The organism is Bacillus sp. JJ1764 (assembly GCF_036962145.1).
Lineage (GTDB): Bacteria > Bacillota > Bacilli > Bacillales > Cytobacillaceae > Neobacillus.
The window spans coordinates 230-45517 of record NZ_JBALNY010000027.1 but is presented as its reverse complement, the minus strand read 5'-3'; the positions used below and the strand labels follow the sequence as shown (position 1 = coordinate 45517).

The following is a 45288-nucleotide window of genomic DNA, read 5'->3' as shown; positions in this document are numbered from 1 at the left end:
AGGGTCGCCAATGAGGGTTCTTGGCGACTGTTTTATTGATAGAAGAGGAGAAAGGGTCGCCAATATGCGACTTGAAAAGTTAAGATGACGAAACCTCAGTAGCCAATTGCTGCCTTTTAGCTAAAAATAGAGTAATTTTGTATTCATAGCGACAATTTTGGTTAAGGTCGTTATGAAGGCGTCATAAAGCCCGCCGAAGCCAAAAAAGTAGTATCAAGTTCGTTATGAAGGCCCCATAAAGCCCGCATAGGTAAAAGAGAAAGGGAATCGGTCGTTATGAAGAGATCATAAAGACTTCGTAGGTTAAAAAGGTGGAGGTTGGTCGTTATAAAGGGTTCATAAAGCCCGTGCAGGTAAAAAAGGATGGAGCGCGGTTGTTATGAAGGTCCCATAAAGCTGGTACAGGTAAAAAAGGAAGGACCCCGGTCGTTAAAAAAGGTAATCGGATGCCGCAGTTCAAAAACTAAATAGAAATTACTTCTTTTTTAGTCGTACAACCCCTCACTTTTGAATAAGAATGGATAGACAGGCTTTTTCACTGGAGGTAGGGGAAATGAATGTTTTTATAAGCTATATCTTACTAGGACTATCACTGGCGGCTCCGATTGGACCGATTAATGCGGCACAAATTGACCGAGGGATTCGAAACGGGTTCATGCATTCATGGTTGATCGGGGTAGGGGCCGTATTGGCAGATGGCCTTTATATGTTGGTCGTGTACATAGGGGTTGTAAAGTTTCTGGAAACAGAATTCATGCAGACATTTCTCTGGCTTTTTGGCTGTTTTGTTCTCATTTACACTGGGGCTGAAACCATGATGAACGCAGGAAAATTAGAGTTATCAAACACGCGAGGAAAAGAACCTCTCTCCAAATCTTTTTTCACCGGATTTTTCATGTCCATCTCCAATCCTCTAACCATCTTGTTCTGGCTTGGTATTTACGGCTCTGTACTAGCCAAAACAGCAGCAACCTATGAAACAACTCAATTAGTTCTTTACAGCAGTGCCATCTTTATCGGCCTTCTCATCTGGGACATCGCCATGGCAGGAGTCGCTAGCAGCTTCCGGAAATATCTCACCAACCACCTGCTAGTCATTATCTCACTCCTATCAGGTGTTTCCCTAATCGGCTTTGGCATCTATTTCGGATACCAAGCCTTTACCATTATCCTCGGTTAACAAAAGGTGACAGGCACCGCCCGTGGACAAATGTCCACGAGTGGTGCCTGTCACCAAAACACATATGACTATAGTGAATATGTTGTCATGGCTCTTTCTTTACACACTTCTTGTAAATTCACATCTAAGCTGTAGGCCATGGTTTGAGCACTTTCTTTTTATGCTTGTTCCATTTGAGCCGCATCATAAGGGTGATGCCCCCGATGAGGCCGACGAAGGCGAGACTGATGAAGAAGCCGGGACGGCTGGAGTCGTGAAACAAGGTTCCGCTTACAGCAATAAGAATTAACAATATACCAGCGTAGTATTTGAGATGATCCCGTTTTTTCAATTTCAGCAATTTTAAGGATGAGGTCAGGATAAAGATCCAGTTGTATAGAAGCATCAGACCTGCTGCGGTGGTAATGTACTCATAAATCCGATTTGGCATTAATAACGCGCAAATAACAGAAGCGGCAATGCCAAGCATGGTCAAAATCAAGGTTGCCAACGGCACTTTCAATTTCCCTTCCCTGGCAAAGCTGGATGGTGCATCTCCTTCTTTGGCCAACGTTACTAACACACTGGTTACTCCATATAAAGAGGCAGCCATCGTGGAAAATCCGGCAATGATAAGCGCAGCATTAAACACATGGGGCACAAATGCTAAATCAAAGGCGTCCAAGGCTACCACAAACGGACTTTCTTTTGTATTGAATTTATGCCAAGGCACCATTAAAACAGCCAGACTAATTGATACCGCATAAATTCCCATCAATGAAAAAAGCATCACCTTTCCGGCTTTTGGAGCCTCTTTTGGATCTTTTAAATTCATCGCCATGAGCCCTAAAATTTCAATTCCGCCAAAGGCATAAAACGCAAAAATAACTGAGGACCATAGTCCCTTAAAACCACCTGGAAACAAGTCCCCTTTACTATCAGGATATTGAATCGGCCGATCTCCATCGATGACACCAAAGATCGCCAAAGCTGCAATAATGATAAACATTATAATCGCCGAAACCTTTAACACAGCCAAAATATTCTCCAGCTTATTCAATATCCCAACCCCTATCAGAATCACCGCTAGTCCCAAAACGGCATATCCAATAGCAAACACCCATAAAGGTACCTTAGGGAACCAAAAACGGGAGAAAATCGACAGCGCCGTCATTTGACTCCCCATAATCAGTACCTCAGAACACCAGTAAACCCAGCCGCTACTAAAACCGGCCCACCTGCCAAAGGCCTTTTTTGAATAAGAGCGAAATCCGCCTTCAAGAGGCTCCTTCGCCGTCATTTTAGAAAGAGCGTCAAAGACAAAATAAGTGCCAATGGCAGCAATCACATAAGCAATCAGAATTGAGGGCCCAGCCATCTTGATGGCCAAGCTTGAACCAAGGAAAAATCCCGTACCAATCGTACAGCCTACCCCAAACAAGGAAAGCTGCCACCATTTCATTTTCTCCTTCTTCTGTGACTTTCCCATTACACCTCTCCTTTTTCACGAAAAAAGCTGAGGGATTCCCCAACTATTTCCGCCCGGTAGCTCCTGGCGCTTTATCCGTATTTTCCTGACTATTGTAATCACGGTCATTCAGACCGGGCGGCTGTTTCCGGTCCGATCCCAAATATTCGCCTTGATGCCGCTCCTGAACTTTTCTAAATTGATCAAAATTTTCATTAACCACAAGCATTCCCTCCCAATTCATTGTCCTTCTTAAGATACTAAGGTACAACCATTCCTATTCAGAGCCAGCTACAGGATTTTGATGGAATTAAATTTTTGGTACATAATCATCTACGAAAAAAATGAAAATAAAAAGGAAACGAATCGTGTAGATAACTTGCGCTTTTCTGATGAAAGGGGTATCTTGATATGTTGACAACAGAACAGCTAGCTGATATGCGCCTACAATTGCTACAAGAAAAAAATGATCTGGAACAACATCTGGAACAAAACGATCACTTTAATTTGGACCGAGGACATGCCCATGAATCGGTGGGAGAATTGTCCAGTTATGATAATCACCCTGCCGATGAAGCAACGGAACTTTACGAGCGGGAAAAAGATAATGCTTTGCTTGAACATTATAAATTAGAGTTATCTAATGTTAATAAAGCCCTGCAAGCAATGGAAAATGGAACATATGGAAAATGTGAAGTCTGTGGCAATGATATCCCGTTGGAGAGGCTTCAAGCATTGCCCAATACCATTTATTGCATTGAACACAGTCCGGACCAAACCACTTCTCACAAACGTCCGGTGGAAGAAGGCGTCTTAATGCCGCCATTTGGTAAATTTGATATGGACGAAAAGGATGAAAACGTCGCCTTTGACGCAGAAGATACCTGGCAGACCGTCGCCCAGTGGGGGACTTCCGATACACCGTCCGATCTGGCCTTTCCACAGGATGATTACCAGGATGCCTATGTAGAAGCGGATGAAAACATCGGATATGTCGAGGACTATGAAAACTTCGTCGGCAATGATATGTATGGAAAAAATATTACCGTCTATCCGAACCCACAGCATGAAAAATACGAAGAAGCCCTTGATAAAGAAGGAATCATGACAAGCTTTGGTGATTTACCGGCCTACGAACACGATCCATATGTTGACGACGATAAATAAAAAAGAAAACAGCTTTCGGGCTGTTTTCTCTGATTTTTGTGCTATTCATTTTCCGTGCCGGTTGTAATGTCACCTTCAGCGTATACATCGCTTACCTGCTCGTGAGTCGTGGCCAACCCTTGTGAAATTTCATTATTACTTTTATAATCACTTGGATGAAAGAAGCTGCCGGCCACTTCTTTATTAATATTGGGGTTCGCTTTCCATTTCTTTTCCATTGATGAACACTCCTTTTTTGTGATGGCTCATCGCTATTTTTTTCTTTTTTGGTATGGATTACTCCTGTAAAAAATAAATCATTAAAAGGTGTGAAGCACATGAACAAAAAATCCGAATTTCCAACCCGTGAAGATCTTGATCAGGCATTTCATTTTTTAAATGATCAAATTAACAGAATATCAATTATCGAAGAAATCGAAATGATTAAAAAAGAAAAAGAAGGGCAAGAAGAGTAAAGGGAGATTTATATAAGGGTGGTTACAATGAGTTCTAGAGAAACGTTGGCTAAAAAAATAGCCTGGATTAGTGTGATTAGTAATGTCATCCTCACCTTGGGGAAAATCATTATCGGCTCAATTGGGCACAGTGATGCCGTGTTTGCCGATGGAATTCACTCCGCAGCCGATGTATTTGCTTCCGTTATCGTGCTGCTGGTTATCAAAATTTCCAACAAGCCTGCAGACAATGAACACCCGTATGGCCATGGAAAAGCAGAAGTAATTGTCTCTGAGATTGTTGGAATCCTATTATTCCTTGTAGCCATTTATGTAGTCTACGAAGGAATTGCCGGGTTATTTCACGAAGTCGAATCACCGAGCTTTTTGGCCATGTGGGTTGCGTTGTTTTCCTTTGTTGCTAAGCTGATTTTGTACCGTACCTCTTTAAAAGTGGCAACGCAAAACAGCAGTAAAGCCATTGAAGCTATCGCCTTTGACCATAAGGCAGACATTGTTGCCTCAATAGCAGCGGCAATTGGTGTTCTATTATCCATTATCGGAAACAAGTTTGATATAGGAATCCTCCTATATGGTGATAAAGCAGCCAGTATCTTTGTGGCTTATTTAATTTTTAAAATTGCCAAAGAAATGTTGGCAGAGGCATTTGATATTTTATTGGAGCGCAACATTAACAATGAAACGATTCAAGAATATATTGCTATTATTAATGATTTTCCGGAAGTACGGCGGATTGACCGAATCAGAGCACGAGAGCATGGTCATTATGTGTTAGTCGATTTGCGCATTGCCATTGATCATTTCAATACAATTAAGCAAGGGCATGATCTGGCAAGATCGATTAAACAAAAACTAATGGAAAAATATGATAATATTGATGAAGTATTAATTCATTTAAACCCTTATTTTCCGGAAGATCACTAAATGGTAAAAAAACTGCTTTGTACTTTAGGGTATTTCGGTTTATGATAGGAAGGGATGATAAAAACTTCGCGTCAATCGCGGAGTTACTTTTTGGCCGATTGGAAATATAGACTTTCCTATCAGGCTTAAGTGCAAACTACGCCTCTGTGTTCGCCTAAAGGCGTGCTAATCGGTGGCGAGTTATCTAAAAATCAAAAACAAGAAGGAGTTGATATTTTTGAGTTATTCCATAGACCCGGACCCAAGTAGGTGTGGGGAAGTCAATATTATTTTTGAATTGATTGCATTGGTTTCTACAAGAATATCAACTCTGAATATGGTGGTTGGCTTCCTCAAATAAAAAGTGAGGAGGTTTTAACATGCTAGAGATTTTCAAAAGCACAGAAACACGGGTTTTAGAAAGAGTCGATGTCATATCCAAAGGCTGCTGGATCAACATGTTTGCGCCGACAGCTGAAGAAATTGCAAAAGTATCAAACGCTGCACAGATCGATATTGATATTATTAAAGATGCACTGGACGATGAAGAGCGTCCACGGATCGAGCGCGATGATGGCCGTATTTACATCATCGTCGACTTTCCATATATTGTTCTCGATGAGTCAGGGTCAGGGCTTGAGGTATATGAGACCATTCCAATTGGTATTATCTTGACCGAAGACCATATTATTACCGTTTCTTTAAAGGATTCACCGATTATCGAAGAATTCCGGAAAAATCGTGTCAAAGAATTTTTTACATTTAAAAAGACACGTTTTGCCTTGCAACTGTTATTCGTGATCTCATCCTATTATCTGCGTTATTTAAAGCAAATTAATAAGAAAACCAATGAAATTGAACGAGTGGTTCATCAATCATTGAAAAATAAAGAGCTTTACGCATTCCTAGCTTTGGAAAAAAGCTTGGTTTACTTTACGACTTCGTTAAAATCAAACAAAGTCGTCCTAGATAAAATTCTACGATTTAATTATTTAAAGATGTATGAAGAAGATAAGGACTTATTAGAAGACGTGATTATTGAAAAAACGCAGGCGATTGAGATGGCGGAAACCTATCATACGATCTTGTCCGGGATGATGAACGCCTTTGCTTCGATTATTTCCAATAACTTGAACATTGTTATGAAGTTCTTAACCTCGATCACTATTATTCTGGCTTTGCCAACGATGGTGGCGAGCTTTTACGGCATGAACGTCAATATTCCGTTTGCTCATTCAGCGCATGCGTATGCGATTCCACTGGTCTTTTCTGCTTTATTTGCGGGTCTAACAGCACTCATATTTTGGAAAAAACGATATTTTTAACCTCACCAGCCAATTTTTTGGCTGGTTTTTCTTTTTGGCTATGTTAAAGATTTTAAATCTGCTGATTGGAGCGAAAATAGTATATAAGTTTAACAGAGTCTTCTTATTAAAAGAAATTTTCCCAACATAGAAAGATTGTTTTTTAGTTGAAAAATAGATCTGTTTAAGCATTTTTATTTGCCATTTTGGGAATTGTCTGAAAAAATAGGGGTGTCAAGTAATATAAAAATACAAGCTTGGAGATAGATAAATGGAAATGGGAGCCCTGATTAAATATTATCGAACACAAAGAGGAATTACCCAATCGGAGCTGGCGAAAGGGATTTGTTCGGTTCCGCACTTGAGCAAAATTGAAAACAACTTCAAGGAAGCGAATGACGAAACGCTCGCGCTTTTACTGGCAAGACTTGAAATTTCCATGGGAGAGATGCAGGAAAAAGAAGGTCAAATCAAGCTTCTATTAAGAGAATTTAGCAGTGCCATCCATTTTTATCAAAAGAAAGAAATCGAGGAAATCTTTCAGAGGATTAAAGAGGTGGAACCATTTATCCCCTTTTCAAGATATATATATATTTGGGAATTATATAAGTTTCGGTTTCTATTATTCAAAGGGCAAATAGATGAAGCCACAAGGCAACGGGATTTATTATATAAGCTAAAGAAAAATTTTTCCCAACATGAAGACTATTTATTTCGTTACTATCATGCGATATTGTTAATTCTAGAAGGACAATATCGCAATGCGGATGAACTTCTTGAAGCGCTGTACATAGAAAATGAGCAGGAAGCAACCAGCGGTGAATTTCTTTACCATCGTGCCCTTGTTAAAAGTTCATTGGACCAGCCCGGACATGCGATTCATTTTGGAAAAATGGCCTTGCAGCTATTTATGAACCAGCATAATTTTACCCGGATCCTCCACACCCTGATGTTGCTGGGGATCAACTACACCCATTCCCATATCTATGAGGAAGCACTAGGATGTTTCCAGCACCTCATTCGCAATGCGGAAATATTACGGGAAGAGCGGCTATTGCCGCAAATCTATCATAATATGGGATATTTGCAAAGCAAAATGGGGGATTTTAAGGCGGCCCTCACCTTTTACAAAAAAAGCTTAGCACTACAAGACACACATAATTACGAATACCTAGTTACCTTATATACGATCGGCGAGCTTCATTTTTATTTACATTCACTAGACAAAGCCCATGAATGTTTTCGAGATGTCCATACCATGGCGCGGGATTTAGGTGTAAAAAAATTCAGACTGTTAGCTGATTATTATTTGCTACGCATTGCTTCACCGGAAAAATCATATAAATTCCTTGAGGCCAAGGTCATTCCTTTTTTTGAGGAAGTCGATGAGCACAGCGAATACATGACTAAGTTTTATAAACTGCTGGCCGATTATTACAACCAACAGAATATGGCCCAGAAGGCAGTAAAATATTTATACAAACTGACGTAGGAGGATTCCACATTGAAAAAATTAACGATGGTACTTTTCTCATTAGCTTTATTGCTTCCATTTGGAGCTACCAAAGCGGTAGACCAACAACAAGCAAGCACAAATGTGGCTGCTTCAGCTACCTATATTCCTATTCAACCACCAGTAGGTTGATCATGTTTCTCTGATGAAAATCAGGGATTTTTTTTTCGTTAATTGGAAAGGATGAAGAGGGGGTTACCTGAATTTTTCGAGGAGGATGAACATGAATTCATTTGTAGTAAGTTTTCACCAGGAAGACAATGTCGACACTATGCAGGTGCAAAAGTTAAACCAGGAAGACTTCGATAAGGCGACAGCAGGCGGAACAAGACATTTATTTGAACTCGACACCAATATCGGTTTCTTTGTCTTTTTTGACGGTGCCGATGAAGACGGCACCATCTCCTATATGGTGCTGCAATATGAAGAGGATAATGAAGAACCGGTCGGCTGCTATGCCTTTCAGCTAAGTGACTTTTATGAATTCATGGCACTGTATTTAAACGATCTGGAATTCAGCGACGAAATCGATGATGAAAAAGACGACGAGGAATACGGCCCAATCCATCACCTAGCACATCTGTTATTTCATATCGTTGAGGCCGGAAACGACCTTGATGCGTAAACAAAAGCACTGGACACATTTGTCCAGTGCTTTTTTCTAGCCTTTTTTCGATGCTTTTTCAGGTATTGTAACGCGGGCATTCCCCATAAAGATAATCGTAATGGCAATTAACGCAATGGGAATTAATGTTAGCAAAAAGGTATGTGTAATGGAATCAGACATTGCTTGAACAATTTTATCTAACACAAAGCTAGGAATTTTCGAGCGCTCATCGGCTTGGAAAATTTGCCGTGGATCGCCCATTTTAAAGTTAGCGCCGCCTTGAATCCCTTTGAAGGCCTCTTTCAGGTTATCCGTGAACCAGTTTCCTTGAATTGTCCCAAAAATCGTTACCCCAAGTGTCATCCCAAATGAACGCAGGAAGGAGTTGGTGGAGTTGGCCGTTCCACGATACTGCGGTTCCAAATTGTGAATAGATGCGGTTGGTAAAAGTGAGAAGGAGAACCCCACCCCAAAACCAACCAAAATCATGAACAAGGTTAACATCAAGCGTGACGTATCCACCGTCATCGTGCCGAGCAATAACATTCCGACAACATAGGAAATGACGGAAATAACCATCAGATTTCGATAAGTTGTTTTCGCCATGAAAATTCCGGCAAACGAGCTCCCTGCCACCGAACCAAGCATCATTGGTGTTAATATAAGTCCGGAATTCTTCGCCGTTCCACCATAAACAGCCTGCACAAAGATCGGTATAAATACCGTTAAAATAATAAAGGTAGCACCATATAAAAATGCTAGGATTTGCGAGGTCGCAAACAGTCTCCGTTTAAATAACCAAAGTGGCAAAATCGGTTCCTCTGCTTTGGCTTCCGCAAAGAAAAAGAGGATAAAAAAGATAAAGAAGCTGATAAACAGGCCAATAATCTGTACGGACTGCCAATCATATTCCTTTCCACCCAGTTCAAGCGCAAACATAAGGCTGACAACGGATACTACTAAAGTAATGGCACCCCACCAGTCAATTTTTTGCTTGGAGTGCTGTAAGGACTCATGATAATATTTCACGATTAAAAAGATCGAGACAATGCCAATCGGCACGTTTACATAGAAAATCCAGTGCCAGCTTATGTAATCCGTGATGTATGCACCTAATAGAGGCCCAAGAATACTCGATGCACCGAACACGGCTCCAAGTAATCCGGTCATTTTTCCTCGGTTTTCGGGTGGAAAAATATCAAACACAATGGTAAATGCAATCGGCATCAACGCTCCGCCGCCAATCCCTTGAATTGCCCGGTAAATGCTCAACTGGACAATGGTTTGGGAAATCCCGCACAGTGAAGAACCGACTAAGAAGATGATTAACCCAAACATAAAGAAGCGTTTACGGCCATACATATCCGATAGTTTTCCAAAAATCGGCATACCTGCCATCACCGCCACCATGTAAGCGGAGGTAACCCAGATGTATTTATCAAACCCGCCAAGATCGGAAACAATTGTCGGCATCGCCGTTGCTACAATCGTATTATCCATTGCCGACATCAGGATGGCCAATAATAGCCCCGCCACAACTGGCTTCAGATTCGTATCACTTTTGATCATAGAATGTCTCCCTATTTTTTTAGTCTTATGTTTTGTATTGTACCAAAGAATCAGGAAAATTAACTTTAAAATATGATGAGAAAGGGAAAATATTACATGAATTGAAGATTTCAGGGTGTTATCAACGTGAAATTGGGGTTTATCAACGTGTTTCAGTGGATATTGACGTCAATTGGGGAAATATTCAACGAGATATCGACAGGTTTTTTCTTAAAATCAACAAAATGAAGGATGCGAAAAATTTATCGACGGGAATTACGATTTATCAACGTGTTTAGGCTAGATATCAACACTAATTAGTAAAATATCAACACAATTTCATACCTTATCTACATAAATCCATCTTTTATCGAAGTTAATCCACCATTTATCAACAACTCACAATAAAAAGCTGACCCAAATTAATGAGCCAGCCCTAAATTTATCCTTTTAAAATATCATGATCCACATAGCGTTCACCGTTCAATTCACTAACGATATTAATGGCAACCTTGGCACCGTCGCCAGCAGTTACAATCGTGTGCATGCTGACACCTGCTATTGTACCGGCAGCCCAAACTCCGTCAATGTTTGTTTTTCCAGCGGCATCAACGTCAAGAATAGTTTTTACCCTTGGCTCTGTACCAGGCTTTGTATTTATGCCGGCAGCTTCTGCAAGATCAGCCATCATACCAGTTGCTAAGACAACATGTTTTGCCTCGAATCTCCCAGTATCTGTTTCTACCTTTAGGCCGCCGTCTGCTTTCGCCACATTGGTAACAGTTGCTTGAACGATTTCAGCGCCAAATTTGCGTGCTTGGTCTTTCCCGATTTCAACAAGATCCGGACCAGTAATTTCCTTCACACCATAATGGTTTTCAATCCATGCGCGCTTCGTCACACTCTTATCATTATCAAGAATTAATGTCTTTTTTCCAGCTTTTGCGGTAATTAAAGCTGCGCTTGCACCTGCAGGACCTGCCCCAACAATCACAACATCATACATTCCAAAAACCTCCAAAGTAAAGTTTTTACACTATCATTATAGGTATACCTAAATTGAAAAGTAAAACATCTTGCTTATTTCAAAAATTTAGAGAATCGAAGTTTTGTGAACTTGCTGTTGAACCTTTTCGCTACGGCCTTTTCCTTTTCTCGTATGAAGGAAATAAAAGAGAACTAAGCCAATTAAAACATAAAACGAGCACAAGAAATACAAGGAACTGTAATCCATCTTGGCAGCAATTAATCCGATAAAATAAGACCCAAGCGCCATCCCGGTATCATAGATCGATAAAAACGTGGCTGTCGCTAGCCCTCTTTTTTGCGGCTCTGCCTTCTGGATCGCAATGGTTTGGAAAGTTGGGAACAAAGTACCCCAGCCCAAACCAATCATTCCCGCAGAAATGAGGAACATCACTGCGGTTTCACTCATACTTAAGATGAACATCCCAATCGAAAAAAGTATGATACAAGGATAAGAAAGCACATTTGGGCCGAAACGATCGAGCCATTTTCCCGTAAACGGTCTTGAGAGCAATAACACGATGGCATAAACCACGAAAAATAAACTAGAGACATTCGCTAAATGAATTTCGTTGGCGTAGATCGATACAAAGGAAAGCAGGGCAGAGTAGACGATTGCCATAAAGCTACCAACAAGCGAAATGGGAACAGCAGATGGTTCGAAAAGACTTTTGAAGGAAAAAGTCGAGAGCACTTCGATATCTTTTGTTTGTTCCATTTTCTTCTGTTTTACACTAAGTCCTGTTATCAAGGATCCGATGGCTACCACAACACTGAGTAAAAACATGATTTTGGCACCCCAATGCTGAATGGTCATCAACCCGATAAACGGTCCGAGCACCATCGCCATATTGGTTGACATAACGAAATACCCCATGCCCTCACCTCTGCGGGAAGAAGGGATAATATCGGCCACAATTGTACCTACTGCCGTCGTCGCCATTCCGAAGCCAATTCCGTGCAGAAGTCGTATGACGAGGAAGCCAACGATGTTTTTAGGAAAAAAATAAAACAAAGAGGCGCCCGCGAATATCATTAGGGCGGTTAGTAAGACCTTTTTGTTCCCGGCACGCTCCAGCCACTGTCCGGCTAACGGTCGTGAGATAATGGCAGATAATAAAAAAACCGTGGTCATTAATCCTGCGGTTGATGCGCTGCTATGTAAATCATTCAGTGCATAGGTTGGCAGGGTGACCAACAGGATATAGAAAGATAAAAATAGAAAAAAGTTGCTGAACGAAATACTGATGAAGTTTTTTGTCCATAACGTAGATTTGTTCATGTAATCCTCTCCTTATCGAAGTTTTCCCAGCCAGCCTATTTGCAGCTGAAGAAGTTGTTTCTGTATTGTGTCAGGTACGCCTTCTAAAAGCGCCTTATTGGTTTCGTTAACGACTTGCTCCCACTTGGGATAGGAGTTTATAGCCTCCTCCGTTAATTGAATATATTTTTCCCGTTTGTCCTTTCCGGGAATCTGCATGACATACCTCTGACTGACGAGGCGCTGAATTGTCCGGGTCATCGGAGGTGCTTCAACAAACAAATACTCACAAAGTTGCTTTTGGGTTAATGAACCTTTTTCGTGTAGCACATATATTACAGCCCATTGTGAGCCGTATAATCCTAATGGTTTTAATGCTTCATTTAATTTGTTGGTCAGATGACGTGAAAGCTGATGAAGAGTGTGGAATAATTCGTGGTACATAAATAATTTTCTCCGTTTTTTATAAATTAGTTACCTGGGTAACTATATAGGAATTAAGGTTAATTGTCAAGGAATGTTCATATTTTGCGGGGCTCGCGGGATTCCGTTTAGAACTGGCGGGATTCCGGTAAAAACGCGCGGGATTCCAGCCAAAACCCACGGGATTAACCAGGATATCGGCGGGAATCAAGCCTGAGTCCGCGAAAATGCACCAGATCTACCTAAGCCCCTACCAATTCCACGCTAAAAATCCCCCGCTACATCACCGCGGGGGACAACAACTCAATCATTTCAACACATTAAAATACCTAGCTTCCGGATGAGCAAACACCATTGCGGAAACAGAAGCCTCTGGTTCCATCATGCAGCCCTCTGTTAACTGCACCCCGATTTCTTCTGGCTGAAGCAGCTTAAACAGCTTTTTCTGATCCTCTAAATCGGGGCAGGCCGGGTAGCCGAAGGAGAAGCGTTGTCCTTGGTAATGTGCAGCGAAACGGTCCTGCATGGTGAATGTGATGGGATCCGGGAAGCCCCATCGGTCGCGCATTTGACGGTGAATCAATTCGGCGAAACCTTCAGCACTTTCTAATGCCATGGCCTGAAGTGCGTGGCATTCAAGGAAACGACCTTCACTCTTTAATTCATCAGCCTTTTGGCGGATGCCTCTTCCAGCCGTTACCGTAAAGAAGCCAACATAATCCATCACACCGCTGTCAACTGACTTTAAATAGTCCGCTAAACAAAGGAAAGGTTCGGATTCCTGACGCGGGAAATCAAAGGTTTCAACGACGCGGCTCAAATCTTCAGGGTCATAAATATACACCTTATTGCCGTCTGATTGTGCCGGGAAAAATTGATAGACAGCCGCCGGAGTGACCCAGTTATTGGCTTTGGCTTCCGCTAACAATCCATCGACCATATCTTTCACCTTAACCGCTTTTTCATCTTTTTCTGCCAGTAATTTGGCGATTTTTCCTTTTACGCCAAGATGGTGCCCTAGAAGCATTTGCATATTGATATAGGGCTCAATATGGGAAAGGGAATATGTTTTTAATACGTGTCTCTTTGTATCTTTTGGAACGAATACAGGAGCATCCTTAGAAACAGCTGGTTTTGGTTTCACAGCCACAGAAGAAGTGGAACGAACCGGCAAGTCTAACGGAATATCAGCGGCGGCAAGCTTTTTATTTTTTTCCTCAAATAACTTCTCCTGTTCTTCAGGCGAATGAAGTTGATTAGCCAAAGCCAAACCAGTCATGGCATCCTTTGCATAGAGCACAAGTCCATCGTATTCTTTGGAAATTTTCGTATCGGTAAATTTACGGGATAAAGCTGCACCGCCGACTAGAATCGGCAGGGACAGACCTGCTTCTTTCATATCTTGAGCAGTCAGTACCATTTGTTGAGCGGATTTTACTAATAAACCTGACAGCCCAACCATATCCGGTTTTTCTTCACGTATAGCCTTAATTAAATCAGCAGGTGTTACTTTTATGCCAAGATCACGGACATCATAGCCGTTATTGCTTAGAATGATATCGACGAGGTTTTTCCCAATATCATGCACGTCCCCTTTAACCGTTGCCAGGATGACTTTTCCTTTTGAAGAGGAGACATCGCCTTTTTCCATGTATGGCTCCAAGAAAGAAACAGCGGCTTTCATGACTTCAGCACTTTGCAGCACTTCGGCAACGATCAGCTGGTTGTCATTGAATAGGCGGCCAACTTCTTTCATGCCCTCCATCAATGGTCCATTGATGATACCCAATGGGGCAGGGTATTGAGTAAGAGCCTGTTCCAAATCCGGTAATAGACCTTCCTTTGTGCCCTCGATAATATAATAGGAAAGCCGCTCTTCAAGCGTCATATTCGGAATGGCGGACTTCGTTTCTTTCTTTTTATCACGATAAAAATCAGTAAATACGGCCAATGTTGCATCGTTTGTGTTAAATAGGAGATTCTCGGCCAACTCGACCTCTTCCTTAGAGATTGAAGCAAAACGCTCCAATTTCTCTGTATTGACGATCGCATAATCAAGACCAGCCTGCGTACAGTGATACAAGAACACGGAATTTAAAATTTCCCGGCCAACTGGCGGTAAGCCGAAGGAAACGTTACTAATTCCCAAAATCGTTTGTACCTCTGGCAGATGCTCCTTTATTAAGCGAATTCCATCTACCGTTGCCTTTGCTGAACCGATATATTGTTCATCCCCGGTTCCGACAGGGAATACCAAGGGGTCAAAGATCAAATCCTGCGGCTTCAAACCGTATTTATGAACCAAAAGCTCATACGAACGTTTGGCAATTTCCAGTTTACGCTCCGCTGTTACCCCCATGCCTTTTTCATCAATTGTTCCGACAACGACTGCTCCACCATAACGGTGAATCAATGGAACGATTGTCTCAAAGCGTTCCTCACCATCTTCCAGGTTAATCGAGTTGATAATCGCTTTCCCTTGTGAAAAAGTAAGGGCCTTTTCAATTACTTTATCATCGGTGGAGTCAATCACCAATGGGACTTTAATTTTCTTGACGACTTCGGTAATAAAATTCTCCATATCAACTAGCTCTTCACGATCAGGATCGGCTAAGCAAATATCGATGACATGGGCGCCGCCTTTCACCTGAGCTCTGGCAACTTCGGCAGCCTCTTCAAATTTCCCCTCCGCAATCAACCGTTTAAACTTTCGTGATCCAATTACATTTGTACGTTCACCAACCATGATGGGACGCAATGTTGGATCATCATAAATAAACGGTTCAATACCTGAGACCATATGTAGCTCAGATGGTTTAAACTCACGCGGCTGATAATTTTTCATCGCTTCAGAAATAGCTCGAATATGATCCGGTGTTGTACCACAGCAGCCGCCGACAATGTTAAGCCAGCCGTGGGCAGCAAAATCAGAAAGCTTCTTCGCCAAAGTTTCCGGTGTCTCATGATAATGACCTTCTTCATCAGGCAAGCCGGCATTCGGGTAGCAGCTGACGGCTGTTGAAGCAAGAGCAGCTAAAGAGCGGATATGATCCTGCATGAACTCCGGACCGGTGGCACAGTTTAAGCCTACTGCAACAGGTTTCATATGCTCAACCGAGATAAAGAACGATTCAATTGATTGTCCAGCTAACGTAGTTCCCATCGGTTCAATCGTTCCTGAAATAAACAATGGCAAGGTTTTGCCTGTTTTTTCAAAGGCATTCTGTATCCCGACAAAGCCTGCTTTTACATTCAGCATGTCTTGGCTTGTTTCTAAGAGCAACAAGTCGACGCCTCCGTCGATGAGACCGAGTGCCTGCTCCTCATAGGAGACGGCCAAAGCTTCAAACGTGGTTCCACCAGTTACACTTAAAGTTTTAGTCGTTGGTCCCATCGAACCAGCAACATAACGCGGCCATTCCTGCGTCGATGCTTTTTCGACCTCAGCCTCAGCAATCAACGCGGCTTTTTTATTAATTTCATAGGCTTTATAGCCCAACTCGTATTCATCTAGAACAATACTCGTTGCGCCAAAGGTATTTGTTTCAATAATATCAGCGCCTGCTTCCAAATATTCACGGTGAACCTTAGCGATCACCTCAGGAGCAGTCAACACAAGATTTTCGTTACAGCCTTCGTACTGTTCGCCGCCAAAATCATCTGCGGTAAGATCAGCTTGCTGCAACATCGTTCCCATGGCCCCGTCCATCACGAGGATCCGTTTTTTCAATTGTTCAGTAAATGGTGTTTTCGGCATAGCTGTTCCCCCTCACTTCACCTGCACGCTGTCGGGCATAATGGGCCAGATCAGCGGTCATTTCATAACGTAAAAATGGTGTGATTAAATAGATGCCATTAAATAAATCCAAGGCAGCATCAATCAAAGATTTCGTAATCTCAATTCCTTCACGGGCGGCTGCCGCCGGATTGTCGCTCAGCTTCGCCATCCGTTCACGAATGGAGTCGGTAATTTTAATGCCTGGCACTTCATTATGGAGGAACTCGGCATTCTTACTGCTTGTCAAAGGCATGAGTCCAATATAAATCGGTGCATTCAGATGCTTGGTATGTTCATACACTTCCACGAGCTTTTCCTCAGAAAAAACAGGCTGAGAAATAAAGTAATCCGCACCGTAACTGATTTTCTTTTCCAAACGTTTTACGGCTTTTTCTAGTGAACGGACATTCGGGTTAAATGCACCGGCGATGCTGAAGGCTGTTTTCTGACCTAAATCTTTCCCAGAAAACGATAACCCTTCATTAAGCTGCTTAATCATTTGAATCAACTCAAAAGAAGAGACATCATAAACGGAAGAGGCTCCTGGGAAGTCGCCAACTCGCGCTGGATCACCGGTTATCGCCAACACATCATGCATCCCTAAAGTATGAAGTCCCATCAAATGGGATTGCAATCCGATGATATTACGGTCTCGGCAGGCGATATGGATCAGTGGGCGCATGCCCAACTCCTGTTTCACTAAATAGCCAAGTGATTCATTGGAGATTCTCACCTGGGCCAGCGAATTATCCGCCATCGTAATCGCATCGATACCTGCTGTTTTTAATGCTTTTGCTCCTTCAAAAAACTTTTTCGTATCTAGTTTTCTCGGAGTATCTAATTCTACTATGACAGAAGGCCGTTCTTTCACAATTTCATGAAGCGGGATAGAATCCCGTTTCGCTGATTGGCTTTCAACATGAATCGACCTTGGTTTTAATTTTACGACTTTTTCGTAAATTGGTACACTACTCTTTACTTCTGCTGCAAAAGCGCGAATATGAGCCGGAGTCGTGCCACAGCATCCACCTATTAAGCGGACCCCTTCATTTCGGAAGCTTTGTGCAGAATGCCGAAAATAATCGGCATCTCCGTCATAATGAAATTTCCCATCTGTATAAGCGGGGAGACTGGCATTCGGATAGGCTGACAGAAACGCATGCTTCGGCAATTCAATTTGAGCCAGTGCCTCCAGCATATGGTGCGGACCAAGCCGGCAGTTAATCCCCACGACATCAGCACCTATCTCTTCAAGCCGTTTCAGAGCATCATTTACAGGAGTTCGATTTTGTAAAAAACCCGGCTCTTGCAAAGATACCTGTGCAATAATCGGCAACTTCGTTTCTTTACGGGCAATCGCTAGAACGGTTTCAAGTTCTTCCTGATCATAGAAGGTCTCCAGTAACAATCCGTCAACACCTTCCAGCAAAAGACAATAAAGCTGTTCACGGAAACTGCGTTTAATTTCTTCTATAGTAATAGAATTGGGTTTGATGCCGCGATTGCCACCAATGGTACCTAGTACATAGGCATTTCCCTGTGCCGCCTTTTTCGCATTCACAACAGCGGCACTATTAATCTCCTTCACCGAATCCTCCAAACCATACCTCTGCAGCTTCAAATAATTGGCCGCATACGAATTAGTTTGAATCACATCGGCGCCAGCATCGATATAAGCCTGATGAATGCGTTGAATTTGTTCAGGTTGGGAAAGATTCAGCTCCTCGAAGCAGCAATCCGTACCATAGGAATAGAGCAGCGTTCCCATTGCGCCATCCCCAATTAAGATTTGATTCGATAATTTTTCTAAAAAGCTCATTTCGATTCCCCTCGTTGTAAGACCAATTCGTTGTGTGCAAGCTTTTCAAAGGCCTGGGAAAAATCCTTGATAAGATCTTCCGGATTTTCCAGACCGACAGATAAACGAAGTAAACTATTTTTAATGCCTCGCTTTTCACGTTCTGGTTGCGGCATAGCAGCGTGTGACATTTTTGCAGGATAAGATAAAATCGACTCCACCGCACCAAGACTCACAGCAAATACCGGAATCTTCACATTGGAAACAAAGGAGCGAACTGCATCTTCATCCTTTAGTTCAAACGATAAAACCGCACCGGCACCATATGCCTGTTCCTGTTGAATTTCGTATTGGGGGTGATCCTCAAGAGCCGGATAGTATACTTTTTCGACAAGCGGATGGGCTTGTAAAAATTCTGCCAAGGTTAATGTCGATCTTTGCGATTGCTCCAGGCGAACATGAAGAGTCTTCAACCCGCGTAGTACTAACCAGGCATCTTGAACTCCCAAAATCGCTCCAAAGGAATTTTGTAAAAAGTAAAGCCGTTTGGCTAATGCTTCATCATTTACGACTGCAAGCCCGGCAACGACATCACTATGTCCCGCTAAAAATTTCGTAGCACTATGTAGCACCACATCAGCTCCCAGCTCCAATGGTTTCTGAAGCTGTGGAGTTAGGAATGTATTATCCACAAAAGTCAACGCATCAATTTCTTTCGCCAATTGACTGATTGCGCGAATATCCGTCACTTTTAATAGCGGGTTAGAAGGTGTTTCAACATAAAAGGCCTTTGTATTAGGTTGAATTGCCTGTTTTACCTGATCAAGGTCTGTCATATCGACAAACGTATGTTGGATTCCGAATCGTGTAAGAACCTCGGTCACCATTCGGAACGTCCCACCGTAGACATCCTCCGTAATCACGACATGATCGCCGGAAGAAAGAAGCAAGAAGGCTGTGGAAATGGCCGCCATTCCTGATGAAAAAGCAAAGCCTTTCACGCCGCCCTCTAATTCGGCAATGACATCCTCCAGTGCTTCTCGAGTAGGATTTAAACTGCGGGCATAATCATATTTGCCAAATTGGTCGATATCAAATTGATGAAAGGTGGATGCATGCTGGATCGGAACACTTACCGCACCCGTAGCAGGGTCCACTTTATGACGGTTATGAAGCAGCCTCGTTTCAAAACAATAATCTTCGGTTTCCATTATGCAATCACTCCTTCACGAATTTTGGCAAACGCCTGACTAAGATCAAAAATAATATCTTCCGCATCTTCTGTACCAACAGAGAAACGCAACAATCGATTACAAACACCTTGTTGAATGCGGATTTCTTCAGGAATATCAGCATGGGTTTGTGTTGCTGGATAAGTAATGAAGCTTTCCGTTCCGCCCAGGCTTTCCGCAAACGAAATAAGTTCTAAATTCTGCAGGAATGGGTTGACCCACGTTTCATCCTTAATTCGGAAGGAAACCATTCCGCCGCGTCCAGGATATAAAACATCAATGATATCATCATGTTTGGAAAGGAATTCAACGATGGCCTGCGCATTTTTTTCATGGCGCTCCATTCTTAAGGATAGAGTCTTCATACCGCGCATAAGCAGCCAGGAATCAAACGGACTAAGCACACCGCCGGCTCCGTTATGATAAAGGGCCAGTTGCTCGCAAAGATCTTGGCCTTTGGCAACAATCAATCCGGCAAGTACGTCATTATGTCCACCCAGATATTTGGTCGCACTATGGATGACAATATCCGCACCAAGCTTAATCGGCTGCTGCAAGAGCGGAGTATAGAAGGTATTATCAACAATCAGCAGAATTCCGTGCTTTTTTGCAATCTCGGAAATCGCTGCAATATCTGCCTCCTGCATGAGGGGGTTGGTAGGAGTCTCGAGAAAGATGGCTTTTGTTTGCGGAGTAATCTTGCTTTCAACCTCTTCCGGACAACACGTATTCACATATTGAGATGTTAAGCCCCATTTTTTATATCCTTTTTCCAATAGACGATAAGTCCCTCCGTATAAATCCTCACTAACAAGCCACTCATCTCCAGATTGAAATAAGGAGAGGATCGTGAAAATCGCCGCCATTCCAGAGCTGCAGGCAAACCCCTGATCGCCGCCTTCCAAATCAGCAATCGTCTTTTCAAGGAGCTGGCGTGTTGGGTTTCCTGTCCGAGTATAATCAAACCCAGTCGATTGCCCAATTCCTGCATGGCGGTAGGCAGTTGAAAAATATACCGGTGGATTCACGGTGCCTGTCTCCGTTTCACTTCTGTTTCCAATTTGAGCAAGTTTCGTATCAATTTTGTACATTGTGCACACTCCCTGTTTAGTAAAATTGTAGTGTTTTCTCACTTTAAAGCATTGCGGCATTAAAGCGTGGTAATAAAAGAAAAAAGCCCTCTATAAGAAGAAGACTTTTGTAATCCGACCAAAGCGTCATTCTTCTTATCTCGCAAATTAACAATTTGCAGGAGTTAGCACCTTTTCAGTGAAAAAATCCACTGAAGGTTGCTGAGGCGTCACAGGGCCATTCCCTCGACCTCTCTTGATAAGAAAATCAATATTAAGACTTTTTATAAAATTTACTACAATTTATAAAAGGTGTCAATAAATTTTTAGAAATTGCAGAATTTGCTGGATTTTGTAAGGGGGAAGATGGTTGACAATGAGACTATTAGATTATAATATAGTTTTATCAAGCTGTTCTTTATGTAGAACGGATTAAAAGTTTGTATCCCAGATTTATTAGGTAGAAAAGAAAATAATTAGGTAAAGATACCGGTAATTAAAGGTTTTAGGTATATATAATCTTTTAAATGAATATTCTAACTGTGTTCTTTTTTTAGAACCTTTGTTTCATATTATTTATTCAGAATATTCGGTTATAAAAGGAAGAATAATAGGATAATAGTATTTAACTGAATGACTTTTTACATAGTTGGTGGAGGGAAACCATGAGTGCTATAGCAGGGATCTATCATATTAATAATGAACCTTTAATTGTTGAACACGGCAGAATATTAATGAAAGAACTAGAAAAATATCCAGCAGATGATGTTCAAACTTGGTATAGCGACAAAATCTTCCTCGGTTGTCATGCACAATGGATCACACCAGAGTCTGTCGGTGAGAAGCTTCCTTATTATGATCTAGAAAGGAAACTGGCCATAAATGCCGATGCCATCATTGACAATCGGGCTGAACTATTTGAAAAACTCCAAATCCCAAAGGCGAAGCAAAAATCCATAACGGACAGCGAACTAATCCTCCTTTCTTATGATAAATGGGGCGAAGACTCACCCAAGTATTTAGTTGGCGATTTTTCCTATATGATTTGGGATGAGCGGGAGCAGAAGGTGTTTGGGGCTAGGGATTATTCTGGTTTAAGGACTCTCTACTTCCACTTTCAAAACAACAAGTTTGCATTCTCGACTGTGATGGCCCCTTTATTGAAATTACCATACATAGAAAAAACATTAAATAAACAATGGATTGCAGAGTTTTTAGCGAATCCGGGGATGTTTGAATCGGTAGATCCTTCTTCAACGGTTTATACAACATTGCGGCAAATTCCCCCTTCACATTCATTAAAAGTGATAAATGGCAAACTAACAGTATCAAGGTATTGTCAGTTGCCAGAAGAAAATAAGTTGAAATTGAAGTCTAATGAGGAATATGAAGAGGCCTTTAAGGAGGTCTACCAAAGGGCTGTTAATGACCGATTAAGAACGATTCACAAAGTGGGCGCTCACCTAAGCGGTGGATTAGATTCCGGATCAGTGGCGTGTCTAGCTGCTCCAGCATTGCGCGGGGAGAGCAAACAATTGCATACCTTTAGCTACGTACCTTTACAAGAGTTTGAGGACTGGACCCCTAAAAGTCGGGTAGCTAATGAGCGTCCACTGATTGAATCGACTGTAAATTTTGTTGGGAATATAGTACCCGAATTTCTGGATTTTGAGGGGGAAAGTTCATACACAGTCATTGATGAATGGCTAAATCACTTAGAAATGCCCTATAAGTTTTTTGAAAATAGTTATTGGCTAAAAGGGATTTATGAGCGGGCTAACCAAAAAGGTGTAGGGGTGCTTCTTAATGGTCAAAGAGGAAATTGGACAGTTTCTTGGGGCCCAGCGTTAGAATACCACGTTAGACTATTAAAAAATCTACAGCTGATTCGAAGTATTCGAGAAATATCTTTATATAGTAGAAACTTGCAAGTAAAAAAGTCAAGAGTTGTGTCAGTTGTAGCTCGGAAATCATTTCCATTCTTTGATAGGATTTTCACTGGGAAAGAAGTGGACCCTTCTCCACTAATGATCAATTCAGAATTTGCCGAGAATATGGGAGTATTCGAAACCCTATTAAGTCATGGAATTGATCGGAATGGAACCATTTCGCAAAATTGGTATGAAATTAGGAAAATGCAATTTGAACAGCTTTACTACTGGAATATAACAGGAACGTATGGATCAAAATTTTCACTGCCATATAAAGTATGGGATCGTGATCCTACTAATGATCTGCGTGTCGCTCGTTTTTGTTTATCCCTACCTGAGGAACAATACGTTCAAAATGGTTTAGACAGGGCTCTAATCAGGAGAACAACTAAAAATTTATTACCAGACAATATACGCTTGAACTTTCGAACTAGAGGAGCACAAGGTGCCGATGGAATCATTAGAATGACGTCACATTGGAATAAGTTTATAAACGAGTTAGAGCAAATGCTCAATGATGCTCAAGTAGCTGAATACTTAAATATAGAGTTCATTCGTTCCATTATACCAAAGTTTAAAGAGATTCCGAGTCCGGAATATGTCTACGATCAAGATTTTAAAATATTAATGCGTAGTTTAATATTCTATCGATTTATAAAAAAAGTTGCTTGAAAGGAGGTGATAGCATGAAAAAAGAATGGAGCACTCCTGAATTAGAAGTACTGAACGTTAACATGACTATGGCAGGACCTGGTCATAAAATTCCTGATGCAGTACAACCAGATCCAGACGATCCAGTAAAGTACAGCTAATGAATGTAGATTTCAGCGAATCATGGCCACAAAACTGCCCTTATACAATGCAAAGTGTGTAAGGGCTTTTAAAAATTTTTCTCGGTAGCTGGAGTGAGAACATGACTATCACAAAAAGTGCCCTACTGTATAAGGGATTTGGATTGAATCTATTAAGTGAAATAGTTTTGCCTGAAATGACGTTATTAAAACATGCAGTTAATGAGGCAGACATCGAAATTAAAAAACGTGACTTATCTCAACGTTGGTATGAAATAGATTCCGGAACAGTGAAAAAGTTTGTTGTGCAAGGAAATGAAATCATGTTTGAAGTTCCTGATACAGCGATCTTTTCTATTCAAAATGGAAAAGAAATTATCGTATCTCCAATAAAAGGGGCAGAAGAAGATAAAATACGCCTATATATCCTTGGTACCTGTATGGGAGCCGTACTTCTTCAGCGAAAGATCCTACCATTGCATGGAAGTGCTATTGCAATTGAAGGGAAAGCCTATGCCATTGTGGGTCACTCAGGTGCGGGGAAATCAACCTTGGCGGCAGCATTAATGAATAAGGGCTATCAATTATTAAGTGATGATGTCATACCAATATCTTTTGATCAAAACAATGTTCCTTATGTCACTCCATCCTATCCTCAACAGAAATTGTGGCAAGAAAGCCTAAACCAATTTGGTATAGAATCAGCCAATTTACAACCATTATTTGATAGAGAAAAAAAATTTGCTGTTCCAGTTCATGAACGATTTCTAGAAGAAAAAATACCACTAGTAGCTATTTTTGAGCTGGTGATTAACGAACAAGAAAAGCCTCACCTAAAGAAAATTGAGGGATTAGAACAATTGCATACTTTAAATATACATACTTACCGGAACTTTTTGGTAACCCGTTTAGGTATGACAGAATGGCATTTTAAAGAATCAGCAAAAATTTTAAATCACATTAATATGTTTCAATTACAGAGACCAATTGGAGAGTTTACAGCTTCCGAACTAATGTCTCTACTGTTATCCAATATAAAATAGGGGGGACTAATATGATTAGTACACAAACTATTTCACTAGCATCAGTAGTCTTGCAAGCAGAAGGCAATGTAGTTAGTGATATGAATGGTGAAAAAGTCATGCTTAGTATTAAAAGTGGAAAATACTACAACTTAGGGACAATAGGTGGAGAAATTTGGCAATTAATCAAGTCACCTATAGAAATTATGGAAGTAGTAAACAGATTACTGAAGGACTACGAAATTGAGCAAAAAGTATGTGAGCAGGATGTTCTCTCCTTTATCAACCATTTAAATAATGAGGGCCTAATTCAAATCGTGAATTAGGAGGATTTTGTCATGAAACTTGCCCGAATAGTAAAAACATTTGTGTTGTTGGATTCAAAAGAAAAGCGATTGTTTATAGAGGCTTTTATCTTTTTGGCCTGGGGGCGCATTTTAAAATCGATGCCTTTTTCAAAAGTTGCCCCTATTTTGGGTGAACATATGGAGGAATCCTCATTTAACCGGAATCCTTCAGAAGAGAAACTTTTAAAGAACATATCAAATGCTATTTATATTATGAGCAATTACACACCTTGGCAAAGTAAGTGTTTGGTAAAGGCCATAGCCGCAATGAAAATGCTTCAAAGAAGACAGATCGATTGTACTCTTTATTTAGGAACTGGAAGAGATGAGGATGGACAATTGGCAGCCCATGCTTGGCTCAGAAGTGGAACGTTGATTATAACGGGCGAGGAAGTTATGGATCAATTTACAGTAGTAGGAAAATTCGCAAGGTGTATGAATGGATAGAACCTAAAGGAGTAAACCAAAGTGGATACATTATTTAAAGAGCAGGTAAAGCAATTTCCTATAGAATTAAAATTGTTACTTTCCTTAATAAATGAGGAGCAAACAATAGATAAATTAAGCCCTGATCTCTTGGAAAAAATAAATTGGGATACTTTTTATACATTAACTATTCATCATCGTGTTTTTCCGATTGTTTATAAAAAAATCAAAGAACTAGACAGTGAATTTGTTCCGGAATTCGTGTGCCAAAAGCTGAAACTCTCTTATCAAAAAAACATTTTTCGCATGCTTTTTCTCAGTGGCGAAACAGAAAATGTTGCTAAATTATTTGATAAAAATAACATTCGCAGTCTATTTTTAAAAGGAACAGTATTGGCAGTTGACCTTTATGGCGATGTATCGTTAAGAACGTCTGCTGATATAGACATATTAATACCAATTGAAAAATTATCACTTGCAGAAAAACTGTTATTGGATCATGGATATATCAAAGATGATTATATTGAAACGGTGTTAAATGATTGGAAATGGCGACATCATCATATTACGTTTTCCCATCCGGAAAAACAGATAAAAGTCGAAATCCACTGGAGACTGAATCCTGGTCCTGCGAAAGAGCCAAATTTTAATGATTTGTGGGATCGAAAAAGAGTTAGTAAATTAACAAGTTACCCTGTTTATACATTAGGGTTTGAAGATTTATTTTTATTTTTAGTATCTCATGGAGCGCGCCATGGCTGGTCAAGACTAAGGTGGTTAATGGATATTGAAAAATTAGTAAAAATGGAACTTAATTGGAACAAAACCAAGGATTTACTTAGAGAAAATCAATTTCTTCAATTGGGTGGTCAGGCATTATATTTAGCTTCAGAATTGCTATGCACAAAAGTACCTGATGAAATGATGGAAAACATAAATCGAAAGCAGACAAAGCAGTTAGCAGGAGATGCTTTGTTTTATATAAAACAAATGGTTAATCTTCATACATACCCAGTGCCAAAAGATGTGTCTGAGTATCATAAGCGACATTTAATTTCGTTAATGTCCAAGAGACAAAAAGTGCTTTTCTTTGCGAGCACCCTTTATCCTTATCCGGAGGATGCAGAGTTTTTTCCTCTGCCGAAAATTCTTCATTTTCTATATTTCCCGTTGCGGCCGATTATTGTGATCTTAAGGAAAACGAAGAATTATTCCGAAGCAAGGAGGGCGTAAATAGTGAATTACGTATTTTATTTTATAAAAAAGTTATATTCCTACTCTGGTAATATCCTATATTTAAATCTTTTCGGTATGGGATTAGTAAGTTTCCTTGATGGAATGGGGATATTTCTATTAATTCCAATGATTCATTACAGTGGAATAATCAGTGTAGATATGGAAACTATAAAATTTTTGCAGGTATTTGATTTCTTGCAGAAATTCCCTAAATTAATGGTGTTGGCTATGATTTTGGGTTGTTATATTTTGTTAGTTATTACACAAAATTTGCTTCAGCAAAACTTAGAAATTAGGAATGTTAAAATTACACAGGGGTTTGTCCGGCAATTAAGAGTTGAAACCTACAATGGAATAATGAAGGCAAATTGGGAATTTTTTACGAAACAAAAAAAGTCAGATTTGATTAACGTCATGACCATGGAGCTTTCCCGCGTAACAGGTGGGATTATTCAATTTACACAATTTTTATCATCAATGGTTTTTACAGTTATACAAATTGGCATTGCATTCTGGTTATCAACAAAATTAACCTTATTTGTCTTAGCCTCAGGATTTATACTGGCCTTCTTTTCCCGCAGATTCATCAAGCAGTCAAAACAACTGGGGTTAAAAACGTCCTTGTTAGCGCAGGAATATCTTGCAGGTATTACGGATCAATTAAATGGTATTAAAGATATAAAAAGTAACACCTTGGAAGAATCCAGGTTAGGATGGCTGAGGAGTTTAACAAACGATATGGTCTCGGAGCAAATTGATTATATTAAATTAAAAACAACCTCCCAAACTTTTTATAAAATTGCTTCAGCCAGTTTAATAGCAATTTTTCTATTGATTTATTTTCTGATGCTTGATGCGAAACCTGAACAATTTTTTCTTATATTAATGATTTTTTCAAGATTATGGCCTCGTATTACTAGTATTCAAGCTAGTATGGAGCAAATTGCAACAACAGTACCCGCCTTTCGCTCATTAGTTGTACTACAAGAAAGATGTAACGAAGCATTAGAGGTTTCAACTAACACAAGCTACAAGGATATTAAACCTCTTCACATTCAAAAGGGTATCGAATGTAAGGAAGTATTTTTTAGATATAACTCAAAAGAATCAAGCTATGCACTTCAAAATATAAATTTAAATATTCCTGTTCAAAGTATGACCGCCATTGTAGGTCCATCCGGGGCAGGAAAGAGTACCTTAATAGATATGATTATGGGCTTGAATAAACCAGAGTCCGGGAGTGTCCTTATTGATGCGGAACCTCTTTCAGAGGATAAATTGTTGTCTTTAAGGCGTTCAATTAGTTATGTACCACAGGAACCTTTTCTGTTTAACGCCACTATTAGAGAAAACCTCCTTATGATAAAACCTGAGGTAAATGAAACTCAAATTTGGGAGGCACTAGAGTTTTCGGCAGCAGCGGATTTTGTCAAAAAGATGCCGGAAGGATTAGAGACTATTGTTGGAGATAGAGGAATAAGATTATCTGGTGGAGAACGGCAAAGGCTCGTTTTGGCCAGAGCAATCCTTCGCAAACCTTCCATTCTAGTATTAGATGAAGCAACAAGTGCCTTAGACACAGAAAATGAGTCCAAGATTCAAGAGGCATTAGATAGACTAAAAGGAAGAATGACGGTGATCGTGATTGCTCATCGATTATCAACCATTCGGAATGCCGACCAAGTGATTGTATTAGAGCAGGGAGAGATTATCCAGAAAGGTCAATTTGCCCAACTGGCACATGAAAAGAAAGGGATGTTTAATCATCTGCTCAGGAAGCAGATGGAGCTTAGCGTCTAGTTTTTGAATCACCTAAATAGTAGAAAATGGGAAAGAAAGCATTGACACGTTCTTTATATAGAACTAAAATGTTAATTATAAAGTATGAGTTTGCTGGTGAAATAAACAAACTAATATTGACTCCTATGTTCTTAAAATATTTAAAATAAAGGTGGTTTCATGAATACGATTAATCTAAATAGAAATGGCCAAAGTCCCAAGGTTAAGGAAATTAATTTAAAAGAAATAGTAAGTGTGTTCAAAAGAAGATTTTGGATTATAGCCCTACTAACAGTAATCTCTGGAATAGCAGGTTTTATTTTAAATAACGCTGCTATTACACCTCTGTATCAATCATCTTCAAGAATAATCATTGGAGCAGATGAGGAATCAAGAAAAACACTTCAAGTAATTATCAGAGATTCAGCTGTTTTGGATATTGTAATTGATCAGTTGCAATTAGATAAAAGTGCTGAGGAATTAGCTAGTCAAATCACGGTAGCAAGCGTAGATAATTCTCAGGTTGTAAGTATAAGTGTAGTGGACTCGAACCCTAATCAGGCAGCAATCCTAGCAGATACAGTCGCCAATGTATTTAAAGATGAGGTACCCAAAATTGTCGGGGAAGATTATGTTCGAGTGTTATCCAAGGCGAAGGTAAATACAAATCCCATTAATCCAAAAAATAATAATAAATTATTCATTGCAGTAGCTGTTGGTATCGTGATTGGAATCGGATTAGCGTTTTTACTAGAGTCATTGGATAACAGAATTCGCCCGAACAATGACCTTGAAGCGATGCTAGGGTTACCTGTATTAGGAAAGGTCCCACGAATAAGCAGACGGAACTTAAAACGAAAAAAAAATGGAATGTATTTTGAACTAGAAACGGGAGGCGAAACGGTTGGCGGTAAATAAGAGAAAAGAATCCACTGATATAAAAAAAAGGACCATCATCACTTATTCCCATCCAGAATCCCGTATTGCTGAGCAATTTCGAATGATTCAAACCAATATTAAATTCATGCTCTCAGGAAAGAAAAGTCAAACCTTTTTGGTTACATCACCATGCGGCAGTGAGGGAAAGTCAACTATTATTACAAATTTAGCCGTATCCATGGCGCAACAAAAGAAAAAGGTCCTTTTGATAGATGCCAATTTAAGAAAACCGGCTTTACACTCCTTTTTCAAACTACCCAATACGAACGGATTAACAGATGTGCTAACCGGGAGGCAATCATTTACGGAGGCTGTTTACCATACAGAGATTTGGAGGCTAGATTTATTAACAAGCGGATCTATAACTCATAATCCTGTTGAACTACTAAGCTCTCAACTAATGCTTGATTTACTAGATAAGGTGAAACAGCAATATGACGTCATTTTAATTGATTCCAATGCTGTACTTGAAGTATCAGATTCGAAGTTAATTGCCAATCAAAGTGATGGAGTCATTTTAGTCGTTAAAAATGATCACACTAAGTTTGAGGATGCTATTGAAGCGAAGAAAGTATTAGAATTAGCAAAGGCCCATATTGTTGGAGTAGTGGTTAATAAGTAACATAGACATTTTTTTTGGTCAGATTGTTCGTTATTAGAAACGGAATATTCTTTTAAACAAAAGGTGATGCCTCCTAGCCTTTATCAATGGAGGCACTCGGTCATGCTGTGGGTTGAAAAACCTTAGACGCCAGTCGTCGAGAGTGTGATGTGAGGGGGGGTTAGATGCCCTTTATTTAAAAATGTTGAGGATGTGTTTTTCATAAAGAGCATATCCTTAACATTTTTAAGGAGTTGTAGATATGAATAATAGATCCATAGTTTTGAGGGGGATAGTATGACATACCGGCAAAGAGTATCCTTATTTCTGCTAATTGATTCTTTTATTGTCCTAACAGCTATCTATTTTAGCCGCTTCTTAGTAAATGGCACTTTTTATGTCATTACTTTTCCAATGGTAATTAGTTCAATTGTCATTTTAGCCAGTCATTATTATCTATCATTTAGAATCCATTTGTATAAGAAAGCGTGGGAATATGCCAGTATTGGGGAATTGCTTAGTATCCTTAAGGTTGTAACATTGTCAATTATCGTTGCTGCTTCGGCACAGGCCATTATTTTTCATGAAATATTTTATCGATTGTTAACCGTAACATGGCTGCTGAATATGTCATTAATCGGGGGATCACGGTTTTGCCTGAGAATGTTTAGAGATTCACATTTACAAAAATATGAAAGTAAAAAAAGAACTCTCATCATTGGAGCAGGATCTGCCGGTACGATGGTGGTAAGGCAACTGCAACAGAATAGTGATGCTGATCTGTTGCCGATTGCATTTATTGATGATGATGATAAGAAACACCAGCTCGATATATTAGGGGTTCCAGTCATTGGCGGCATTAATCAAATTGAATTTGCGGTTAACAAATTAAATATTGAAAACATCGTGATTGCCATTCCATCACTTAGCAAAAGAGAACTAAACGCCATTTTCCAAGAATGTGCTAAAACGAAGGCTAAAACGCAAATTCTGCCAATGTTGGAGGATTTGATGACAGGAAAAGTATCTGTTAATCAATTTCGTGATGTCCAAGTAGAGGATCTATTAGGAAGAGAACCTGTAGAACTAGATATGATTACAATCTCGGAAAATATTACAAATAAAAATGTATTGGTAACAGGAGCAGGGGGTTCTATCGGATCAGAAATTTGCCGTCAATTATCTTGTTTCAAGCCGAAAAAATTGATTTTATTAGGCCATGGTGAAAACAGCATCTATTCGATTGAAATGGAACTAAAGGAAACGTTCAAACATACAGGGATTGAATTTATCCCCGTTATTGCAGATATCCAGGATGCCAAGAAAATGATGACTGTCATGAGCATGTTTCAACCAGACTCCGTCTATCATGCAGCCGCACATAAACATGTTCCATTAATGGAGGCCAATCCTGAGGAAGCCATTAAAAATAACATAGTGGGAACCATGAATGTGGCGAAGGCGGCCAGTTGGAATGGGGTAAAAACCTTTGTCATGATTTCAACGGATAAAGCAGTGAACCCAACCAGTGTGATGGGCTCATCAAAACGGCTAGCTGAAATGATCATTCAGCATATGGATAAAGAAAGTGAAACAAAATTTGTAGCTGTTCGATTTGGCAATGTGTTAGGAAGTCGTGGAAGCGTCATTCCGTTATTTAAACAACAAATTAAAAAGGGCGGTCCGGTCACTGTTACCCATCCAGATATGGTCCGCTATTTTATGACCATTCCTGAGGCATCCAGATTGGTGCTTCAGGCAGGGGCACTTGCCAGTGGTGGTGAAATATTCGTATTAGATATGGGTGATCCGGTTAAGATCGTCGACTTGGCCAAAAATCTGATTAAACTCTCGGGTAATTCGATTGATGAGATTGGAATCGATTTTACTGGTATGCGACCAGGCGAAAAGCTTTTTGAAGAACTATTAAAACCGGAAGAAGTACATGATCAGCAAATTTATCCAAAGATTTATGTTGGGAAAGCTTCAGACCTTCTAATCGAGGAAATTGAAGATATTATCATTTCTTATCCAAATCTTGCGAAAGAAGAGCTAAAAGAAAGGCTTGTGGCGCTTGCTAATTACAAAGTCGCCCCTCAGGCACAATTATCAGTTTCAGTTTAAGGAGTGCATATTATGAAGGTGAGAAAAGCAATTATCCCAGCAGCGGGACTTGGAACAAGGTTTCTTCCGGCTACAAAAGCAATGCCAAAGGAAATGCTGCCAATCGTTGATAAACCAACAATCCAATATATCGTGGAAGAAGCGGTTGAGTCCGGAATTGAGGATATTATTATCGTAACTGGAAAAGGAAAACGAGCAATTGAAGACCATTTTGATCATTCTTTTGAACTAGAACACAACCTATTGGAAAAAGGAAAGTTTGAGCTATTAAGTGAAGTTCAAAAGTCGTCAAAACTGGTGGATATCCATTATATCCGGCAAAAGGAACCAAAAGGTTTGGGGCATGCCATTTGGTGTGCACGAAAATTTATTGGTAATGAACCATTCGCAGTACTGCTTGGGGATGATATTGTCCAGGCGGAAAAGCCTTGCCTAAAACAGTTAATCGACCAATATGAGAGATATAATGCCTCCGTTCTAGGAGTGCAAACAGTTCCTGAAGAAGAAGTATCCCGTTACGGAATTGTCGATGGAAAGATGATGGGGGAACGGTTCTACAGTGTGAATAGTTTAGTAGAAAAACCAAAGCAGGAGGAAGCCCCTTCTAATCTAGCGATACTAGGCCGGTATATTTTAAGTCCGAAAATTTTCGGAATATTAGGCAAACAAAGGCCGGGTACGGGCGGAGAAATCCAGCTTACTGATGCCATTGCTGCATTAAACCAACATGAAGCGGTTTATGCTTATGATTTCGAAGGTGTTCGCTATGATGTTGGGGAGAAGATGGGATTCATAAAGACAACGATTGATTTCGCAATTCAACGAGAAGATTTAAGAAAAGAGCTCTTATGTTATCTTTCTTCCGTAATTGAAAATGAACTAATCAAATAGAGTTTAAAGGGTAGTGGGTGGAAATGAAAAAGAAAGTGTTATTCTGTGCCACAGTTGATTACCATTTTAAAGCCTTCCATTTACCGTATTTAAAGTGGTTCAAAGAGCAAGGATGGGAAGTACATGTTGCGGCATCTGGCGAGTTAAAACTTCCGTTTGTTGACAGGAAATTTACCATTCCCATACAAAGGTCGCCATTTAAGAAAGAAAACATAGTCGCGTACAAAACGCTAAAAAAAATTATTGAGAGAAATCAATATAAAATGATCCACTGTCATACTCCGATGGGGGGAGTCATTACAAGGTTAGCGGCGAGGGCGTCCAGAAAAACGGGAACAAAGGTAATATATACTGCACATGGCTTTCATTTTTGCAAAGGGTCCTCTTTCATTAATTGGCTACTTTATTATCCAATTGAAAGATTACTAGCTAACAGTACGGATTGTTTAATTACCATTAATCAAGAAGATTTCAATCTTGCAAAAACTCATCAATTTAATTCAAAACAAATTCTCCATGTACATGGAGTGGGAGTTAATACAGAAATATTCAGACCTGTATCTGAAACAGATAAACATGAGCTCAGGAAAGAACAGGGGTACCTCCCAGAAGATTTTTTGATGTTTTATGCTGCTGAATTTAATAAAAACAAGAATCATAAATTATTAATTGAATCATTGGCATTAATAAAAGAAGAAGTTCCGAGGGCAAAGTTATTATTAGCTGGTGAAGGCCCGCTTTTAAACGAATGTCAAGATTATGCAATTCAATTAGGTGTAGATCATATGATAGATTTTCTGGGCTACCGTCATGATATTGATGTTCTTTTAAGAATGAGTGATGTTGCAGTGGCCTCTAGTTTTAGGGAAGGACTTCCGGTAAATATTATGGAGGCAATGTCCTGTGCCTTACCAGTCATCGCGAACGACAATAGAGGGCATAGGGAATTGATTCAAAATAATTATACTGGCTGGACTATTTTAGACGGTATAGATGGTTTTTCAGAGAAAATCAAAATCCTTGCGGCCAATTCAGACCTTAGATACCAAATGGGATTAAATGGTCGAAATGAAATATTAACAAAATATAGCATTCATAAGGTATTAGAGGAAAAAACGAATATCTATCGTGGACTTATGGCAGATAAGGAGGAAATGGTGTGGGCAGTCCGATAAGAATCTTGCATGTTGTAGTCAATATGAATCGTGGTGGTGCGGAGACGTTAATCATGAATCTGTATCGGAATATTGACCGCACCAAAGTACAATTTGATTTTTTAACCTGTAAGCCGGGAGTCTTTGATTCGGAAATCATGGAAATGGGTGGAAAGGTTCATCGGATCCCCTATATAACCGATGTGGGGCATTTAAAATATGTAGAGGCACTTAATCACTTTTTTACCTCAATCAATCAATATAAGATTGTTCATTCCCATATGGATAAGATGAGCGGATTGGTACTTCGGGAAGCCAAAAGGGCAGGGATCCCTACTCGTATTTCTCATAGTCACAATACCAGCAGTGAAGGTGGGATTGCCTCAAAGGTTTATAAATGGTATGCCGGAAATTTTATACTTCATAGTGCGACAAATTTATTAGCATGTTCCAGTGGCGCTGCTGAATGGTTATTTAAAAGAAAATCAGCAGAAACAAAAATAGTGAAAAACGGTATCGTTAGTGAACTGTTTGATTATTCCGAAGAGGTTAGAAAAGAAGTTCGCGATGAATTAAATATTTCGAATGATGAGTATATATTAGGCCATGTTGGGAGATTTAATCTCCAAAAAAATCACAACTTTCTGATTGAGGTATTTGCAAAATTAAATAAGAAAGTGAATCATTCAACATTACTGCTAATAGGTGACGGACCTCTTCGCACAAGCATGGAGAAAAAGGCCAAGGAACTCCAAGTAAGTGATAAGGTAAAATTTTTGGGTATTCGGTCTGATATTCATCGAATCCTACAAAGTTTGGATGTGTTTGTTTTTCCTTCGTTACATGAAGGTTTACCTGTTTCATTGGTTGAAGCCCAGGGTGCTGGATTACCCTGCATCATTTCCGATGGAATCTCAAGAGAAGTAGACTTGGGTGGGGATTTAATAGATTTTCTTTCATTATCAGAGCAGGATGAATGGATTAGAAAGTTAATGGACTTACAATCAAAAAAGTTTTATAGACAGAGTTACTCAACGTTTATTTCAAATAAAGGATATGATATTAGAGAATCAGCAGAATATATGGAAAGATTTTACTTAGGTTTATCAGGGTGATGAAATGAAATTATTAACTGTTTTTACTCCAACCTTTAATCGGGCTTATTGTCTTGAAAAATGCTATCAAAGTCTTGTTCGTCAAACATCAAAGGACTTTGTTTGGTTAATTATTGATGATGGCTCAACAGATCATACTAAGGACTTGGTTGAAAATTGGATTAGGGAAAAGAAAGTAGAAATTCACTATCATTGGCAGAAAAATCTGGGCATGCATGGTGCCCATAATACCGCCTATGAACTAATCCAAACAGAGTTAAATGTATGTATTGATTCAGATGATTTTATGCCTGAAGATGCTGTTGAGAAGATTGTAACCTTTTGGAGACAACATGGAAATGAACATGTCAGCGGTATCATTGGTCTTGATGCTGATACCAATCAACAAGTGATTGGTACTAAATTACCTAATTTGAAAAGCTCCACCTTGTTTGACCTTTATTATAAACATGGTGTGACAGGTGATAAAAAATTGGTATATCGTTCAGAATTAACTAGAGCATATCCTTATCCTATTTTTGAAAATGAAAAGTATGTGGGGCTAGCTTACAAATATTATAAGCTAGATGAAATGTATGAGATGTTATTAATGAATGAGGTATTATGCTGTGTGGAATATTTACCTGATGGATCATCGATGAATATGTTTAATCAATATCGACGGAATCCACAAGGGTTTTCCTTTTACCGAAAAGAACTAATGAACCTTCCGTATTCAAATCTTAAATTTAAATTTAGGCAAGCAATACATTATGTTTCCAGTAGTTTCATGCTTAAAGACTGGAAGTTTTTAAGGAAATCTCCAAAGAGACTTTTAACCTTAATGGCAATTCCTTTTGGATTCTTATTATTTGTTTATATTTCATCATCATCAAGGAATGCTTAAATAATATTTGAACTAATGCTGAGAGGAAATGTATTATGACCATTCTATGGATAAATCTAGCCATAGTTTTTATTTTGTCTTTTTTTTCAAGATATTTTTCGGTTCCGGCTACAGAGGTAAATGCTGCCGTTCCAATTAAACCAAATAAATTATTAGTTTTTGGAGTGCTTATATCACTTGTAGCTGTTTCTGGTCTTCGTTCCAATATAGGTGATACTTACTTTTATAAGCATATATACGAGATCAATAATTTTTCGTGGGATTATATTCACTCACAAAAGGATATTGGATTTGGAATCCTGCAAAGATTTCTAAAACAATTCTCGAACAATCCACAAATTTTAATTTTAATTACTGCTATTATTACAAATATCTTGATCATTGCTGTCTTATATAAATATTCTCGATTATTTGAACTAAGTATGTATGTTTATATTACGGGTGGGCTTTTTTTAGTTTCGATGAATGGGATAAGGCAATGTTTGGCAGCGGCAATTGTATTTACAGGTACACACTTTTTAATTAAGGGGAATTTTTTTAAGTTTCTAGTCATCGTTCTTTTTGCTTCTACATTTCATGAAAGTGCTTTGGTATTGATCCCAATCTATTTTTTAGTTCGCTACAAAGCGTGGTCAAAGGCTACCTTTATTCTATTATTTTTCTCAATCGTTATCGTTGTTGGCTTTGATAAATTTGCAACAGTATTATTTTCTGCAATAAAGGACACACAATATGGCCATTATCAAAATTTCAATGAAGGTGGTGCCAGTTCCATAAGAGTGGCGGTTAGTGGAGCTCCATTAATAATTGCTTATATTTGGAGAGAAAAGTTTCGCCGAATGTTCCCAGAGAGCGATTTTATTGTGAATATGTCGGTGATTGGCTTTGTATTTATGATTATATCCACTCAAAATTGGATATTTGCCAGATTTTCAATTTATTTTAACTTATATCAATTAATTCTTATTTCCTGGGTTATTAAACTCTTTAATGAGAGAGACCAGAGAGTCATTTATTATGCCTTATTAATATGCTATTTTCTCTTTTATTATATTGAAAGTGTAGTTTCCTTAAATGTGATATACAAAAGTGACTATTTACTATTTTAATTATGAAAATACGGGATGAAAAAAATGAACAATGAGCCTAAACGGATTTTACATATTGTAAGTTCCATGCAGCGTGGTGGGGCAGAAACGTTAATCATGAATATTTATCGGAATATCAACCGTGATAAAATCCAGTTTGACTTTATTACGCATTCACTGGTTAAGGGTGATTTCGATGATGAGATTCAACAACTAGGTGGGCATATCTATCATATTCGTAGTTTAGGACAACTAGGTCCGATTCAATATATAAAAGAATTGCTAAGGGTTATGAAAATGTACCCTTTTGCAGCAGTCCATGCCCATACCGATTACCAAAGTGGATTTCCAGCATTGGCTGCAAAACTGTCAGGCATCCCTAAAAGAATCTGTCATTCACACAGTACGAATTGGCAAAGAGGAGCTAGTAATAAGGAAAAGATAACCTTAAAGTTACTTCAATCTTGTATTAGATTTTCCGCCACCCATTATTGTTGCTGCAGTGAGGAAGCAGGTTCCTTTTTATTTGGAAGGGAACTAATTAATAGAGGGAAAGTCAAGATCCTTAATAATGGGATTGATCCTTCTGAATTCGTAAGAAGTATAAACGACCGCCAACAGATAATTAAAGAATTAAATTTGTCGAAAGATGCCAAAATCATAGGTCATGTTGGACGCTTTTCGGAATCTAAGAATCATATATTTTTATTACAGGTACTAAAAAAATTAACTGAACAGGATAGCAGTTATGTTGCATTATTAATCGGGGATGGACCATTAAGAAAAGAAGTCGAAGAAGAAGCTGGAAGAATGGGACTTTTAAAAAATATACGATTTTTAGGAGTACGAGCGGATATTTCAAGATTTATGAATGCTTTTGATTTGTTTTTATTCCCATCCAAGTTCGAAGGATTCGGTATTGTGACAATAGAAGCCCAATGTTCAGGAACTCCCTGTATCATTTCGGATACTGTACCTAAATCTACAGACATGGGATTAGATTTAACAACTTATATTAGTCTAGAAGAAAGTCTTGACCATTGGTGTTTCAAAATTAAAGAGGCCTTAATGAGTACTAAACCTGATTCAGACTTAATTGTTCAACAGATAGATAAACGAGGTTACAGTATTAAAGAAAATGTGAAGGAATGGAATGATTTGTATGGGGCTTGATAGTAAAAATAATAAAGATTGAGGTCATACAATATGAAAAAAAAAATATTAATTTCATCCTTTGACTTGGCAATCGGGGGAGTAGAAAGAAGTTTATTAGGCCTTTTAAGGCATATAGATTATAGCAAATATGAAGTGGATTTAATGTTATTTAAACATGAAGGTGAGTTTTTATCCTTTTTACCATCGGGTCCTAAATTATTGCCAGAAATACCGGAATATACAACGTTTAGAAAGTCAGTTCCCCAGATTATAAAAGAAGGTCATTACCCTATCGCATTCACAAGGGTAGTAGCTAAATATTTAGGGGAAATACAAGGGAAAGTGAAACGAATGGATGAACCTGGATATCTAGTGATTCAATATGGATGGGAAATGACCAATCGGTTACTGCCAAAATTAAATAAAGAGTATGATGTGGCCATAGGTTTCCTATGGCCACATCATTTTATCGGAGAAAAGGTAAAAGCGAAAAAACGAATTGGCTGGATTCATACCGATTATTCGAACATCCAGCTTAATAAAAAAATGGAAGAAAAAATGTGGAATAAATTAGATCAGATTGTAGCTGTTTCAGAAGAATGTTCAAATACCTTTTTAAGCCAATTTCCTACATTTAGAGAAAAAACAATGGTAATTGAAAACATTCTCTCACCAGAGTTAGTTAGAAAACAAGCCATTCAAGATGAGGTTACTGAATTGAAAAAAACGAAAGGAAAAACGATTCTTTTAACAGTTGGCCGACTTTCACATGCAAAAGGAATAGATAGAGCGATCTATGCATGTAAGGAATTAATACAAAAAGGCTATGATGTGGAATGGTATGTGGTTGGGTATGGTCCGTTAGAGCAGGATTTGCGTGAACTCATTCAGAAATTGGATTTATCAAAAAGGTTCCATCTTCTTGGAAAAAAAACAAATCCATATCCTTATATAAAGGAATGTGATATCTATGTTCAACCGTCCAGATACGAAGGGAAAGCTGTAACTATTCGTGAAGCACAAATTCTTGGTAAGCCGATTGTGATAACGAATTTTCCAACAGCCAAAAGCCAAGCAACAAACGGATTTGATGCTTTGATCACAGGGCAAGATATCCATGCTATCGTAAGTGGAATCCAACAATTAATTGATGATCAAGATTTAAAAACTACCTTAATTTCAAATGTACTTTCAAAGGATTACGGCAATGTGAATGAGATAGAAAAATTATATGAATTGATTGGTTCATGAGCGCAGGGAGAGTGAAGCTTAAATGGCAGTATTAATTACAGGGGGCGCCGGCTACATAGGCAGCCATACTTGTGTGGAATTATTAAATGCAGGATTCGAAGTTGTCATTCTAGATAATTTTATTAATAGTAAGCCAGAAGCCATTGAACGAATCAGGGAGATTACCGGTAAGGAAGTCAAAACATATACTGCTGATTTACTTAATATGGAAAAAGTAAATCAAGTATTTGAAGAAAATGATATTGAGTCAGTCATCCATTTTGCCGGGTTAAAAGCGGTTGGAGAATCGGTTTATTATCCACTAAGATACTATCATAATAATATTACAGGCACCCTGGTTCTATGTGAGGTAATGAAAGCACATAATGTAAAGAGATTAGTATTCAGTTCTTCAGCCACTGTTTACGGAATGCCTGACAGGGTTCCGATTTCCGAGGATTTTCCTACTGCTGCTTTAAATCCATATGGCCGTACTAAATTGATGATTGAAGAGATTTTAAAGGATCTCTACAATTCAGATCAAGAGTGGAGTATTGCTTTGTTGCGATACTTCAATCCAATAGGAGCCCATAAAAGTGGTCTAATTGGTGAAGATCCTAATGGAATTCCCAATAATCTTATGCCTTACATCACACAAGTAGCAATAGGAAAACTAAGAGAACTCAACGTTTTTGGCAATCAATATTCTACTAAAGATGGCACCGGGGTAAGGGACTACATACATGTGGTTGATCTGGCAAAAGGTCATTTAAGAGCCCTTGAAAAAGTGTCAACTTCATCCGGAGTCGAGGCATATAATTTAGGAACCGGGAAAGGTTACAGTGTATTGGAAATGGTTTCCGCTTTTGAAAAAGCCTCAAGAGAAAAGATTCCATATCAAATTGTGGAACCGAGACCAGGGGATGCAGCCATATGTTATGCAAATCCATTAAAAGCAAGGGAACAGCTTGGATGGGTGGCAGAGAAGGATATTGATCAGATGTGTGAGGATTCATGGCGTTGGCAGAAAAGCAACCCAAATGGTTATAAAAATATGCAAAAGGACAATCTCCATTTATTAAAGAATGGGGATTTTTTTATGAAAAAATAAAGTAATTTAGGTGAGGTTAGAACAGTGAAGATATCTGAAAATCTATCTCAACAAAAATTCCAGGAAATTTTGGTTGAAATCTACAACAAGGGAAGTCAAAACACCAACATTAAGGTGAAAGAATTGATTGAGGAAATCAAGCAGCATCTAATGAAGGAGATTCATTAATGATGATAAAAAGGAAGGGAATAGGAAATGAAGCGGTTGTTTGATTTGGTCATTTCAATGATGTTTTTGGTAACTCTGTCCCCCTTCTTCATAGTCATTGCTCTATTAGTGAGACTAAAGCTTGGAACCCCGGTCATATTTAAACAAAAGCGTCCTGGTTTACACGGGAAGCCCTTTATTCTATATAAATTTAGAACGATGACAGATCAAAGAGATCCTGCTGGCCAATTATTATCTGACCATATAAGACTGACCTCTTTTGGAAAGTTTTTAAGAAAATATAGTTTGGATGAATATCCCCAATTAATCAATGTTATAAGGGGAGATTTAAGTTTAGTAGGACCAAGACCATTGTTAGAGGAGTATCTTCCCTTATATTCAAAAGAACAAGCCGTACGTCACAATGTTAGGCCTGGAATAACGGGATGGGCACAAGTGAATGGCAGAAATGCCATTACATGGGATGAAAAATTTCAATTGGATGTTTGGTATGTTAATAACTATTCCTTCTTGTTAGATATTAAAATCTTAATTTTGACCCTACTTAAAGTTGTTAAATCGGAAGGAATTAATCAGCAAGGAAAAGCAACGGTAGAACGTTTTACTGGATCAAATTCCACCGTGGGAAGTGGAAATGGATGAAGATTGTCGTTGTTGGCCATGGCGGGCATAGCAAGGTTATTTCCGACTTAATCCTACAAAGTGGTTATGAGATTCATGCCTATTTAGATGAAAAGTATAGGGAGCCTATAGTAAAAAAAAATATTATCTATGGCCCTATTAATTGGGCAAACAAACTAATTGAAGACGATTTTGACATTAAATTTATTATTGCCATTGGCAATAATAAAATCAGAAAACAAGTCGTTCAAATATTGCATCTTACCGAAGATTATTATGTGACATTAATTCATCAATCAGCAATTGTGAGTCCTACCTCTTGTATCGGGGCTGGTACAGTCGTAATGCCAAATGCAGTAATTAATGCAGACAGTAAAATCGGACAGCATACGATTATTAACTCTGGATCCATTGTTGAACATGATTGTCAAATCGGTGACTTTACTCATCTATCACCTAGAGCTGTTCTTACCGGAGCTGTACAGGTGAATGAAGGAGTTTCCATAGGTGCAGGGGCTACTGTAATTCCGAATATAAAGATTGGTGAATGGGCAATTGTAGGAGCCGGTGCAACCGTAATTCACGATTTACCATCCAAATGCACGGCAGTAGGAGTTCCAGCAAAAATAAAGAGTGATAGTAAAGATGGGGGCGAAGAATTTGTTAAATATTGCATCTAAAAAAAGAATCTTTCTCTCTTCCCCACATATGAGTGGGAATGAACAAAAGTATGTTAATGAAGCATTTGAAAGCAATTGGATCGCCCCTTTAGGTCCCAATGTGGATGCATTTGAAAAGGAAATTGCCCAATATGTAGGAGTCAAAGAAGCTGTTGCAGTGAGTTCAGGAACTGCAGCTATTCATTTGGCTCTTTCTTTATTAGGAGTTCAAAAGGGAGATAGAGTATTCTGCTCAAGCTTGACATTTATAGCCAGCGCAAACCCAATTATCTATCAAGGAGCTGAGCCGATCTTTATTGATTCTGAGCCGGAAACGTGGAATATGTCGCCGAATGCTCTTGAAAAAGCATTCAGCGATTCTGTTAAAGAAGGGAAGTTACCTAAAGCAGTAATTGTTGTCAATTTGTACGGTCAGAGTGCAAGGATGGATGAGATTATAGCCATTTGTGACAATTATGATGTTCCCATAATAGAGGACGCTGCAGAATCCCTTGGTTCATCTTATAAAGGAAAAGCAAGTGGAACTTTTGGAAAGTTCGGAGTCTACTCGTTTAATGGTAACAAAATAATTACCACTTCAGGTGGTGGTATGTTGGTATCCAATGATTCTGAGGCAATGAAACGTGCTCGTTTTCTGGCTACTCAGGCAAGAGATCCAGTACCACATTACCAACATAGTCAAATTGGGTTCAATTATCGATTAAGTAATGTTTTGGCGGGAATTGGAAGGGGACAATTAGAGGTTTTAGACGAAAGAGTTGAACAAAGAAGGACTATATTTAATAAATACCTCGAAGAGCTCTCAGGCTTACAAGGATTTCATTTTATGCCAGAGCTGAAAGAAACTCGTTCAAACCGATGGCTAACCGCTCTTACCTTGAATCATCAAGAGGCTGGCCTAGCCCTTCATGACTTACTTAAGGTGTTTGCTGATGAAAATATTGAGGCACGTCCAGTTTGGAAACCGCTTCATCTGCAGCCGGTTTTCCAACAGGCGAAGTATTTTAAACACAGTGAAAAAGAAAGTGTATCTGACAGTTTATTTCATAATGGAATGTGCTTGCCATCTGGGTCCAACATGACGGAAGAAGATCAATGGCGGGTCATTGATTGTGTGAGAAACGCAGTAATATCTAAAGAAGGCGATAAAAGGATAATGTAATACCATAACTTTAACAATAAAACGGGGTATGTTCGATGATAGGAAGCAATATTTATAAATTAAGAAAAAAAAGGGGATTAACTTTATCTGAGCTTGCCGAACGGGCTAATATATCAAAATCCTACCTTAGCAATATTGAAAGGAATTTAAATCAAAACCCATCTATTCAGGTTATAAAAAAAATTGCGGGAGTTTTGGATGTAGAACTAAATGAACTGTTGTACCAACATCCTGAACTTGATGAACCAAACGCAGATATATCTGAACAAGAGCTTATTGAGTTAGTAAATGAATTAAAGGTATCCGGCATAGACAAGAAGGAATATAAAACCCTCATTGAATTCATTAAATGGCAAAATAAAACAATGGGTGTAAAAAATAATTAATTGTTTAATATGGATCTGGCCGACTTCACCATTTCCATTTCTATGAAAAATTGAAGGCAGGCGGAGACAAGTTGAATGAAACTGTTAGTGTTGTAGTTCCAATTTATAAAGTAGAGAACTATTTGTCCAGATGTATTGAAAGTATTGTAAAGCAAACATATAAGAATTTAGAAATCATTTTAGTAAACGATGGATCCCCAGATAACTGTGGGATGATGGCAGAACAATATGCAAAAGAGGATAGCAGAATTAAGGTACTACATAAGGAAAATGGTGGGTTATCAGATGCTCGGAATTATGGTATGAGTCATGTTACCGGTGACTTTACTATTTTTGTAGACAGTGATGACTGGCTGGATGAGAAATTGATTGAACGATTAATGGCAATAGGCAATAAATTTCAGGCAGATGTAGTTCAAGCGGCTTTTTATTATGCTTATGATGATTATCTTTTATTTGATAGTAAATTGTATCCAAAAGAAAAACATCCAATAATTTATCATAATAAAGAGCTTATGAAACAGCTTGTCATGAATGAAAGAGTGAAAAACTTCGCATGGGGCAAACTTTATAAAACAAAATTAATAAAAGATATCCCTTTTAAAAAAGGCGTATTATTTGAAGATGTATTCTGGGCACACCTAATAATGCAGCAAGTTAACACCTTTGTATTAATGAATGAACCTTTATATTACTATTACCAAAGAGAAGACAGTATTGTAGCAAACTATTCTAGTAGAAATCTTGATATTATAAAGGGCTTATTAGAAAGACATGACTTTATTGAAAACCACTATCGTGACCTTTCCGATCAATCTTATAAAATGATAGTAAAAACCCAATTAATTCATTATAATCTCCTGCTTAGAAATCGTGAAAAGGATTATGAAGGTTCCTATAGAAAGGAAATAGAGTTTTACCTAAAAACTAATTATTCAAAATTAATTAGGGCAGTAGAACAGGAAAAATTGTTAAAAAGACAACTAAAATTATTTAGGATACATCCTTATTTTAATATATTACTATTGATTATTTTAAAGGTATTAAGAAAAATAAATGTAATTAATCAACCTAAGCGGTTAGAACGAATAGAATTAAAAAAATGAATGGGCAGTTCCTAATTAAAAGGAATTGCTTTTATTTTGTTACGGAGGCTCTTGACAGTGATTAAAAAATATTTAGCACTAGCCTTAATTTACTTCTTTAATTGCCTTCCCATTAAGAAAAATAAAATCTTTTTATTTAGCTATTATGGAAGCCAGTATGGATGCAGTCCTAAATATATAACGGAATATATTCTTAATCATTATCCAAAAGGTAAGTTCGATATTGTCTGGGCATTTAATAATCCAAACGATAAAAAACACTTAACCGATTTTAGAAAAGTTAAAACGATGTCTATAAAGTATTTTTATGAATTATGTACTTCAAAGGTTGTAATTACTAATTTTAGAACAACAGATTTGTATGTTAAAAGGAAAAATCAATATTATATTCAAACCTGGCACAGTTCATTACGATTAAAACAAATTGAGAAAGATACGGAAAAAACTCTTCCAAATGGATATCTTCAAATGGCTAAAAATGATTCCCGCAAATGCGATTTACTATTATCTGGATGTGAGTATAGTACCAAAATATTTAAACGTGCTTTTTGGTATAATGGGGAAATTTTAGAAAGTGGTATACCAGCTAATGACCTATTATTTTCAAATGATTTACATGTTAAGGAG

General features: G+C 38.8%; 45 protein-coding genes and 1 riboswitch. Of the genes, 34 read left to right on the top strand and 11 right to left on the bottom strand.

Going from position 1 to position 45288, the window contains the following annotated elements; genetic code table 11:
* Positions 1-553 precede the first annotated feature (553 nt).
* Entirely contained in the window at positions 554-1180 is a 627-nt protein-coding gene (locus V7083_RS04305) for a LysE family transporter (protein ID WP_335475737.1), read from the top strand.
* A 124-nt stretch (positions 1181-1304) separates the two neighbouring features.
* Here V7083_RS04305 and V7083_RS04300 read toward each other — a convergent pair whose 3' ends face one another.
* On the bottom strand, positions 1305-2648 hold the full coding sequence (locus tag V7083_RS04300) for an amino acid permease (RefSeq protein WP_335475735.1): 1344 nt from the start codon (positions 2646-2648) through the stop codon (positions 1305-1307).
* A 43-nt stretch (positions 2649-2691) separates the two neighbouring features.
* Positions 2692-2850 (bottom strand): hypothetical protein, encoded by a 159-nt coding sequence (locus V7083_RS04295; RefSeq protein ID WP_335475732.1) that lies wholly within the window; start codon positions 2848-2850, stop codon positions 2692-2694.
* Between the two features lie 188 nt (positions 2851-3038).
* Here V7083_RS04295 and V7083_RS04290 point away from each other — a divergent pair, with 188 nt between their 5' ends.
* Entirely contained in the window at positions 3039-3794 is a 756-nt protein-coding gene (locus V7083_RS04290; protein ID WP_335475729.1) for a TraR/DksA C4-type zinc finger protein, read from the top strand.
* 41 nt (positions 3795-3835) lie between these two features.
* Here V7083_RS04290 and V7083_RS04285 read toward each other — a convergent pair whose 3' ends face one another.
* A complete protein-coding gene (locus V7083_RS04285; protein WP_435554815.1) occupies positions 3836-4012 on the bottom strand; it encodes a YozQ family protein in 177 nt (58 codons plus the stop codon).
* 99 nt (positions 4013-4111) lie between these two features.
* Between V7083_RS04285 and V7083_RS04280 the strand changes: the two genes are divergently transcribed.
* From V7083_RS04280 to V7083_RS04255, 6 genes are all read left to right on the top strand, one after another.
* The gene (locus tag V7083_RS04280) at positions 4112-4249 is read left to right on the top strand and encodes a hypothetical protein (RefSeq protein ID WP_335475727.1); all 138 of its coding nucleotides are present in this window, start codon (positions 4112-4114) and stop codon (positions 4247-4249) included.
* Between the two features lie 27 nt (positions 4250-4276).
* The gene (locus V7083_RS04275) at positions 4277-5173 is read left to right on the top strand and encodes a cation diffusion facilitator family transporter (RefSeq protein ID WP_335475725.1); all 897 of its coding nucleotides are present in this window, start codon (positions 4277-4279) and stop codon (positions 5171-5173) included.
* Between the two features lie 359 nt (positions 5174-5532).
* Complete coding sequence (locus tag V7083_RS04270) at positions 5533-6477, top strand: magnesium transporter CorA family protein (RefSeq protein ID WP_335475724.1); 945 nt, start codon at positions 5533-5535, stop codon at positions 6475-6477.
* A gap of 250 nt (positions 6478-6727) precedes the next feature.
* Positions 6728-7948 (top strand): helix-turn-helix domain-containing protein, encoded by a 1221-nt coding sequence (locus V7083_RS04265; protein ID WP_335475722.1) that lies wholly within the window; start codon positions 6728-6730, stop codon positions 7946-7948.
* A 12-nt stretch (positions 7949-7960) separates the two neighbouring features.
* Positions 7961-8101: a hypothetical protein gene (locus V7083_RS04260; RefSeq protein ID WP_335475720.1), complete on the top strand. Its 141-nt coding sequence runs from the start codon at positions 7961-7963 to the stop codon at positions 8099-8101.
* Between the two features lie 91 nt (positions 8102-8192).
* Positions 8193-8594, top strand: coding sequence for a cytosolic protein (locus tag V7083_RS04255; protein ID WP_335475718.1), 402 nt, complete (start codon positions 8193-8195; stop codon positions 8592-8594).
* A gap of 36 nt (positions 8595-8630) precedes the next feature.
* Here the strand turns inward: V7083_RS04255 and V7083_RS04250 are convergent, their stop codons facing one another.
* The gene (locus tag V7083_RS04250; protein ID WP_335475716.1) at positions 8631-10145 is read right to left on the bottom strand and encodes an MDR family MFS transporter; all 1515 of its coding nucleotides are present in this window, start codon (positions 10143-10145) and stop codon (positions 8631-8633) included.
* A gap of 101 nt (positions 10146-10246) precedes the next feature.
* Between V7083_RS04250 and V7083_RS04245 the strand changes: the two genes are divergently transcribed.
* Positions 10247-10423, top strand: coding sequence for a hypothetical protein (locus V7083_RS04245; RefSeq protein ID WP_335475714.1), 177 nt, complete (start codon positions 10247-10249; stop codon positions 10421-10423).
* 143 nt (positions 10424-10566) lie between these two features.
* Here the strand turns inward: V7083_RS04245 and V7083_RS04240 are convergent, their stop codons facing one another.
* From V7083_RS04240 to V7083_RS04210, 7 genes are all read right to left on the bottom strand, one after another.
* Complete coding sequence (locus V7083_RS04240) at positions 10567-11130, bottom strand: FAD-dependent oxidoreductase (protein ID WP_335475712.1); 564 nt, start codon at positions 11128-11130, stop codon at positions 10567-10569.
* Between the two features lie 87 nt (positions 11131-11217).
* Positions 11218-12432, bottom strand: coding sequence for an MFS transporter (locus V7083_RS04235; protein ID WP_335475710.1), 1215 nt, complete (start codon positions 12430-12432; stop codon positions 11218-11220).
* A gap of 12 nt (positions 12433-12444) precedes the next feature.
* On the bottom strand, positions 12445-12855 hold the full coding sequence (locus V7083_RS04230) for a MarR family winged helix-turn-helix transcriptional regulator (protein WP_335475708.1): 411 nt from the start codon (positions 12853-12855) through the stop codon (positions 12445-12447).
* Between the two features lie 286 nt (positions 12856-13141).
* Positions 13142-16591: a methionine synthase gene (gene metH, locus V7083_RS04225; protein ID WP_335475706.1), complete on the bottom strand. Its 3450-nt coding sequence runs from the start codon at positions 16589-16591 to the stop codon at positions 13142-13144.
* The gene (locus V7083_RS04220) at positions 16569-18431 is read right to left on the bottom strand and encodes a bifunctional homocysteine S-methyltransferase/methylenetetrahydrofolate reductase (protein ID WP_335475704.1); all 1863 of its coding nucleotides are present in this window, start codon (positions 18429-18431) and stop codon (positions 16569-16571) included. The genes metH and V7083_RS04220 overlap by 23 nt, the downstream gene beginning before the upstream one ends.
* The gene (metC, locus tag V7083_RS04215) at positions 18428-19621 is read right to left on the bottom strand and encodes a cystathionine beta-lyase (protein WP_335475702.1); all 1194 of its coding nucleotides are present in this window, start codon (positions 19619-19621) and stop codon (positions 18428-18430) included. Before metC ends, V7083_RS04220 begins: the two co-directional genes overlap by 4 nt.
* Positions 19621-20733, bottom strand: a complete 1113-nt coding sequence (locus V7083_RS04210) for a methionine biosynthesis PLP-dependent protein (protein ID WP_335475700.1) — start codon at positions 20731-20733, stop codon at positions 19621-19623. Before V7083_RS04210 ends, metC begins: the two co-directional genes overlap by 1 nt.
* A gap of 132 nt (positions 20734-20865) precedes the next feature.
* Positions 20866-20978: riboswitch (SAM riboswitch) on the bottom strand.
* Between the two features lie 399 nt (positions 20979-21377).
* Here V7083_RS04210 and V7083_RS04205 point away from each other — a divergent pair.
* The 25 genes from V7083_RS04205 to V7083_RS04085 all read left to right on the top strand — a co-directional run.
* Positions 21378-23315, top strand: coding sequence for an asparagine synthase-related protein (locus tag V7083_RS04205; protein WP_335475698.1), 1938 nt, complete (start codon positions 21378-21380; stop codon positions 23313-23315).
* A gap of 14 nt (positions 23316-23329) precedes the next feature.
* On the top strand, positions 23330-23455 hold the full coding sequence (locus V7083_RS04200; RefSeq protein WP_335475696.1) for a paeninodin family lasso peptide: 126 nt from the start codon (positions 23330-23332) through the stop codon (positions 23453-23455).
* A gap of 101 nt (positions 23456-23556) precedes the next feature.
* Positions 23557-24477: an aldolase gene (locus V7083_RS04195; protein ID WP_335475694.1), complete on the top strand. Its 921-nt coding sequence runs from the start codon at positions 23557-23559 to the stop codon at positions 24475-24477.
* 11 nt (positions 24478-24488) lie between these two features.
* Complete coding sequence (locus V7083_RS04190; protein ID WP_335475692.1) at positions 24489-24782, top strand: lasso peptide biosynthesis PqqD family chaperone; 294 nt, start codon at positions 24489-24491, stop codon at positions 24780-24782.
* A 12-nt stretch (positions 24783-24794) separates the two neighbouring features.
* Complete coding sequence (locus tag V7083_RS04185; RefSeq protein WP_335475691.1) at positions 24795-25250, top strand: lasso peptide biosynthesis B2 protein; 456 nt, start codon at positions 24795-24797, stop codon at positions 25248-25250.
* A 21-nt stretch (positions 25251-25271) separates the two neighbouring features.
* Positions 25272-26462, top strand: a complete 1191-nt coding sequence (locus tag V7083_RS04180; protein WP_335475689.1) for a nucleotidyltransferase domain-containing protein — start codon at positions 25272-25274, stop codon at positions 26460-26462.
* Between the two features lie 3 nt (positions 26463-26465).
* Positions 26466-28265 (top strand): ABC transporter ATP-binding protein, encoded by a 1800-nt coding sequence (locus V7083_RS04175; protein ID WP_335475687.1) that lies wholly within the window; start codon positions 26466-26468, stop codon positions 28263-28265.
* 159 nt (positions 28266-28424) lie between these two features.
* Positions 28425-29162 (top strand): YveK family protein, encoded by a 738-nt coding sequence (locus V7083_RS04170; RefSeq protein ID WP_335475685.1) that lies wholly within the window; start codon positions 28425-28427, stop codon positions 29160-29162.
* Complete coding sequence (locus V7083_RS04165; protein ID WP_335475683.1) at positions 29149-29805, top strand: CpsD/CapB family tyrosine-protein kinase; 657 nt, start codon at positions 29149-29151, stop codon at positions 29803-29805. The genes V7083_RS04170 and V7083_RS04165 overlap by 14 nt, the downstream gene beginning before the upstream one ends.
* A 276-nt stretch (positions 29806-30081) precedes the next feature.
* Positions 30082-31908 (top strand): polysaccharide biosynthesis protein, encoded by a 1827-nt coding sequence (locus tag V7083_RS04160; RefSeq protein ID WP_335475682.1) that lies wholly within the window; start codon positions 30082-30084, stop codon positions 31906-31908.
* 12 nt (positions 31909-31920) lie between these two features.
* The gene (gene galU, locus V7083_RS04155) at positions 31921-32799 is read left to right on the top strand and encodes a UTP--glucose-1-phosphate uridylyltransferase GalU (RefSeq protein WP_335475680.1); all 879 of its coding nucleotides are present in this window, start codon (positions 31921-31923) and stop codon (positions 32797-32799) included.
* A gap of 23 nt (positions 32800-32822) precedes the next feature.
* Positions 32823-33974 carry a glycosyltransferase family 4 protein gene (locus V7083_RS04150; protein ID WP_335475677.1) on the top strand — a complete coding sequence of 384 codons (1152 nt, stop codon included), beginning with the start codon at positions 32823-32825 and terminating at the stop codon, positions 33972-33974.
* Positions 33959-35068 (top strand): glycosyltransferase family 1 protein, encoded by a 1110-nt coding sequence (locus V7083_RS04145; RefSeq protein WP_335475676.1) that lies wholly within the window; start codon positions 33959-33961, stop codon positions 35066-35068. Before V7083_RS04150 ends, V7083_RS04145 begins: the two co-directional genes overlap by 16 nt.
* 4 nt (positions 35069-35072) lie before the next feature.
* Positions 35073-35954 carry a glycosyltransferase family 2 protein gene (locus V7083_RS04140; protein ID WP_335475674.1) on the top strand — a complete coding sequence of 294 codons (882 nt, stop codon included), beginning with the start codon at positions 35073-35075 and terminating at the stop codon, positions 35952-35954.
* A gap of 35 nt (positions 35955-35989) precedes the next feature.
* Positions 35990-37063, top strand: a complete 1074-nt coding sequence (locus tag V7083_RS04135; RefSeq protein ID WP_335475672.1) for an EpsG family protein — start codon at positions 35990-35992, stop codon at positions 37061-37063.
* 24 nt (positions 37064-37087) lie between these two features.
* Entirely contained in the window at positions 37088-38215 is a 1128-nt protein-coding gene (locus tag V7083_RS04130) for a glycosyltransferase family 1 protein (protein WP_335475670.1), read from the top strand.
* Positions 38216-38248: 33 nt separating this feature from the next.
* Positions 38249-39448 (top strand): glycosyltransferase, encoded by a 1200-nt coding sequence (locus V7083_RS04125; protein ID WP_335475668.1) that lies wholly within the window; start codon positions 38249-38251, stop codon positions 39446-39448.
* 22 nt (positions 39449-39470) lie between these two features.
* On the top strand, positions 39471-40538 hold the full coding sequence (gene galE / locus V7083_RS04120) for a UDP-glucose 4-epimerase GalE (RefSeq protein ID WP_335475666.1): 1068 nt from the start codon (positions 39471-39473) through the stop codon (positions 40536-40538).
* Between the two features lie 24 nt (positions 40539-40562).
* On the top strand, positions 40563-40706 hold the full coding sequence (locus V7083_RS04115) for a hypothetical protein (RefSeq protein ID WP_335475664.1): 144 nt from the start codon (positions 40563-40565) through the stop codon (positions 40704-40706).
* A gap of 27 nt (positions 40707-40733) precedes the next feature.
* Complete coding sequence (locus tag V7083_RS04110; RefSeq protein ID WP_335475662.1) at positions 40734-41348, top strand: sugar transferase; 615 nt, start codon at positions 40734-40736, stop codon at positions 41346-41348.
* Complete coding sequence (locus V7083_RS04105) at positions 41345-42007, top strand: acetyltransferase (protein ID WP_335475660.1); 663 nt, start codon at positions 41345-41347, stop codon at positions 42005-42007. Before V7083_RS04110 ends, V7083_RS04105 begins: the two co-directional genes overlap by 4 nt.
* A gap of 28 nt (positions 42008-42035) precedes the next feature.
* A complete protein-coding gene (locus tag V7083_RS04100; RefSeq protein ID WP_438823691.1) occupies positions 42036-43169 on the top strand; it encodes a DegT/DnrJ/EryC1/StrS family aminotransferase in 1134 nt (377 codons plus the stop codon).
* A gap of 35 nt (positions 43170-43204) precedes the next feature.
* Positions 43205-43555, top strand: coding sequence for a helix-turn-helix domain-containing protein (locus V7083_RS04095; protein ID WP_335475656.1), 351 nt, complete (start codon positions 43205-43207; stop codon positions 43553-43555).
* 71 nt (positions 43556-43626) lie between these two features.
* Entirely contained in the window at positions 43627-44661 is a 1035-nt protein-coding gene (locus V7083_RS04090; protein WP_335475654.1) for a glycosyltransferase family 2 protein, read from the top strand.
* Between the two features lie 57 nt (positions 44662-44718).
* Positions 44719-45288, top strand: a 570-nt coding sequence (locus tag V7083_RS04085; protein ID WP_335475652.1) for a CDP-glycerol glycerophosphotransferase family protein, incomplete at its 3' end; no start/stop codon positions are given.

Bases quoted from the DNA above. Each gene is read 5' to 3' on its own strand.
- V7083_RS04305 (WP_335475737.1), top strand. From the start codon at position 554: ATGAATGTTTTTATAAGCTATATCTTACTAGGACTATCACTGGCGGCT.
- V7083_RS04300 (WP_335475735.1), bottom strand. From the start codon at position 2,648: ATGGGAAAGTCACAGAAGAAGGAGAAAATGAAATGGTGGCAGCTTTCC.
- V7083_RS04290 (WP_335475729.1), top strand. From the start codon at position 3,039: ATGTTGACAACAGAACAGCTAGCTGATATGCGCCTACAATTGCTACAA.
- V7083_RS04285 (WP_435554815.1), bottom strand. From the start codon at position 4,012: ATGGAAAAGAAATGGAAAGCGAACCCCAATATTAATAAAGAAGTGGCC.
- V7083_RS04280 (WP_335475727.1), top strand. From the start codon at position 4,112: ATGAACAAAAAATCCGAATTTCCAACCCGTGAAGATCTTGATCAGGCA.
- V7083_RS04275 (WP_335475725.1), top strand. From the start codon at position 4,277: ATGAGTTCTAGAGAAACGTTGGCTAAAAAAATAGCCTGGATTAGTGTG.
- V7083_RS04270 (WP_335475724.1), top strand. From the start codon at position 5,533: ATGCTAGAGATTTTCAAAAGCACAGAAACACGGGTTTTAGAAAGAGTC.
- V7083_RS04265 (WP_335475722.1), top strand. From the start codon at position 6,728: ATGGAAATGGGAGCCCTGATTAAATATTATCGAACACAAAGAGGAATT.
- V7083_RS04255 (WP_335475718.1), top strand. From the start codon at position 8,193: ATGAATTCATTTGTAGTAAGTTTTCACCAGGAAGACAATGTCGACACT.
- V7083_RS04250 (WP_335475716.1), bottom strand. From the start codon at position 10,145: ATGATCAAAAGTGATACGAATCTGAAGCCAGTTGTGGCGGGGCTATTA.
- V7083_RS04240 (WP_335475712.1), bottom strand. From the start codon at position 11,130: ATGTATGATGTTGTGATTGTTGGGGCAGGTCCTGCAGGTGCAAGCGCA.
- V7083_RS04235 (WP_335475710.1), bottom strand. From the start codon at position 12,432: ATGAACAAATCTACGTTATGGACAAAAAACTTCATCAGTATTTCGTTC.
- V7083_RS04230 (WP_335475708.1), bottom strand. From the start codon at position 12,855: ATGTACCACGAATTATTCCACACTCTTCATCAGCTTTCACGTCATCTG.
- metH (WP_335475706.1), bottom strand. From the start codon at position 16,591: ATGCCGAAAACACCATTTACTGAACAATTGAAAAAACGGATCCTCGTG.
- V7083_RS04220 (WP_335475704.1), bottom strand. From the start codon at position 18,431: ATGAGCTTTTTAGAAAAATTATCGAATCAAATCTTAATTGGGGATGGC.
- metC (WP_335475702.1), bottom strand. From the start codon at position 19,621: ATGGAAACCGAAGATTATTGTTTTGAAACGAGGCTGCTTCATAACCGT.
- V7083_RS04210 (WP_335475700.1), bottom strand. From the start codon at position 20,733: ATGTACAAAATTGATACGAAACTTGCTCAAATTGGAAACAGAAGTGAA.
- V7083_RS04205 (WP_335475698.1), top strand. From the start codon at position 21,378: ATGAGTGCTATAGCAGGGATCTATCATATTAATAATGAACCTTTAATT.
- V7083_RS04200 (WP_335475696.1), top strand. From the start codon at position 23,330: ATGAAAAAAGAATGGAGCACTCCTGAATTAGAAGTACTGAACGTTAAC.
- V7083_RS04195 (WP_335475694.1), top strand. From the start codon at position 23,557: ATGACTATCACAAAAAGTGCCCTACTGTATAAGGGATTTGGATTGAAT.
- V7083_RS04190 (WP_335475692.1), top strand. From the start codon at position 24,489: ATGATTAGTACACAAACTATTTCACTAGCATCAGTAGTCTTGCAAGCA.
- V7083_RS04185 (WP_335475691.1), top strand. From the start codon at position 24,795: ATGAAACTTGCCCGAATAGTAAAAACATTTGTGTTGTTGGATTCAAAA.
- V7083_RS04170 (WP_335475685.1), top strand. From the start codon at position 28,425: ATGAATACGATTAATCTAAATAGAAATGGCCAAAGTCCCAAGGTTAAG.
- V7083_RS04160 (WP_335475682.1), top strand. From the start codon at position 30,082: ATGACATACCGGCAAAGAGTATCCTTATTTCTGCTAATTGATTCTTTT.
- galU (WP_335475680.1), top strand. From the start codon at position 31,921: ATGAAGGTGAGAAAAGCAATTATCCCAGCAGCGGGACTTGGAACAAGG.
- V7083_RS04150 (WP_335475677.1), top strand. From the start codon at position 32,823: ATGAAAAAGAAAGTGTTATTCTGTGCCACAGTTGATTACCATTTTAAA.
- V7083_RS04140 (WP_335475674.1), top strand. From the start codon at position 35,073: ATGAAATTATTAACTGTTTTTACTCCAACCTTTAATCGGGCTTATTGT.
- V7083_RS04135 (WP_335475672.1), top strand. From the start codon at position 35,990: ATGACCATTCTATGGATAAATCTAGCCATAGTTTTTATTTTGTCTTTT.
- V7083_RS04130 (WP_335475670.1), top strand. From the start codon at position 37,088: ATGAACAATGAGCCTAAACGGATTTTACATATTGTAAGTTCCATGCAG.
- V7083_RS04125 (WP_335475668.1), top strand. From the start codon at position 38,249: ATGAAAAAAAAAATATTAATTTCATCCTTTGACTTGGCAATCGGGGGA.
- galE (WP_335475666.1), top strand. From the start codon at position 39,471: ATGGCAGTATTAATTACAGGGGGCGCCGGCTACATAGGCAGCCATACT.
- V7083_RS04110 (WP_335475662.1), top strand. From the start codon at position 40,734: ATGAAGCGGTTGTTTGATTTGGTCATTTCAATGATGTTTTTGGTAACT.
- V7083_RS04105 (WP_335475660.1), top strand. From the start codon at position 41,345: ATGAAGATTGTCGTTGTTGGCCATGGCGGGCATAGCAAGGTTATTTCC.
- V7083_RS04100 (WP_438823691.1), top strand. From the start codon at position 42,036: ATGAGTGGGAATGAACAAAAGTATGTTAATGAAGCATTTGAAAGCAAT.
- V7083_RS04095 (WP_335475656.1), top strand. From the start codon at position 43,205: ATGATAGGAAGCAATATTTATAAATTAAGAAAAAAAAGGGGATTAACT.